This is a genomic window from Chryseobacterium sp. CFS2 (assembly GCF_036543225.1).
GTDB lineage: Bacteria > Bacteroidota > Bacteroidia > Flavobacteriales > Weeksellaceae > Chryseobacterium > Chryseobacterium culicis_A.
In genome coordinates this window covers 173015-230685 of record NZ_JAZHQU010000005.1, presented here as the reverse complement: position 1 = coordinate 230685, position 57671 = coordinate 173015, and the positions used below count along the sequence as shown (strand labels likewise).

At 36.3% G+C, this 57671-nt stretch carries 49 protein-coding genes and 3 tRNA genes (2 of these 52 running past the window's edge); 21 read left to right on the top strand and 31 right to left on the bottom strand.

The window, feature by feature from the left end; all coding sequences use genetic code 11:
* The 3 genes in view from glmS to ODR02_RS13835 are tightly spaced (at most 29 nt apart) and all read right to left on the bottom strand, a layout consistent with a single transcriptional unit that may run on beyond the window.
* A protein-coding gene (glmS, locus tag ODR02_RS13845; RefSeq protein WP_209785867.1) for a glutamine--fructose-6-phosphate transaminase (isomerizing) crosses the window boundary here: on the bottom strand, nt 1–1239 show its 5' portion. Its footprint begins 615 nt before the window's first position; the window shows 1239 of its 1854 coding nt (coding positions 1–1239); its start codon is at nt 1237–1239; the stop codon falls past the left edge of the window.
* Nucleotides 1240–1268: 29 nt separating this feature from the next.
* Entirely contained in the window at nt 1269–2915 is a 1647-nt protein-coding gene (locus ODR02_RS13840; RefSeq protein ID WP_209785868.1) for a DUF4270 family protein, read from the bottom strand.
* Nucleotides 2916–2928: 13 nt separating this feature from the next.
* A complete protein-coding gene (locus tag ODR02_RS13835) occupies nt 2929–3699 on the bottom strand; it encodes a glycogen/starch synthase (RefSeq protein WP_105684721.1) in 771 nt (256 codons plus the stop codon).
* A gap of 171 nt (nt 3700–3870) precedes the next feature.
* Here ODR02_RS13835 and panC point away from each other — a divergent pair, with 171 nt between their 5' ends.
* Entirely contained in the window at nt 3871–4719 is an 849-nt protein-coding gene (gene panC / locus ODR02_RS13830) for a pantoate--beta-alanine ligase (RefSeq protein ID WP_105684720.1), read from the top strand.
* A 187-nt stretch (nt 4720–4906) separates the two neighbouring features.
* Here the strand turns inward: panC and ODR02_RS13825 are convergent.
* The 3 genes from ODR02_RS13825 to ODR02_RS13815 form a co-directional block, all read right to left on the bottom strand.
* Nucleotides 4907–4979 (bottom strand) — tRNA-Lys (locus tag ODR02_RS13825).
* A 55-nt stretch (nt 4980–5034) separates the two neighbouring features.
* Nucleotides 5035–5117: transfer RNA gene (locus ODR02_RS13820), tRNA-Leu, on the bottom strand.
* Nucleotides 5118–5152: 35 nt separating this feature from the next.
* Nucleotides 5153–5225 (bottom strand) — tRNA-Lys (locus tag ODR02_RS13815).
* A gap of 115 nt (nt 5226–5340) precedes the next feature.
* On the opposite strand from ODR02_RS13815, the gene ODR02_RS13810 reads away from it, so the two are divergent.
* Nucleotides 5341–5856, top strand: a complete 516-nt coding sequence (locus ODR02_RS13810) for a shikimate kinase (protein WP_105684228.1) — start codon at nt 5341–5343, stop codon at nt 5854–5856.
* A gap of 16 nt (nt 5857–5872) precedes the next feature.
* Here the strand turns inward: ODR02_RS13810 and ODR02_RS13805 are convergent, their stop codons facing one another.
* Nucleotides 5873–6319: an RNA-binding S4 domain-containing protein gene (locus ODR02_RS13805; protein ID WP_309513057.1), complete on the bottom strand. Its 447-nt coding sequence runs from the start codon at nt 6317–6319 to the stop codon at nt 5873–5875.
* Nucleotides 6320–6374: 55 nt separating this feature from the next.
* On the opposite strand from ODR02_RS13805, the gene ODR02_RS13800 reads away from it, so the two are divergent.
* Nucleotides 6375–7154, top strand: a complete 780-nt coding sequence (locus ODR02_RS13800) for a hypothetical protein (RefSeq protein WP_309513058.1) — start codon at nt 6375–6377, stop codon at nt 7152–7154.
* Nucleotides 7155–7216: 62 nt separating this feature from the next.
* Here ODR02_RS13800 and ODR02_RS13795 read toward each other — a convergent pair whose 3' ends face one another.
* From ODR02_RS13795 to ODR02_RS13775, 5 genes are all read right to left on the bottom strand, one after another.
* A complete protein-coding gene (locus tag ODR02_RS13795) occupies nt 7217–8734 on the bottom strand; it encodes an FMN-binding glutamate synthase family protein (RefSeq protein ID WP_105684231.1) in 1518 nt (505 codons plus the stop codon).
* A 54-nt stretch (nt 8735–8788) separates the two neighbouring features.
* Nucleotides 8789–10135 carry a tRNA (N(6)-L-threonylcarbamoyladenosine(37)-C(2))-methylthiotransferase MtaB gene (gene mtaB / locus ODR02_RS13790; RefSeq protein ID WP_105684232.1) on the bottom strand — a complete coding sequence of 449 codons (1347 nt, stop codon included), beginning with the start codon at nt 10133–10135 and terminating at the stop codon, nt 8789–8791.
* A 66-nt stretch (nt 10136–10201) separates the two neighbouring features.
* Nucleotides 10202–10792 carry a DUF1572 family protein gene (locus tag ODR02_RS13785; RefSeq protein ID WP_309513059.1) on the bottom strand — a complete coding sequence of 197 codons (591 nt, stop codon included), beginning with the start codon at nt 10790–10792 and terminating at the stop codon, nt 10202–10204.
* Between the two features lie 88 nt (nt 10793–10880).
* Nucleotides 10881–12983, bottom strand: a complete 2103-nt coding sequence (locus tag ODR02_RS13780) for a T9SS type B sorting domain-containing protein (RefSeq protein WP_309513060.1) — start codon at nt 12981–12983, stop codon at nt 10881–10883.
* Nucleotides 12984–13183: 200 nt separating this feature from the next.
* Nucleotides 13184–13981 carry a hypothetical protein gene (locus tag ODR02_RS13775; protein WP_105684235.1) on the bottom strand — a complete coding sequence of 266 codons (798 nt, stop codon included), beginning with the start codon at nt 13979–13981 and terminating at the stop codon, nt 13184–13186.
* A 204-nt stretch (nt 13982–14185) separates the two neighbouring features.
* On the opposite strand from ODR02_RS13775, the gene glgP reads away from it, so the two are divergent.
* Nucleotides 14186–15850 carry an alpha-glucan family phosphorylase gene (gene glgP, locus ODR02_RS13770; RefSeq protein ID WP_309513061.1) on the top strand — a complete coding sequence of 555 codons (1665 nt, stop codon included), beginning with the start codon at nt 14186–14188 and terminating at the stop codon, nt 15848–15850.
* A gap of 2 nt (nt 15851–15852) precedes the next feature.
* Here glgP and ODR02_RS13765 read toward each other — a convergent pair whose 3' ends face one another.
* The 4 genes from ODR02_RS13765 to ODR02_RS13750 form a co-directional block, all read right to left on the bottom strand.
* Nucleotides 15853–16857, bottom strand: coding sequence for a formylglycine-generating enzyme family protein (locus ODR02_RS13765; RefSeq protein ID WP_309513062.1), 1005 nt, complete (start codon nt 16855–16857; stop codon nt 15853–15855).
* Between the two features lie 134 nt (nt 16858–16991).
* Nucleotides 16992–18596 (bottom strand): sulfatase, encoded by a 1605-nt coding sequence (locus tag ODR02_RS13760; RefSeq protein ID WP_309513063.1) that lies wholly within the window; start codon nt 18594–18596, stop codon nt 16992–16994.
* A gap of 364 nt (nt 18597–18960) precedes the next feature.
* Entirely contained in the window at nt 18961–19149 is a 189-nt protein-coding gene (locus ODR02_RS13755) for a DUF6496 domain-containing protein (protein ID WP_209785878.1), read from the bottom strand.
* A 12-nt stretch (nt 19150–19161) separates the two neighbouring features.
* On the bottom strand, nt 19162–19635 hold the full coding sequence (locus ODR02_RS13750) for a hypothetical protein (RefSeq protein WP_209785879.1): 474 nt from the start codon (nt 19633–19635) through the stop codon (nt 19162–19164).
* Between the two features lie 126 nt (nt 19636–19761).
* Here ODR02_RS13750 and ODR02_RS13745 point away from each other — a divergent pair, with 126 nt between their 5' ends.
* Complete coding sequence (locus ODR02_RS13745; protein ID WP_309513064.1) at nt 19762–21891, top strand: S9 family peptidase; 2130 nt, start codon at nt 19762–19764, stop codon at nt 21889–21891.
* 8 nt (nt 21892–21899) lie between these two features.
* Entirely contained in the window at nt 21900–22610 is a 711-nt protein-coding gene (locus tag ODR02_RS13740) for a hypothetical protein (RefSeq protein WP_309513065.1), read from the top strand.
* Nucleotides 22611–22648: 38 nt separating this feature from the next.
* On the opposite strand, the gene ODR02_RS13735 is transcribed toward ODR02_RS13740, so the two are convergent.
* Nucleotides 22649–23473, bottom strand: coding sequence for a GLPGLI family protein (locus ODR02_RS13735; protein ID WP_309513066.1), 825 nt, complete (start codon nt 23471–23473; stop codon nt 22649–22651).
* 144 nt (nt 23474–23617) lie between these two features.
* On the opposite strand from ODR02_RS13735, the gene ODR02_RS13730 reads away from it, so the two are divergent.
* The 6 genes from ODR02_RS13730 to recG all read left to right on the top strand — a co-directional run bounded on the left by ODR02_RS13730 (nt 23618) and on the right by recG (nt 32568).
* Nucleotides 23618–25273, top strand: a complete 1656-nt coding sequence (locus tag ODR02_RS13730) for a peptide MFS transporter (protein ID WP_105684241.1) — start codon at nt 23618–23620, stop codon at nt 25271–25273.
* A gap of 134 nt (nt 25274–25407) precedes the next feature.
* Nucleotides 25408–27162 carry a peptide MFS transporter gene (locus ODR02_RS13725; RefSeq protein WP_209785883.1) on the top strand — a complete coding sequence of 585 codons (1755 nt, stop codon included), beginning with the start codon at nt 25408–25410 and terminating at the stop codon, nt 27160–27162.
* A gap of 62 nt (nt 27163–27224) precedes the next feature.
* Entirely contained in the window at nt 27225–28214 is a 990-nt protein-coding gene (locus ODR02_RS13720) for a PDDEXK nuclease domain-containing protein (RefSeq protein ID WP_209785884.1), read from the top strand.
* A 23-nt stretch (nt 28215–28237) separates the two neighbouring features.
* Nucleotides 28238–29749: a peptide MFS transporter gene (locus ODR02_RS13715; RefSeq protein WP_209785885.1), complete on the top strand. Its 1512-nt coding sequence runs from the start codon at nt 28238–28240 to the stop codon at nt 29747–29749.
* A 41-nt stretch (nt 29750–29790) separates the two neighbouring features.
* Nucleotides 29791–30324 (top strand): thioredoxin family protein, encoded by a 534-nt coding sequence (locus ODR02_RS13710; RefSeq protein WP_105684245.1) that lies wholly within the window; start codon nt 29791–29793, stop codon nt 30322–30324.
* Nucleotides 30325–30480: 156 nt separating this feature from the next.
* Entirely contained in the window at nt 30481–32568 is a 2088-nt protein-coding gene (recG, locus tag ODR02_RS13705) for an ATP-dependent DNA helicase RecG (protein WP_408915796.1), read from the top strand.
* Between the two features lie 622 nt (nt 32569–33190).
* Here recG and ODR02_RS13700 read toward each other — a convergent pair.
* The 4 genes from ODR02_RS13700 to dapA all read right to left on the bottom strand — a co-directional run bounded on the left by ODR02_RS13700 (nt 33191) and on the right by dapA (nt 36004).
* Entirely contained in the window at nt 33191–33637 is a 447-nt protein-coding gene (locus ODR02_RS13700; RefSeq protein WP_209785887.1) for a response regulator, read from the bottom strand.
* Complete coding sequence (locus ODR02_RS13695; RefSeq protein WP_105684247.1) at nt 33630–34211, bottom strand: helix-turn-helix domain-containing protein; 582 nt, start codon at nt 34209–34211, stop codon at nt 33630–33632. The genes ODR02_RS13700 and ODR02_RS13695 overlap by 8 nt, the downstream gene beginning before the upstream one ends.
* A 287-nt stretch (nt 34212–34498) precedes the next feature.
* The gene (locus ODR02_RS13690) at nt 34499–35011 is read right to left on the bottom strand and encodes a GNAT family N-acetyltransferase (RefSeq protein ID WP_309513067.1); all 513 of its coding nucleotides are present in this window, start codon (nt 35009–35011) and stop codon (nt 34499–34501) included.
* 120 nt (nt 35012–35131) lie between these two features.
* Entirely contained in the window at nt 35132–36004 is an 873-nt protein-coding gene (gene dapA / locus ODR02_RS13685) for a 4-hydroxy-tetrahydrodipicolinate synthase (protein ID WP_105684249.1), read from the bottom strand.
* Nucleotides 36005–36111: 107 nt separating this feature from the next.
* Here dapA and ODR02_RS13680 point away from each other — a divergent pair, with 107 nt between their 5' ends.
* The 4 genes from ODR02_RS13680 to recO are packed head-to-tail and all read left to right on the top strand — an operon-like array spanning nt 36112 to nt 40760.
* Nucleotides 36112–36870, top strand: coding sequence for a 5'-nucleotidase C-terminal domain-containing protein (locus tag ODR02_RS13680; RefSeq protein WP_209785889.1), 759 nt, complete (start codon nt 36112–36114; stop codon nt 36868–36870).
* The gene (locus ODR02_RS13675; protein WP_105684251.1) at nt 36870–37820 is read left to right on the top strand and encodes a bifunctional metallophosphatase/5'-nucleotidase; all 951 of its coding nucleotides are present in this window, start codon (nt 36870–36872) and stop codon (nt 37818–37820) included. The genes ODR02_RS13680 and ODR02_RS13675 overlap by 1 nt, the downstream gene beginning before the upstream one ends.
* A gap of 1 nt (nt 37821) precedes the next feature.
* Nucleotides 37822–40074: a type IX secretion system anionic LPS delivery protein PorZ gene (gene porZ, locus ODR02_RS13670; protein ID WP_309513068.1), complete on the top strand. Its 2253-nt coding sequence runs from the start codon at nt 37822–37824 to the stop codon at nt 40072–40074.
* Nucleotides 40074–40760 carry a DNA repair protein RecO gene (gene recO, locus ODR02_RS13665; protein ID WP_105684253.1) on the top strand — a complete coding sequence of 229 codons (687 nt, stop codon included), beginning with the start codon at nt 40074–40076 and terminating at the stop codon, nt 40758–40760. Before porZ ends, recO begins: the two co-directional genes overlap by 1 nt.
* A gap of 15 nt (nt 40761–40775) precedes the next feature.
* Here the strand turns inward: recO and ODR02_RS13660 are convergent, their stop codons facing one another.
* The 4 genes from ODR02_RS13660 to ODR02_RS13645 form a co-directional block, all read right to left on the bottom strand.
* Nucleotides 40776–43445, bottom strand: a complete 2670-nt coding sequence (locus tag ODR02_RS13660) for an MGH1-like glycoside hydrolase domain-containing protein (RefSeq protein WP_309513069.1) — start codon at nt 43443–43445, stop codon at nt 40776–40778.
* Between the two features lie 110 nt (nt 43446–43555).
* Nucleotides 43556–44365: a glucose 1-dehydrogenase gene (locus tag ODR02_RS13655; protein ID WP_309513070.1), complete on the bottom strand. Its 810-nt coding sequence runs from the start codon at nt 44363–44365 to the stop codon at nt 43556–43558.
* Between the two features lie 73 nt (nt 44366–44438).
* Nucleotides 44439–44912: a GNAT family N-acetyltransferase gene (locus ODR02_RS13650; protein ID WP_309513071.1), complete on the bottom strand. Its 474-nt coding sequence runs from the start codon at nt 44910–44912 to the stop codon at nt 44439–44441.
* Nucleotides 44913–44916: 4 nt separating this feature from the next.
* Nucleotides 44917–45534 carry a DUF1684 domain-containing protein gene (locus ODR02_RS13645; protein WP_209785893.1) on the bottom strand — a complete coding sequence of 206 codons (618 nt, stop codon included), beginning with the start codon at nt 45532–45534 and terminating at the stop codon, nt 44917–44919.
* A gap of 130 nt (nt 45535–45664) precedes the next feature.
* Between ODR02_RS13645 and ODR02_RS13640 the strand changes: the two genes are divergently transcribed.
* A complete protein-coding gene (locus tag ODR02_RS13640; RefSeq protein ID WP_209785894.1) occupies nt 45665–47245 on the top strand; it encodes a GMC family oxidoreductase N-terminal domain-containing protein in 1581 nt (526 codons plus the stop codon).
* A gap of 2 nt (nt 47246–47247) precedes the next feature.
* Here ODR02_RS13640 and ODR02_RS13635 read toward each other — a convergent pair whose 3' ends face one another.
* The 3 genes from ODR02_RS13635 to mqo form a co-directional block, all read right to left on the bottom strand.
* A complete protein-coding gene (locus ODR02_RS13635; RefSeq protein WP_209785895.1) occupies nt 47248–48114 on the bottom strand; it encodes an AadS family aminoglycoside 6-adenylyltransferase in 867 nt (288 codons plus the stop codon).
* Between the two features lies 1 nt (nt 48115).
* A complete protein-coding gene (locus ODR02_RS13630) occupies nt 48116–48517 on the bottom strand; it encodes a hypothetical protein (protein ID WP_105684260.1) in 402 nt (133 codons plus the stop codon).
* Between the two features lie 67 nt (nt 48518–48584).
* Nucleotides 48585–50090: a malate dehydrogenase (quinone) gene (mqo, locus tag ODR02_RS13625; protein WP_309513072.1), complete on the bottom strand. Its 1506-nt coding sequence runs from the start codon at nt 50088–50090 to the stop codon at nt 48585–48587.
* Nucleotides 50091–50602: 512 nt separating this feature from the next.
* Here mqo and ODR02_RS13620 point away from each other — a divergent pair.
* The 3 genes from ODR02_RS13620 to ODR02_RS13610 are packed head-to-tail and all read left to right on the top strand — an operon-like array spanning nt 50603 to nt 53320.
* A complete protein-coding gene (locus tag ODR02_RS13620) occupies nt 50603–51706 on the top strand; it encodes a hypothetical protein (protein WP_209785896.1) in 1104 nt (367 codons plus the stop codon).
* A gap of 10 nt (nt 51707–51716) precedes the next feature.
* On the top strand, nt 51717–52538 hold the full coding sequence (locus tag ODR02_RS13615) for a hypothetical protein (RefSeq protein ID WP_209785897.1): 822 nt from the start codon (nt 51717–51719) through the stop codon (nt 52536–52538).
* An 11-nt stretch (nt 52539–52549) separates the two neighbouring features.
* Nucleotides 52550–53320: a hypothetical protein gene (locus tag ODR02_RS13610; protein WP_309513073.1), complete on the top strand. Its 771-nt coding sequence runs from the start codon at nt 52550–52552 to the stop codon at nt 53318–53320.
* A 76-nt stretch (nt 53321–53396) separates the two neighbouring features.
* Here ODR02_RS13610 and ODR02_RS13605 read toward each other — a convergent pair whose 3' ends face one another.
* Nucleotides 53397–54437, bottom strand: a complete 1041-nt coding sequence (locus tag ODR02_RS13605) for an NAD(P)H-dependent glycerol-3-phosphate dehydrogenase (RefSeq protein ID WP_309513074.1) — start codon at nt 54435–54437, stop codon at nt 53397–53399.
* Between the two features lie 224 nt (nt 54438–54661).
* On the opposite strand from ODR02_RS13605, the gene ODR02_RS13600 reads away from it, so the two are divergent.
* Nucleotides 54662–55675: a M23 family metallopeptidase gene (locus ODR02_RS13600; RefSeq protein WP_309513075.1), complete on the top strand. Its 1014-nt coding sequence runs from the start codon at nt 54662–54664 to the stop codon at nt 55673–55675.
* 157 nt (nt 55676–55832) lie between these two features.
* On the opposite strand, the gene ODR02_RS13595 is transcribed toward ODR02_RS13600, so the two are convergent.
* Both ODR02_RS13595 and ODR02_RS13590 read right to left on the bottom strand, forming a co-directional pair.
* Complete coding sequence (locus ODR02_RS13595; protein WP_309513076.1) at nt 55833–57008, bottom strand: MBL fold metallo-hydrolase; 1176 nt, start codon at nt 57006–57008, stop codon at nt 55833–55835.
* 15 nt (nt 57009–57023) lie between these two features.
* Nucleotides 57024–57671, bottom strand: partial view of an NAD(P)-dependent oxidoreductase gene (locus tag ODR02_RS13590; protein WP_105684268.1) — the 3' portion only. It continues 6 nt past the right edge of the window; the window shows 648 of its 654 coding nt (coding positions 7–654); its start codon lies beyond the right edge, outside the window; its stop codon occupies nt 57024–57026.

Here is a 57671-nt window from a genome sequence, read left to right as displayed (position 1 = left end):
TGTAAATGCTTTTGTAGAAGCAACCCCAATTTCAGGACCGGCATGTGTATATGAACCTGCATCGGTAATTCTTGCGATTGAAGAATCCACAACATTACATATACCATATATAAATGCACCTTTTTCTTTTGCTAATTTTAAAGCAGCCATTGTATCAGCTGTTTCTCCAGACTGAGAAATTGCAATCACCACATCTTTATCTGTAATGATAGGGTTTCTGTATCTGAACTCTGATGCATACTCTACTTCAACAGGAATTCTTGCATATTCTTCTATCAGATATTCTCCGATAAGACCTGCATGCCAGGAAGTACCACAAGCAATAATAATAATTCTGTTGGCATTTTTGAATCTCTCAACATGGTCCCAGATTCCGGCCATTTTAATCACACCCTCATCTACAAGAAGTCTTCCTCTCATTGTATCGTGTACCGATTTAGGCTGTTCAAAGATTTCTTTAAGCATGAAATGCTCATATCCACCTTTTTCAATCTGTTCAAGGCTTAATTTAAGCTCCTGAATTTCCGGCTCAATTTTAGAGTTATCATTGATGGTTCTGATATCTACTCCATTTTCAAGAGAGATTGTTGCCATATGTCCTTCTTCAAGATAAATGGCTTCTTTTGTAAATTCTACGAAAGGAGAGGCATCAGAAGCAATAAAGTATTCTTTATCTCCGATTCCGATTGCCAGAGGAGAACCTAATCTTCCTACCACCAATACTCCAGGATAATCTTCATGAAGTACAGTGATTGCATAGGCTCCGTATACTTCATTCAATGCATATCTTACCGCAGTTGGGAAATCAGTTTCAGGATTAAGATCCATAAAATACTGGATAAGGTTTACCAGTACTTCTGTATCGGTTTCTGATTTGAAAGTAAATCCTTTTTCAGTAAGCATCGTTTTAATGGTATCATAATTTTCAATGATACCGTTATGTACGATTGCGATTTTGCCGTTATTTGACAAGTGCGGGTGGGAATTTCTGTCACTAGGAACTCCGTGGGTTGCCCAACGGGTATGTCCCATTCCAATTTTAGACTTTCCTTTTAGTTCTTTCGAAATATTCACCAAATCCTCAACCTTACCTTTTGTTTTTTCTACTTCCAGCTTGTTATCTGAACCTTCTAAAACAATTCCGGCACTGTCATACCCTCTATATTCCAATCTTCTAAGACCATTAATTACGATTTCATAAGCGTCTTGAAAACCTGTATATCCTACTATTCCGCACATATTTTATTTTGTCTAGTGTTGTTTAATGTTTATTTTTTCGTCCCGTAAGTCACCATTAGCTGGATTCTTTTTGGATTCGTATTTGTTTTATCTATACCTGTCAGGATAATTCTGTTCATATCGATTGCTCTTGTCGTATTACGAACTCCTAAAAGGCTTCCTGTAGCAGTTGCGGCAAATGTTCCGGCACTGATCACCAACGGTTTATTCGTTACCGGCTGCTCAACTCCACTTACAGTTTCTTTTTTACCTTCAACAAGATCCTTGATGGTTTTTGTTACTACAAAATCATAGTACCCAGGATTTTCTTTATAATAATATAGGCCAAGTCCTGAAGTCAGATCTGATGTAAAGCCTAGCTTTGAGTAATCAATAGTACCATTACTGTTTAATGTATTGGTCAAAATTGAAAACTTACGATCTTCTGTTGAATTTTTATTTTTCCAGCTTAAAGGATCCAGATATATTCTAACTTTAGCACTTACAATACCTGCTTTTTCTTTATTGTAAACATCTTTAAGTTGTGCAATTGTTTCATCCTTAATTTTCACGACAACAGAAGGACCTCCCATTCCCTGAACAAAAAGTCTCTCATCACCTTCATTAGGATTACTTGCAGCCAATGCATTAGCTACAGATGATCCTGATCTGCTGTATTCATACAATCCGATATGAGCATTAGAACCTCCTAAGTTGAAATTAAGTGTTGTTTGTGGTCTTGTAGTTGCTCCATTCTCTGTTTTATCATATTTATAATACATGACAAGCTGTAAATCATCAGGAGAGAACTGGTAAAGGTATTTATCTGTTTCATCCACAGAAATCTTTATTCCTTTGAAATATCTGATAAAGTTTGAAGCATCCTGAAGCTCTGGTTTTCCTTTTTTATCAAGGATATGAGTCTGGAAAAAGTTTGTATTGCTCAGTTTTATTCTGAATCCTAAGTTTCCAGTAAATACAACTGAGTTATCAGATTTTTTAGTAATAGATAAAGAACTGATGTTACCGTTAAATACTCCTGAACCTAACAGTTCACCAGTACTTATATTCTTATTGGAACGTTTGAAAGTATCGTCATTCGAGTCTAAAAATGTAGTAACTTCATGTACATTGATTTTCATTGATTTTGAAGCCCCTCCTATTTTACCGTATTTACGAACAGGATACGTTTTTCTCTCAATTGAAACAGCCGTAGCAACTCCGTCTACAGGGAAATCACTTTTCTCAAATGTATTTGTTTTTAATGAATCGCTTTCAAAGAAGTAAGTATTCGTAGTTGTATTGGCTGGTGGTCTTACCACAAGGACTACAGAATCCACTTTCGGATTTGCCCCATTGAAGTCGAAATTATCTACCGGCATTCTTAGCTGGGTAACATACGATGCTCTCTGCATTCCAAATTCACCTTCAGTAAAGGCTCCCAGTACACCTACATAAGAAGCAGCACCAGATTCGCTCACCCCACTGATCAGTCTGGCAGCATCACTTCTGATGGAATCATTATTGTTGTAATTGTATGCGATAACGGGATATGAAATTTCATTACCTTGCGCAGCATCATTATTGAACAACTGCTCACCAAGAGAATCCGGATCAGGTTCACAGTTATAAAGGAATGTACTTCCAAAAATCGCCAATAGAAGCATGGCGAAGGTCTTTTTAAGATTATGAGTCATTAAAAATGTGTTTTTAATAAAGTTGATTTATAGAATCTATGTCCAGATATTCCGATTTTTGGGTTGCAGTTTCGTTGAAAGCCTTATCCAGGTCTTCATCCAGAAACTCGTCTCCTTTCACAACGGCATCTACATAGTTCATACTCTCGATAACAAAACTTTTAATAGTTGGGTTATCTAACGCTTTTAAGCCTGAAATATTATCAAACTGTAGTTTTTCGTCAATCTTTTTATCCAGGTCAGCATCTTTCTCATTGTAAAGAGAAAGTACAATTTTCGCGTCTTTGAAATAAGTATCTGATTCGTAATACGTTTTAAGATAAATTGGAACGAAAGAAGCCATCCATCCATTTAAATGGATAACATCCGGTACCCAGTTTAGTTTCTTAATTGTTTCAATAACTCCTCTGGCAAAGAAAATCGCTCTTTCGTCATTGTCTTCGAAAGGGTTTCCTTCATCGTCGAAATAATATTGTTTTCTTTTGAAGTATTCTTCATTGTCAATAAAGTAAACCTGAAGTCTTTCCCCCGGAAGAGACGCTACTTTAATGATTAGAGGCTGGTCCAGGTCATTGATAATAATATTCATCCCTGAAAGACGGATTACCTCATGAAGCTGAAACTTTCTCTCACTTATTTGTCCAAATCTTGGCATAAAAACTCTTACATCATTGCCTTCTTGGTGCATCTTAAGTGCCATTTTGTTTACCACTGCAGCCATATTTGTATCTTCCTGATATGGATACATCTCTGTAGTAATGTACAGTATTTTTTGATTCGGCATAAACTTTCTATCTAATTTTTGTAAAAATGCTTTAATGTGCAAAATTACAAAAAAACATCCAACATTATTTTAATTAACATTTTTTTACGAAAATTACCTTTTCCAAATTATTAAAAGTACATATTATTATGCGATATTTTTAGTATTTTTGAAATAGTATTAAAACAAACTATGGAAGTTCTAAAAAACAGAAAAGTCCTTCAGGATTTCATTGAAAGACAGAAAGAAATGGGAAAAAGAATTGGCTTTGCTCCTACTATGGGCGCCTTGCACAATGGTCATCTTTCTCTGTATGAAGAGGCAAGAAAAGAGAATGATCTTGTCATTTCTTCAATTTTTGTAAATCCAACCCAATTCAACAATCCTGAGGATCTTGAAAAATACCCAAGAGATATCAACAGAGATATACTTATTCTTCAGAATTCAGGTCTTGTAGATGCTGTTTATATTCCTGAGGTAGCCGATATTTACCCTGAGAAAGCTGAAAGCCAGCAATATGATTTTGATGGATTGGAAAATGAGATGGAAGGAAAATCAAGACCGGGACATTTCGACGGAGTAGGAACTGTTGTAGAGGAACTTTTCAGACAGATACAGCCTGACAATGCTTATTTTGGGGAAAAAGATTTCCAGCAGCTCGCTATCATAAAAAAAATGGTAGAGAAAAAGCATCTTCCCGTTAAAATAACCGGAGTTTCTATTTACAGGGCAGAAAACGGACTGGCATTAAGTTCAAGAAACCAAAGACTTCATGAAGACCGAAAAGAAGCCTCTAAAGTAATTTATGAGACTTTAAAAAAGGTAAACGACTGGTTCAGAACCGTTACTATTCCGGAAATCAAGGAAAGAGTAGCTGATATTTTCGATGACCAGCCGGGAATGAAACTTGAATATTTCCTTATTGCTGATGAAAATACATTACAGGAAACCGATTTTTTCTATAAAGACAGAAGTTTCAGAGCGTTTATCGTAGTCGTTGTAGACGGAGTAAGATTAATTGACAATATGCATTTGGATTGATTTTTCCAAATTAAAATATAATATCCCTGACTGTTATGGTTGGGGATTTTTTTTGAATGCATAATAAAAAAGAAAGGAAGTTCAGTATCAGACTTCATACAAAAATCAAAGGCCTCCTGAAGGAAGCCTTTGAAACACCAAATCACAAAATATTAATATGAAAAAAATTTACTTTTCAGTAAACTTGTGACCCGGCTGGGATTCGAACCCAGGACCCATACATTAAAAGTGTATTGCTCTACCAGCTGAGCTACCGAGTCGGCCACAATTAAAATGAAATAAATTTCAATATTAATTATAAAATTTTCTTTGCAGTGCCTGCGACTGGACTCGAACCAGCACATCCTTAGGAAACCACCCCCTCAAGATGGCGTGTCTACCAATTTCACCACGCAGGCAATAAAATCACAAAATTCGTAATATTTATTGCTAGTGACCCGGCTGGGATTCGAACCCAGGACCCATACATTAAAAGTGTATTGCTCTACCAGCTGAGCTACCGAGTCGGCCACTTATGCAACAAGTTTTCATTTAAGTAATGTCCCTTGTTTTAAGTGGTGCAAAGATATAACTTTTTTCTTTATCTCAAAACTTTTTCGCAAATTTGTTTTAAAAAAATTCATGGTAATTTCATTGATCGGATACATGGGAAGTGGCAAATCTCACATTTCCAAAATATTAAGCGAAAAAATCAATTTTAAATTAATTGACCTCGATAAAGAGATTTCAAGAAGAAACAAATTAACCATCCCGGAAATTTTTGAAAAAAAGGGAGAGATTTACTTTAGAAAACTGGAAAGAGAAGCCCTGGAAGAGATATTGGCTTCGGAAGAAAATGTAGTTTTAAGCCTTGGCGGAGGCACTCCTGTGTATTATAATAACATGGAGATCATTAATCACAATTCTAAAAGTTTTTTCTTAAGAACATCGGTAGGAACATTGGTAGAAAGACTTTCAAAACAGAAAGAAAAAAGGCCATTGATTGCCAATATCTCGGATGAAGACCTTCCGGAATTCATTGCCAAACATTTATTTGAAAGAAATCAATTTTACAGCAAAGCACAGTATACTGTAGGAACAGATTCCAGAGAACCGGAGGACATTGTTAACGAAATAGTAGAAAAGCTCTATCTCTAGAGCTTTTTTATTTTATTTATTGATCTTCATCACCGGCTTCGCCACCTGTCTCACCAAAGAAATCATCCCAATCTGTAAAGTCAGAATCGATATCGTTACCTACCCCTACGTAATCGTCCATTTCTCTTCTGTCTTTTTTGGTTGGTCTTCCCTCGCCTTTATTTCTGTAATAATCTTGTGACATTTTACGAAGTTTCAACAGTTCGTACTGTTCTTTATCTGTCACATCTTTAATATGAAGAGGCACCAGCTTGGCTCCTATTCTGCTTTTAGGGATCTGAATTACTTTTATTTTATAATCAATTTGATTCTTACGGATTTTAATAGTATCTCCTTCTTTTACCTCTTTAGATGACTTTACGGCAGACGTTCCTATAGAAACTCTATTCTTTTTAATCTCCTCTGCTGCAATACTTCTCGTCTTATAAAAACGAATGCTCCATAAAAATTTATCTATTCTCATATTTTTTTATACTTTTGCCGTTATATTATTTGTAAAGTAATTAAAGTTTTTTGAAATGAAAAAAATATTTTTATATATCCTTGCAGGATCTTTGTGTTTTTCTGCTTGTAAGAAAGATGATGATGTGTCAACCTATGTAGAGCCGGAAGACATTAATACACAAAACACCTATGATGATCAGGCCATTAAGAAATTCATGGATGATAATTATCTGGATGCACAGGGTAATATAAAAGCCTTCAGTTCTACAGATACAGCAGATGATAACGAAAAAAAATTATCTGAACTGGCACCTGTAACACTTCCTTCGGGAGCTATCTATATCGTTAGAAACGGTGCTCAGCCTCCTGTTAATCCTGATCCTGTTTATGATCAGACTGTCAAAACTGATGATATTATTAAGTTCATGGTAAGAGCTTACTCTTATCTGGCAGTTAATTCTGACGGAAACACTTCATTTACATCAAAAGCTACCTTTTTAAATACGATTGACGGAAGTGGTATTCCTGCTATTGACCCTATGTTTTATTATGTAAAGAAATCAATACTGGATGCTGCTACAACTGATGCAGCAAAAAAAGCAAAGTATTATCAAATCCCTGGTTTCAGAGAAGCTTTACAAAAATTCAAAGCATTTAATAATCTTTCCAGTGAAACACCTTATAACTTACAGGGTGTAATTATTGTTCCTTCCAGAGCTGCTTTTGCAAGAAATCCTCATTATCCGTACTTAAATGCTTCTTACAGAAACAAATCTTTTGTATTCAACTTTCAGATTTATGGACGTGATAACAGACCAGACGATCAAAAACAAACTTCTGAACAACAGCAATAAAAGTAATCACATCATAAAAAAACACCGTCTCAATGACGGTGTTTTTATTTTATCGTATGTTATTATGATCTTGCCTTCTGCTTTACATTTCCTAAAATATCAGGGAAGTAAAGGTCCGCAAGGTGATCAAACTCATCTCCTCTCATAAACATGGTGGCATCTACTTCTTCATAAGAACTTCTTCCTGCAGCCGCAATCAATTCATTGCAGGTATGAAGGGTATTTTTATGAAAGTGATATACTCTTTCTGCTTTATCCGTCACCTCAAGTCCTTTGATAAGCATTTTATCCTGTGTAGCCACTCCTGTAGGGCAGTTATTTGTATTACATCTCAACGCCTGAATACATCCTAAAGAAAACATAAATCCTCTGGCATTGTTACACATATCAGCACCCATCGAAATTGCTCTCAGAATATCAAGACTGGTAAGAACTTTACCGCTGGCAATCACTCTTAATTTATCTCTTAAGTTATAATTATTAAGTGTTCTGTTGACAAATATCAAAGCTGGCTCTAACGGCATTCCTACTCCATCTGAAAATTCCGGTGGCGCAGCTCCAGTTCCTCCTTCTGCCCCATCTATGGTAATAAAGTCCGGATAAATCTTCAGAACATTCATCTGAACACAGATATCTTCAAATTCTCTGGTATCTCCGATACACAGCTTAAAACCAACAGGTTTCCCGCCTGAAAGATCTCTTAATTGCTGTACGAACCTCAACAGTCCTGCTGCATCAGAAAATGAAGTATGTGAGGGTGGTGAAATAACAGTCATACCTGGTGTTACGTGACGGATTGCTGCAATTTCAGGTGTATTTTTCACTCCCGGAAGTACTCCTCCATGTCCTGGTTTTGCTCCCTGTGATAATTTGATTTCTATCATTTTCACATTAGGAAGGGTTGAATATTTTGTGAATAATTCAGGATTGAATTTCCCTTCATCATCACGACATCCGAAATATCCTGTTCCGATTTGCCAGCATAAATCTCCGCCTTCCATATGATAAGGTGAAATTCCCCCTTCTCCGGTATTATGATAGAAATTTCCTTTTTTTGCTCCTCTGTTCAGGGATATCTGTGCTCTGTCACTTAATGCTCCGAAACTCATTGCTGAGATATTGAATAAAGAAGCGTGGTAAGGCTGGGTACACTGTTCTCCTCCAACCCATACTCTTGGGAGCTCTTCTGATGGTGATTTTGCATAAATAGAATGCTTGATCCCTTCGTATTTTCTGTGATTTACTTCCAGCTGTGTACCAAAAGCCACAGTATCACTTAAATTTTTTGCACGTCTGTATACTGCAGAACGCTGGTTTCTTGGAAACGGTTTCCCGTCTGTTTCCCTTTCAATAAAGTATTGCTGCATTTCGGGTGAAATACTCTCGAAAAAATACCTGAAGTATCCCAATACAGGAAAGTTCCTCAAAATAGCATGTTTCGATTGGTAAGCATTGTAAACACCCAATGCATAAATTGCGGATAACAGCGTAGGTATCCAATAATGCGCTCTGATCAGCAGTGCTATAATCCATGTAGCAGCTACTAATACAATTCCCCAAGATAAAAACTTATCTCTCATGAATGTAGTATTTAAAAGTTTAAAAATAAATTTAGTAGAATTTTTGCAAAGAGCCTATGCTTTTGCTAAAAAACTTTGGTAAGAAGACTGCACAGAAACCGTGCCATCTGACAGGATTTTTTCTAAATTTAGAAATTCAATTTGGTTTACGGATGCAGGATCAAAATCTTTCTGGACTCTCACATAGTTTTCTGTGAAGCCAAACATTTTCCCGTCTTTATTTTCGTGCTCCCAAAGAACAGGAAGCGTTTTACCAAGTTGTGTCTGATAAAATGCCATTTTCTTCTTTTCAGAAAGAATTCTCAGCATTTTATTACGTTTTTTTCTTTCTGCTACAGGAACTACTCCATCCATAGCAACTGCTTCCGTATTTTCTCTTTCAGAATAAGTAAATACGTGCAGGTAAGTAATAGGAAGATCATTCAGGAAATTATAGGTTTCTATGAATCTCTCTTCTGTTTCTCCAGGAAATCCTACAATAACATCCACACCAATAGCCGCATCAGGCATAACCTCGCGGATTTTATTGACTCTGTCATTGTACAGTTTGGTCAGGTAACGACGTTTCATCTTTTTCAAAAGATCATCGCTTCCGGATTGTAACGGGATATGAAAATGCGGAACAAAACTTTTACTTTTAGAAACCAGCTCTATACTTTCATCTTTTAAAAGATTGGGTTCAATAGAGGATATACGGATTCTTTCTATTCCATCTACTTTATCCAGTTCTGAAATAAGATCAAGGAAAGTATGTTCATGTCTTTTGTTTCCAAATTCTCCTTTACCATAATCACCGATATTCACCCCTGTAAGAACAATTTCTTTGATATCTCTTGCCGCAATTTCTGTAGCATTTTTGAGAACGTTTTCGATAGTATCTGAACGCGAAATTCCTCTGGCCAACGGAATCGTACAATAGGTACATTTATAGTCGCAGCCATCCTGTACTTTCAGGAAAGCTCTGGTTCTGTCTCCAATAGAATAGCTTCCGATAAAGAAATCGGTTTCTTCAATTTCACATGAATGTACTACCCCTTCGCTTTCAGATTTCTCCAAATCATCAAGGTAGCTCAGAATATTGAATTTTTCTTTTGCTCCTAAAACCAGGTCAACACCTTCAATCTGTGAAATTTCTTCAGGCTTTAGCTGTGCATAGCATCCCACAATAACTACCAGTCCTTCCGGATTGGCTTTCATTGCTCTTTTCACATGAAGTTTACATTCACGGTCAGCATTTTCAGTCACAGAACATGTATTGATAACATATACGTTTGCTTTTTCATCAAAACTTACCTTATCATAACCTGCATCTGTTAATTGACGGGCAATAGTAGATGTTTCTGCAAAGTTTAATTTGCAGCCAAGTGTATGAAACGCGGCAGTTCTGTGAAAAGTAGACATTTGTTACTCCTGAATTTTATGGGTGCAAAGATAGTAATTTTAATAAGAATCCAAGATTGATTCAATCTATTGTTTATATTCATCCCTTACTTCAGGGCTGTTTTGAAAACAGACGGGGGAAGAATTGGCTTCCGTATCATGATTTGAAAATTGGGTTTTCATTTCTGTATTAAACTCTTGAGACCGATTCCGGGCAATAGACAGTGTGCTCCAGTCTTCATTTTTTATCATTTTAGCAATATAAACAATCTGCCCGATATGGTAAGGATAATGAGCCAATTGACGAAGGACAGCATCAATCACCGGATGTGCTTCTCCTCTGATATAGGTTATTGCATAAAGATTATCCTCATTTATTTTCTCAAGAGCATCAAAAAAGCATTTCCAGCCCTGTTCCCAAAAATCCAGAACCTGTTCTTTAGTAGTAAAGGTATTGACAAATTCTCCATCGCGGTTACGCCAGGATTTCTCTCCATCTTCAGTCAGGAAATTTGTCCATCTTGACAGCATATTTCCGGCAAGATGTTTCACGATGATGGCAATAGAATTACTTTCTTCATTGTACTGCCAGAACATCTGCTCATCTGTCAACTGAACGAATGTCTTATCACCAAGAGATTTATAGTATTCAAAACGTTTTACAAAGAGGTCTTTCATTTTTTCTATTTTGCTATCTAATTTAATAACTTTCAAAAATAAAAACCACTTCAAATGAAGTGGTTTTATCTATGTATAAAATTTATTGTTATTCTCTGTTTTTCACCAATACCCAACCGGTAAATTTAATGGCGGTATTCTTTTTATCATTTTCATTCCAAGTAATAGAATACCAATAGGTTCCGGTAGGAACTCTTCTTCCGCCCTGGGTGCCGTCCCACTTATAGCCATTTGATCTGTCTGCCTGGAATATTTTATTTCCATATCGGTCAAAAACATTCATGATCAGATTTTGTTTGTTGGCCAATGCAGAATAATCAATTACATCATTTATTCCATCGGCATTCGGGGTAATCACATTAATCAAATTAGGGACTACAATTCCTATCTCTATCGGATCACAGTCATAGGAATCTTTTACATAGACTTTATGATCTCCTCTTGAAAGATTATTGAACACATTGGAATCCTGCCAGATAATATTATCTATTGAATATTGGTAAGCTGGAGTTCCTCCTATTACAGATACTGTGATTGTATTATTCGAAATATCAATACCGGAAACAACCGGCTGTTCGGAAGGAAGTACTTTTACTGTTTGTGTTGTAACACATTCTCCTGTTTTAAGTTTCACCCAATAGGTTCCTATTCCGGCTTTAATTGTTTGGGTAGTGGCTCCTGTACTCCACTCGTAACTTTTAAATCCAGGTCCTGCATCCAGAGTTGTCTGATCTTCTGCACAAATAGTCACATCTTTAAGTTTATCAGAATAGACAGGGGGAATAACCACTAAAGTCACCTTCGCCACATTATAGCATCCCTGAGCATTAGAAACTCTCACATATACAAATCCATTAGGTGCAATGTAATTATTGGCATTCAGAATTTCATTGGTCTGGCTAACAGCATCAGTGAGTGAAGGATAATATTTTTTTGTAGGATTAGTTTGACCAGTTACTGAAGCATTGACCAGATTAAAAGAAGCTGTAGACGGGCTGGCTTCGATGAAGCATGATCTCAAAGTGGTCTCATTCACAACTACAACCGGATAAAACTTCAAGGTAATCTGTGCTACTGCAGTACATCCAAACTCAGAGGTTACTTTCACATAAATAATTCCTTCTGCAGATACAAATGCCATTGGAGTGGTAATCTCATTGGTTCCGGCATTGAGATCCGCCATTGTGGGATAATATTTCTTAGTAACATTCGGGTTTGCAATAACGTCTGCGGTGGTTAAATCAAATAAAGCTGTGCCCGCATTATTATTGTTACACTGAGTTAATGTTGCATTTTTAGCGGTAATAGATCCATCTTTGAATTTGAATGTTCCGACCTGTTTGCATTTATTAAGAGGATTAGTTGCATTGGTGGGATCGGTATAATTGATACTGTAATAATAGACAGTGGTTGTATTTACCGTGATAGGAGCTGTAATAGGGTTATTCCCTGTAAGAGCATCATTCTGGCTCAGGTGATAGCTTACCCCAAAGTTTTGATTTCCATTAAGAATTCCTGGGGACAATGTAGAAAAATCAAATAAAGCTGTTGTAGAACATATCACCACTTCTCTTGGGTCTGCAGGATTTGCAGCCGGAATTCCGGGAGGATTAAAAGGCTGAGTCTGTATAGCCGGATCTGTAAATGGTGAAGCCAGCGTTGCAGTTCCGCCCCATGTCAAAGAAAACGGAGCTGTGGTAGAACTTGTACTGCTTACCCAGTTGTCAATAAACAAATAATAAGTTTGTCCTGGTAAAACATCAAGATATTTGCAATACGGAGTTAAAGAACCTCCGGCAGCACTTAAAAGCGTACTTGTCATGTTCAATCCTGTAGCAGGCCCAGGCCCGATAACCGTTGCAGCATTACAACGTATGGGTGACCCCAAACTTCCGCAGGTTACATTAGGACCAAAAATTGCCCAGTCATAATCGGCATCCGGATTATTGGGAACAAGATCAAAAGTAAGAGTTCCTCCTGTGGCGATTGTAATTTTATACCAAATAGAGTTGTGCTCTCCAGTAAAGTCTATACAGCTTCCCGAATTGACCAATTCTTTTATATTACCATATCCTGTAGGACTATAAGTGATATTTGAGTTTCCGCAAACAGAAAGTGCGGTAGCACAATCGGCCTGAGCATAGAAAGTATGAGAGAGACATAGAAGTATGAAAAGTAAAAGTTTTCTCATAGATTTAATGTTTTTATGGTTACATCAGTTATACATCGTATTGATATTCAATGCACATCAAATATAATCTTATTTTAATTAAAAACAATAAAATCTAAATAATTTTAAACTATTACAAATTAAAACATTAAATAATTTGAAATTATTCACATTATCTCAAATTAAAGAGTAAAATAACCAAACACAATAAAATATCAGCTTTATTTTATACTAGTAATATTTCCGCAGAGATTTTCCAGATGAAATATTTTATGGAAAGGACTTTTTACTTCTTTCAAATGTTCTTTATCCTGAATGAAAGTATATCTTGAAGCAATAGAATTCATATCCGAAACAATAACCAGCCAGCATTCATCTACAGAAGTATCATAATAAGGAAACTTTTCATTCTTCTTTTCAATGAGTTCCAGAATTTTTTCCGAACAGAGTTCATCAAACAGATTCATACTGTATTCGTGGGTAATGAATACATTTCTGCGATGAAAAGATTTTCTTACACTTTTTATACAGCCTACCGGTTTGTTTTTTTTGATGGTCTTATAAATACTGATGATATTTTCCTGCTGTACTTCCAGGGTATCAAATTTCGTTTCCGGGTGGAATTCTAAAAAATAAACACCACGATATTTCGTAGTGTCTTCCTGTTCTAATATTATTTCTGCCTGACGGAACATTTTATTCAGAGTACTTTCCACTTTCTTCATTTCCAGATGATTGATTACTTCAGTCAGTTCTATTCCAATTTTTTTGTCGTTGAGTTTTGCGATAAAGTCTGGACTCTCACAGGTAAGATTTTCAAATTTAACTTCGGGGAAGTGATGCATAAAAGAATTAAGAAGAAGAATCTCAGATTTCTTTCTGTACTTTTCACGGTCATGCAGCGGAGATTCGTCTATGGTACGGTGATACTTCTCTATGGGCTTTTTTTTCAAATGCCGGTTCAGGTAATATAAACTCAGATTCTTTATCAGATCTTCTTCAGAAAACGTCTTTTTCATGTGTGATTTTTTTATTTAATTAAAGAACACATGCAGCCCTGGGCTTTCATCATTAAAAGTTTTTGATAATCAAAAATTTACACTCTTAAAGGTAAGCAAAAAAACAATCCGATATTTAGTTTTTAAATTAATTTATCGATTAATTAATGTAAAGTTTATTTTCATAATGTATACCTTTGCCTTTTCTAACACAAACGCACATTTATGGATTTTAGGAATTTCAAAATACCCTACACTATCAATCCTCAATATTCCAAAAAAACCGTCTATTTCTCAATGGAATTTGCTCTTGAGCAGGTACTGAAAATATATTCGGGAGGGCTGGGCTTTCTGGCAGGATCTCACATGCGAAGTGCCTATAACCTTAAGCAGGATCTTATTGGAATCGGTATCCTATGGAAGTTCGGTTATTATGACCAGGCAAGAAATCATGATCAGACCTTACAACCTGTATGGACGAGAAAAATGTACAGTTTTCTTGAAGACACCGGAATAAAATTTCAAATCGAAATCCACAGTGCTCCGGTTTGGGTAAAGGTATGGTACCTTGATCCTGAAATTTTCAATACAGCACCTATGTTTTTTCTTTCCACAGATGTTCCGGAAAATGATCACGTTTCCAAAACAATCTGTCACAAGTTGTATGATGCCAATGAATCTACAAAACTTGCACAATATATTTTACTCGGAAAAGGAGGCGCCAAGTTACTGGACGAAATGAATATTGAAAGGGAAGTTTACCATCTTAATGAGGCGCATGGACTTCCGGCGGCATTCTATCTTCTAAAAAAATACAACGGAGATCTTAATAAAGTTAAAGAAAAACTCGTTTTTACAACGCACACACCTGAAGAAGCAGGAAATGAAAAACATAGTTTCAGATTATGTTATGATATGTCCTATTTTTCAGGCTACAGTATGGAAGAGGTAAAAAAGATTGAGGGTTCTGATGATGACCGTTTTAATCATTCTCTTTGTGCATTGAGAATGGCAAGAATCGCCAATGGAGTTTCCCAGCTTCACGGTGTAGTTTCCAGGGCGATGTGGAGTAAATATCAGGGAATCTGCGAAATCACGTCAATTACCAACGCTCAGGAATTTAAATACTGGGCAGACAAACCTCTTTACAATGCAAAAGACGAGAATGATACCACTGTTTTTGATTACCGTAAAAAGTATTTAAAGAAAAAACTGTTTAGTATTGTTGCCGATCAAACAGGTAATTTATTTAATCCTAATGTTTTTACCATGGTCTGGGCCAGAAGATTTGCGGGTTATAAAAGAGCAGAGCTTCTTTTACATGACAAAGAAAGATTCTACAAACTTCTGAACCATCCAAAATATCCGGTACAAATCATCTGGGCAGGAAAGCCTTACCCAATGGATTACTCCGCAATTTCTACCTTCAATACCTTGGTTGAAGAAAGTAAATATCATAAAAACATTGCCGTTCTTACAGGCTATGAACTGTCTTTAAGTAAATCTTTAAAACAAGGTTCTGATGTATGGCTTAATAACCCAAGAGTTCCAAGGGAAGCTTCAGGAACTTCAGGGATGACGGCTGCTATGAACGGTTCAATCAACTTATCCACAGATGACGGCTGGATTCCGGAATTTGCCAAACATGGAGAAAACTCTTTCGTTGTTCCAAAAGCCGATTATCAGAATATGAGCATCTACGAACAGGATAATTATGATTTGAACACCTTATATGAAATCCTTGAAAACGAAATTCTTCCCACCTATTATGACCACCCTGATCAATGGAGAAAAATCCAGTACAATGCTATGAATGATGTAAAAGATCATTTCAACAGCGACAGGATGGCTGATGAATATTACCGAATTCTCTATAATAATCAGAAATAGAATTAATTAATAATGTCTTGAACACACCTGAATCCGGTATGTTCAAGACTTGTATCAGGACTGCTTTTCATACGTCGGGCAACCCTGTATCCACTGCAATAGCTATCATTACATAAAAAGCTTCCTCCACGCAGGCTTCGTTTTACACTATACGGTTCCTGAGGGTCATAAGACCTGTCGGCACCCTGAGGATTTAGAACCAGTCTGCCTTCCAGCTTTTTATAGTAATCGTAGTTGTATAAATCGCTGCACCATTCCCAAACATTTCCGGCCATATCATACAGACCATATCCGTTGGCTTTAAATGATTGTACAGGCGCAAGGGTAATATATCCGTCTTTCTTTTCATTAAGGTAAGGAAATTTTCCTTCCCAACTGTTCGCTTTAGGAACTCCTGTATTGATGGATTCATTTCCCCATGGGTAAATATTATTTTTTAATCCACCCCGTGCTGCAAATTCCCATTCTGCTTCTGTAGGCAAACGTTTACCGGACCATTTACAATAAGCCTGTGCATCATCCCAGCTTATATGCACTACAGGATAGTTGTCTTTTCCTTCAATATTGCTGGCCGGCCCTTGCGGATACTTCCAGTCAGCTCCTTTTACCCATTTCCACCATTGGCTGAAATCATTCAGATTCACAGGTTTATTTGTAGGTTTAAATACTAATGAAGCAGCTACCAATAAGCTATCCGGAGGTTTCGGAGTACCCTCAGGCAGATTTTTTTTTAATTCGTCCCAATTGGGTTTACGTTCTGCAGTTGTGATATAGCCTGTAGCATCTACAAATTTACGGAACTGTGCATTTGTCACTTCTGTTATATCCATATAAAACGGAGAAACTTTTACTCTATGTTTAGGAAATTCATCTGGATCAGCCTGGCTGTTATCACCTCCCATATCAAATTCACCTCCCGGAATCAATATCATTCCTTCCAGAGAAGTATCCCCACTAAAACTAATTGAAGATGAGTCCGTAGTTCTCAACCGCGCGGGTATATTCATGCAGGTATGCCCTGGTTTTTCTTTCGGCGGTTTTGAGATTCTAGCTTTATTACAGGTACATACAACACTTAATGCACTTGTGCATATCATCATCTTTATTACAGAGAACATTATTTATCTGTTTATTTTAGATTTTAAAACTTGGGCTTGCTATACCGCCACCCTTTTTTCAACTGAAGAGAAAGCTGGTTTACCAGTTTTTTAGAAGAAACTTCTTCAGCTATATTGACATTTTCATCAGGATCTTTTTTATGATCATAAAGCTCTCTTGCAAGATAGTTTCCTGGCTTCTCGGCTTCCTTGTCCCATTCAAACCATTCCACGTAACGGTATCGGTCTGTCCTGATGGCATATCCCATTCTTTCTACATTTTGCCCTTCTTTTTTTGCTCCAAACCTCCCTAATAAAAATTGACTGTAGGCAGCTGTCTTCCACGTATGTGCAGGGTTAGTAAGCAAAGGCTTCATGCTGCTTCCCTGAAGATATTCAGGAATTTTAATACCTGCCATATCACATAAGGTAGGATAAATATCAACAAACTCTGTGAGAGCATTGCTTGTTTTTCCTTTTGCCTTTACTCCTGCTCCACTGATAATAAGCGGCACTCTGGTATCAATCTCATAGTTGCTCTGCTTGCACCAACCGTTATGCTCTCCCAGTTTCCAGCCATGATCTCCCCACAATACAATAATGGTATTTTCACTCAACCCTAATTCATCCAGTGTTTTTAACAATCTTCCTATCTGAGCGTCTATATAAGATACAGATGCATAATACGCATGAAGTAGCTCCCGCTGCTTTTTAATATCATAAGGTTCTTCCCAAGGTAAAGGTAAATCAGACCGATCATTATAAGTTCTTAATTCCGCATCACCATGTACGGCAAATTCCGGAGCATTCTCGGGCATGAATTGATTTTTAGCAAGAGGAATGTCGTTTCTGTTATATAAATCCCAGTATTTTTTTGGAGCGTTAAATGGTAAATGCGGACGATAATATCCTACTGAAAAAAAGAAAGGCTGATTTTTTTCTTTTAATTCTTTAAGTTTTTTAATAGCCATAATTGTTTGTGCACCATCATAATAAGCATCATCATCAACATCTGCCATTTCAACGGAATTAGCCTTTGTATAGACAAAACCATAGACATCCGGCTTGCCTCTTCCGCTTTTCTGAAGACTAAGTTCTTTTTCCTTCTGAATCATCTTGTTTTTCTCCAGCAGATACACTGCATCCGGATCAAAAGGATATCCGTCTACATGAAGATCTTCATTCCACGACTTCTCATCAGGAAAAATATTATGAAAGGTTTTTCCGATACCCACCGTATAATAACCATTATTCTTAAAGATCTGCGGAAGCGTTACTACATCTGGCAGGTTTTTCCTCAAATCTGTCTGAAGATCCCACACACGAACAGAGTCAGGCCTCAAACCAGTTAGAAGACTGGCTCTTGACGGATTACATACTGCCTGCTGGCAATATGTTCTTTTAAAAACAACTCCTCTTGCCGCAAGTTTGTCCATATTAGGTGTTTTAATCACCGTATTCCCATAAGAGCCCGTTTCAGGTCTTAAATCATCAATAGGAATAAATAAGATATTAGGTCTTTTTTGCTTTATACCGGATCTCACGCTTTTTTTAGGTCTGGGATTTTCTTTATGGAAACTTCCACCGTTTACCGCTATGCAATTGCAAATTGATATAATGAATAATATGGATCTTAAAATTTTGAACATATGGAATTTGTTTTTTAAAGCCTCTATCCCGTTAAAAATTCGGACCAATGGAGGCATCTTTATTATATAGGCAATGGACAATTTTTATAGTATACACTAATGATTACTCTGGTTTTTAAGTAAAAAAAAAATAAGTAATACGAATTTGCAATAAAAAAGGATAAACTCAATGGTAAAGACATACATCATATATACGTCAATAAACATAATTCACTGGCTTTAAAAACAATACATTAAAACACACTAACAAAAAGCATAGATTCGATCTGGAGGTTCATCTATTTAATTAGCAATTTTATAGGTTTATGATTTCACTTTTCAATAAAAATGCCCGGAAAAAATTTCCAGGCTCTTTTATTGAAGTTTATTTACTTTTTTTCTTTGGAGGTACCTTTAAACCTTCTTCTTTTGCTTCAGAAATGCCTATAGCAATAGCTTGTTTTCTGTTTGTCACTTTCTTTCCGGAAGAAGATTTCAGTTTTCCTTCCTTGAATTCGTGCATCACTTTTCCTACTTTGTCCTGAGCTTTTTCTGAATATTTAGTCTTGCTCATGATCAGATTTTTTTAAGATTTTGGCAGGGATACCCCTAATTCATAAACGCAGGCATGTTTCAAATATTTTGAACGCTCTCTTGATGTTACCGATTCAAAATGATCATTCTTGATCACAATAATCGGGTCTTCTATATTTTCAATTTCAAAATTGGCAAAATAACGTTCATCCGGACTGGTTTTATCATTTCTTGCTTTTATTTTCTGCAGCTCATCTGCATATTTTCTAAATCCCGGATCTGAGGAATGGATAAATTTATACTCATCGCCTGCATACACATAGTAATGAATTTTTTTCTCTATCAACCCCGCCTCATCTGTAATTTCGGGATTATCATTTCCGTCTTTAAACACCACTTCCACCAATGTTCCGCCTTTTTTACGAGCGCATTCTTCAGCGTCAGTAAAGCTGGAAAAACCTGTATAAACAATCTGGTCGTTTAATACATAACGGTTCAGTTTCTGGTTGTATGCATTCGTTTCCATAATTATTATTTGATTTGATTTGATTATAAGTAATGATATTCAATTTTTTTGCCAAAAGGCTTATTTGAAAAGCTTTTTTACACATTTTAATAAAATTATTATCTTTGAAATCCATTAATGCTAGAAATGAAAAAACTACTCTTAACTCTTACTGTAGCTGCGGTATTTCAAAATGTATCAGCACAGGAAATCACTTTAGATAAAATATATTCAGGATACTACCGTGGAAAAGGGATCGCAGGAATCACTTCCATGAAAAACGGAGAGAACTATCTTGTCATTGAACCGTCAGGAATTGCAAAATATTCTTACAAAACCTCACAAAAAGAAGGAAACCTTGTGGACGGAAGATTTGAAAGCTATATTTTTTCTGATGATGAATCTAAAATTCTTTTACAGGTTGGAAGTCAGCCTATTTACAGGCATTCTTTTCTTGGAAAATTTGAGGTAAAAGATTTAAAATCCGGGAAAACAATCAGTTTGAATGAAGGAAAACCGGTTCAGGAACCAACATTTTCGCCAGACGCTACGAAAGTAGCTTTTATTGTTGACAATAATCTTTTCTATCAGGATCTTAGTTCAGGAAAAATTACACAGATTACTACAGATGGTAAGAAAAACTCTATCCTGAATGGTTTGGCTGATTGGGTGTATGAAGAAGAATTCGGACATGCAAAACAATATGAGTGGACAAAGAATTCTGATGCCATCGTATTTGTAAAATCTGATGAAAGCCAGGTTCCGGAAATCTACATTCCCATCTATGGAAAAACTCTTTATCCGGCTGAAATGCGTTATAAATACCCGAAAGCAGGTGAAAAGAATTCTGTGGTTTCAGCACAGCTCTACCGTCTTGACAATGGAAAAACAATGCAGCTGAACTTAGGTTCTTTTAAAAATTATTACATCCCGAATGTATTCCAGACCACAAAACCAGATGAAATTGTTTTAATTACTTCTGAAAGAATCCAGAATGCTTCAGATATTTTAAAAGTAAATACCAAAACAGGAGCTGTTCAGAAATTATTCACTGAAACTGATGATAAATGGATTGATACAGACAGCCCAACATTGGAATTCCTTGAAGATGATTCTTTCCTTTGGTCATCTGAAAGAGATGGAAACCGTCACCTTTACTGGTATGACAAGGATGGTAAGCTCAAAAAGCAGATCACAAAAGGAAACTGGGAAGTAACCGATTATTATGGATTTAATCCTAAATCTAAAGAAATTTACATTCAGACTACTGAAAAAGGGAGCATTAATAAAGTGATTTCCAAAGTGAATATCGAAAACGGAAAAACTCAGCTGATCTCCAATGCGGAAGGAAATAATTCTGCCAATTTCAGCAAGAACTATAATTATTTCATCGAAACCTCTTCTACAGCAGCAAAACCTTATACATATGTTTTAAAAGACGGTAACGGGAAAACGGTAAAAGAACTTCAGAACAACAATGATCAGTTACAGAAGCTAAAGACCGATAATTTTGTTGAAAAAGAATTCATCACCATTCCAAATGCTGTAGGCGATCAGATGAATGCCTGGATTATGAAGCCTAAAAACTTTGATCCCAATAAGAAGTATCCTTTATTTATGTTCCAATATTCCGGACCGGGATCTCAGCAGGTTGCCAATTCATGGGACAACGGAAATGCAATGTGGTTCAACCATCTTGTACAAAAAGGATATATTGTAGCTTGTGTAGACGGACGTGGAACCGGATATAAAGGAGCTAAATACAAGAAAGTAACCTATATGAACTTAGGGAAATATGAGATTGAGGATCAGATCACTGCAGCAAAGTGGTTCGGAAACCAATCTTATGTTGATAAAAGCAGAATCGGAATGTTCGGATGGAGCTTTGGAGGGTATATGACCAGTTTAGCCATGACTAAAGGTGCCCATGTTTTCAAAGTGGGAATCGCAGTAGCACCGGTAACCAACTGGAGATATTATGACTCTGTATACACCGAAAGATTTATGAGAACACCTCAGGAAAACCCTGATGGATATGATAAAAACTCTCCTACAGAATACGCAAACCTATTGAAAGGAAAATTCTTATTAATTCACGGAACGGCTGATGACAATGTTCACTTCCAAAACTCTATTCAGTTCTCTGAAGCTTTGATTCAAAACAAAAAACAGTTTGATTTCATGGCTTATCCAGATAAAAACCACGGAATTAATGGTGGACAGACAAGACCTCAGTTGTATCAGAAAATGACAGATTTTATTCTGAATAATTTATAATATTCACAATGAGAAAAATTATTTTATCCGCCTGTATTCTGTTTTCTCTTTCTGTTCAGTCTCAAATAAAGGCATTAACAGAGGATGGAAAAGAAGTTGTTCTTTTAGATAATAAGACCTGGAAATTTGTAAACGAAAGTGACGAAAAGATTCTCGAAACGATTACAACCAATGAAGAATTATTCGAAAAAACAAAAGAGTCTACTTTTCTGGTAAAAAGTAAAAATGTTGATGGAGGTTTTTATTATGATCCTAAAAAATGGAAAGTTGTAAAAGCTCCGGAAAATTCAACCTTTGTAGAATATGCGTTTAATAACACTTCAAATTCTACTGTGTATGCACTGTTTGGAAGTGAAATTATGCCTATCCAGACCCTAAAGAATCTGAAAGATATTCTGCTTCCTATTATCCAAAGAAATTCAGATTATTTTAAATTAAAAAAATCTGAGTATAGAACCGTTAACGGAATCAAGGTACTTCATTTAGAATACAGTGCCAATGTTAAAGGATTGGATTTTGAATATATTGCAAATCTTTATCTTACCAGCGGAGGTTATTGCAGCATATCCACTCATACTTATGCCAATCAGTTTGATGCCAATAAAAACGAAATGGAAAATTTTGTGAATGGCATTGTAAAATCAGAAAAAGCAAAAACAGCAACGGTAGAGATTAAAGAGGGGCCACCTCCTCCAATGGCTCCCAAAAAAGTAAAATAATAAAAATCCCTTTCAAAATATTTTGAAAGGGATTTTTATTAAGGATATTTTACAACCTTATCCAACTCTATTGGATTATTAAAAGCCTTTATTTTTTTTCTTTCGTTAGCTTCAGCTGGTTTCAACTGTTCTTTGGTGAGAATAGTACCGTCTTCAAGTTCTAATTTTTTCCCTTCAGTTAAAACAAGTCTTCCATTCAATATATATTTAAAAGGACTATCATATAATTCTAACTTCAATTTATCCAGTTTAGCCTGATTAACAGAGATTGCTCTGGAAATAGAATTTTCTAATGAAACCCGTTTATAGGAATCTTGGATTTTTTCACTTTTAATAACTTTAAAGTAATAGTCCTTTTTTCCATCATACAGCTCCATAATAAGTCCGGGCAGACCATTAAACTTATAAGGTCCGTAAGGAATAGGAATATCTTTGGAAAACCATGCTACCCAGTTTCTTCCTCCAAATTGAGTGGTTGCTTTTTGAACCTGATAGCCTCCAAATGTTTTGGTACTGTCTGAGATTTTCCAGTTCTGCTCTGACTTTTCGTTGATTTTATAAAAATTCACATCTCCTATATATTCATAGTTCTGATATTCATTGCTGTTATTTTTCTTTATCAGAAACGAAGTCAGCTTATAGCCTTTATATCCGTATTGATTTTTGGCAGCAAATAATGAATCATTGATATAATAGAACCTATTGTAATAGGCAATATCATCGGGCGTAGTGTCAAGATTAAAATTTTCTTTCATCAAGTTTTGAGAAGCAGAATCCTTCTTAGAAGTGACTTCATAAATAAATCTGTTACTCTGTGAAAAACAAATAAACGTTCCCAGTAATAAAAATAATAGCTTTTTCATAGTTTAATTGGGTCAATTTAAAAAAACTTATTATTTCAGTCAAAGCAATTTTATATTTATTTCATTAATCATTTAGGGCAAGTATTATTTATTTTATCAATTGAAATTAAAAACTTATTTTTGAGGAATTTGAAAATTGAAAATATGAAGACTAAACATCCTAAAGGGCTGCCCTATCTCTTTTTTACAGAAATGTGGGAGCGTTTCGGGTATTACCTGATTCTTGGAATCTTTGTTCTGTATGTTATTGAGCCTACGGGCATGAAAGGTGGACTTGGACTTCCGGATAAAACTGCTGATGACATTTTCGGAACGTATATTGCCTTAACCTATCTTACACCCTTCATTGGAGGATTCCTGGCAGACAGGGTATTAGGATATATTAAATCTATTTATCTTGGAGGTTTTTTAATGGCTGCAGGATATATAGGAATGGGTGTTTTTAAAGATTTACCTTTATTTTATACTTCTCTGGCATTAATTATAATAGGAAACGGGTTCTTTAAACCCACTATTTCAACCCTATTAGGAAATCTTTATTCTGAAGAACCTTATAAAGCTAACAAGGACTCCGGATATAATATTTTCTATATGGGAATCAATATCGGAGCATTTATCTGTAATATTATTGCCGCTTTTATGCGTAATAAATTCGGTTGGGGTGAAGCTTTCATCACTGCGGGTGTAGGAATGCTTATCGGTATGGTTATTTTCACCATAGGAAGAAAGCATTATATCCACGCTGCTCAGATGAAACCTGTACAGGAAGGAGATACGAAGCTTTCTGAAATTATGCTTAAAGTTTTCGTTCCTGCTATCGTTGCCGGAGCAATAGGTTGGTTTATTCCTAATAATATTTTTGGAAGCGACAGTACAGATGCCTTTATTTTCGCATGTGTCCCTGTAATCTACTTCTACGCATCTCTTTATTTCAAAGCTAAACCGGACGAAAAAGCACCTATTGGAGCTTTACTTTCTGTATTTCTTATCAGTATGTTCTTCTGGGCTGTTTTCAAACAAAACGGAACAGCTTTGACAAGATGGGCAAATTATTATACAGACAGAAGTGTTCCTGCCTCTCTTGAAAAGCCATTAGAAGGAATCTATATGGTAGAAGGGAAAAGTTATGAGGACAAAGAAACCCCTGTTTATGACAACCAGTTCCGTTCTCAGAAAGACGACAACGGGGAAACTAAAAAGGAAATGGGAAAAGATGTTTATTTTAAAAATATATCCCCGGAACAGCGTGCTGCCCTTGAGAAAAACCCTGAAAACAAAGTATATTTATACAATACAGAATTATTCCAGTCTATCAATCCATTCTGGGTTATTGCTCTTACGCCTGTTATCGTAGGATTCTGGGCATTATTGAGAAGAAAAGGAAAAGAACCTTTAACGCCTACCAAGATTGTTTTAGGATTATTTATTTCCGGTCTTTCCTGTCTGGTAATGGTTTTAGCGGTGATGGCCGGAGAAAATGGATCTGTAAAAGTTTCACCATTATGGCTTGTTGCCAGTTATGGAGTAATTACTATCGGGGAACTATGTTTATCTCCAATGGGACTTTCTTTTGTCTCTAAACTTTCTCCTGCAAGGATTACCGCATTGATGATGGGAGGATTCTTCCTGGCTAACTCTGTGGGAAATAAACTTTCAGGTATCCTGGCAAGTACATGGTATAATTATGAAAACAAAACGAATTATTTCCTTGTTAACTTTGCCTTGTTAATATTTGCTACACTTTTAGGTCTTTCTATGTTAAAAAGACTGAATAAAATTATGACTGAAAAAGGGCATTAAAATCCTTATTATTATAAAGATAAGTAAGCTGCGGAATCCTTCCGCAGCTTTTTTATTTAAAAATAAAATTAAAACCTTGCCAAAAACCCAAAATAAACTATATTTGTCAGTCTTAACAAAAATTAACAATAGAAATGGATAATATTGAAGCATTGAGTCCGAAGCCGGATGAATTTGTAGAGAATAAGAATTCCAGGCATCCTAAAGGATTATGGGTTCTTTTCGGAACAGAAATGTGGGAGCGTTTCAACTTTTATGGAATGAGAGCTCTTTTGACGCTCTTCATGGTAAATTCCTTATTAATAAAAGAAGCCGATGCAGCGATCATCTATGGTGGATTTCTAGCTTTATGTTATCTAACCCCTCTTTTGGGAGGATTTATTGCTGATAAATACATCGGAAACAGATATGCCATCATCATTGGTGGATCATTAATGGCGATTGGTCAGTTCCTATTATTCATCAGTGCCTCTACTTTCTCCGCAGATATCGGAAGTGCCAAACTTATTATGTGGCTGGCATTATTCGTTATTATTTTCGGTAATGGATTCTTCAAACCGAATATTTCCTCAATGGTAGGAAGCCTTTATCCAAAGCAGGAAAAATCTAAACTGGATTCTGCTTTCACCATTTTCTATATGGGGATTAACATTGGGGCGTTCTTAGGTCAGTTCATCTGTCCATACGTAGGAGACGTAAAAGATGCGACCACTGGAGTAAGAGATATTTTTGCTTTCAAATGGGGATTCTTGGCGGCTTCTATTGCCATGGTAATCGGAACGATAACATTCTTTATTCTTAAAAACAAATATGTAGTAACTCCGGAAGGAAGACCTATAGGAGGATTACCTAAAAATAATACAAGTGCAGATTTCGAAGAAGGAGAAACGCAAACAGCAAAATTCTCTGGTACATTCTTAGGAATTACGGTAGCTATATTTGTTGTTCTATTCTTTGTATTTAGATATTTACTTGTAGGAGAACTTGGGTTTAACTCAGTGGAAATGGGTCAAATGATCAAAGGAATTATTTATCCTTTTATCTATTCCGCAGGTATTTCCCTTGCCTTCCTGATTATGTCTTCTGCAGAAAATAAAATTGAAAGACAAAGAATCTGGGTAATCTATATCGTATCATTCTTTATTATTTTCTTCTGGGCAGCATTTGAACAGGCAGGATCTTCATTAACATTTATTGCAGACAACCAAACAGACAGAAACATTTTCGGATGGAATATGCCTCCTTCAATGGTTCAGATCTTCAACGGAATTTTCGTAGTTCTTTTAGCAGTTCCTTTCAGTTTATGTTGGGATAAACTGAGAGCAAAAGGAAAAGAGCCGGTATCTCCTTTCAAACAAGCAATGGGATTAGCATTGATCGCTCTTTCTTATTTCATCATTGCACACAATGTAAAGGATCTTGGAAACTCAGGTTTATTAGCAATCAAATGGTTAATGTTACTTTATTTCATTCAGACTTGTGGTGAGCTTTGTCTTTCTCCAATCGGTTTATCACTAGTAGGTAAGCTTGCTCCGAAAAGATTTGCTTCATTATTATATGGTGTTTTCTTCATTTCTAACGCTGCTGGTTATGCATTGGCAGGTTCATTGGGAGCACTTATCCCTGCAACAGGTGATAAATTTAAAAAAGCAGAAGAAATAGGAGTAAATCTTCAGGATGTACTAGATAAAAAAGTGACTTTAACTGCAGATCAGGTAGCGGCTTTTGATAAGGCTCAGCTTCCATTACACAACCCTACGTTTGTAGGATTTGAAATCCACAACTTATTTGAATTCTTCATGGTATTCGTAGTACTTTGTGGTATTGCTTCTGTCATCTTAGGTTTAATTTCACCTATCTTAAAGAAAATGATGCATGGTGTAAACTAACTGCATTAACAAAATATGAATAAAACCTCTGCTAAGTCAGAGGTTTTTTTTATTTTCGTACGATGGAAATTTCCGAAGATTCTTTATTCCAATCCGTAAAGGAAATCATTAGACAGTCGCGCGAAAAAGTTTTTCGAATAGCGAATTCTACTTTACTGCTTACCTACTGGCAAATTGGAAAACTTATTGTTGAAGATGAACAACAGGGAAAAGAACGTGCAGAATATGGAAAATATACGCTGAAAAAACTTTCTCAGAAGCTTACCTTAGAATTTGGAAAAGGGTTTGATTATACCAACTTATCCAATATGCGAAAGTTTTACACTGCATTTCCAATTGTTGACACATTGTCTCAACAATTGAGCTGGTCACATTACAGATTACTTTCAAGTCAGGATAATAAAGACAAAAGACATTATTATCTAAATGAATCCGTACAAAATAACTGGAACGTAAGAGATCTCAAAAGACAAATCAATTCGCTAGCTTACGAAAGGGTTTTAGAACATAAAAAGTCTTCTTCGGAAAGTATTCACAGTGTTTTAAAAGATCCTTATATTTTTGAATTTCTTGGGTTAAAAGCTGATGAACAATTCTCTGAAAAAGAAATTGAAACAGCCATTATTGACCATATCCAGAAGTTTTTATTGGAATTCGGGAAAGGGTTCGCTTTTGTAGCCAGGCAACAACATATCTCAACAGATACATCGGACTTCTACATTGATCTTGTTTTCTACAATTACATCTTAAAATGCTTTGTCATAATTGATTTAAAAACCGGAGAACTTTCTCATCAGGATATCGGGCAGATTGATATGTATGTAAGAATGTATGATGATCTAAAACGCGGTGAAGGAGATAACCCAACCATCGGAATTTTATTATGTTCAGAAAAGGATGAAACTATTGTAAAATATTCCATTTTGAATGATAAAAACAATTTATTTGCCAGCAAATACCTGCTGTACCTCCCAAAAGAAGAAGAATTAAAACAAATTATTGACCAGGACAGAATCCGTTTTGAACTGGATCAGAAAGATAAAAACCCTTAATTAGAACTTAATCATATATCATTATGAGCTTAACTTTAGATGAAATACAAAATTTCAAAGGAAAGTATCCCAGACAAATCTGGAGTCTGTTTTTCTCTGAAATGTGGGAACGTTTCTGTTTCTACGGAATGCGTGGAATGTTGGTTTTCTTTATGATCTCCCAACTTAATTTCCATGAAAAAGAAGCCAACCTTCAATACGGTGCCACCCAGGCTTTCGTATATGCCTTTACTTTTATAGGTGGTCTTTTTGCCGATAAAATTTTAGGATTCCGAAAATCCCTGTTCTGGGGTGGTCTCCTGATGATCGTAGGGAGTTTAATCCTTGCTACTGATCCACACAAATTCTTTTTCTTAGGAATAGCATTTACCGTAGTAGGTACAGGTTTCTTCAAACCTAATATTTCATCTATGGTAGGACAACTTTACAAACCTAATGATTCAAGAGCCGATGCAGGATTTTCACTCTTCTATGCAGGTATTAACCTAGGTGCTTTACTGGGAGGTTATCTATGTATTGCTATTGGAAAAGGAGAATTTCTAAGTAATATTATCCCAGAAGAGATGAGATGGCATATTGCTTTTGGATTGGCTTCAATAGTAATGGTAATAAGCCTGATTAACTTTGTATTCACCCAAAGAACACTGGGAACTATTGGTCTACAGCCGGGACATCCTTTAGCAGAAGAAAAAACAGCTCCCATACCAAAATGGAAAGAATATGGAGTATATGTTTTGTCATTGGTTTTTGTACCCATTATTATGACCATGGTTGCCAAAACAGAATACACGGATTATTTTATGTGGACAATCGGGCCATTGACTTTAATCTATTTATTCTATGAAATGTCTAAAGTAACAGCTTCCGAGCGTAAAAAACTTTGGGCAGCATTGGTTTTCATTATATTCTCCATCATCTTCTGGGGAATCTATGAACAAAGTGGAGGTTCTTTAAGTATTTTTGCGGCTAAGAACCTGAACAAAGATCTTTTCGGGTTAGACCCAAATGGTGTGAATAACTCAGGTGGTGCATTCTTCATTATATTCCTTGCCCCAATAATCGGACTTCTTTGGATCTGGTTGAATAAAAGAAAAATTGAACCCAACACCATTATCAAATTCGGATTAGGATTCATTTTCCTGGGATTAGGATATTATGTCTTATTTGCTACCCGTTTATTTGCAGACCTTCAGGGAATTACTTCATTGAATTTCTTCACTCTGGCCTTATTAATCATTACTCTCGGGGAATTATGTCTCTCTCCTATCGGATTATCCATCATGACAAAGCTTTCTACCAAAAATCTTCAGGGGATGATGATGGGAATGTGGTTTCTTGCTTCAGCTTACGGACAGTATGTTGCGGGGATTATCGGAGCCAGTCTTGCCACTTCAAAAGAAGGTTCTACCAACTATGATGAATTGATCACTTATACTGATGGATATAAACAATTGGGATTATATGCGATAATTGCCGGAGTGGTATTAATTTTGATATCTCCGTACGTGAAAAAATTAATGCAAGATGTAAAATAAAAAATAAGTAATTATGCTTATTTTTACCTAAATATCACAATATGAAGAAAATTTTAAGCATAATCCTCTTACTTTTATTAAATTTCAGTTTTGCTCAAGTAAAGTGGATGACCATTGAAGAAGCCTTAAAAGCCCAAAAAGAAAATCCCAAGAAAATACTGATTGATTTTTATGCAGACTGGTGTGGCCCATGCAAAATCATGGATAAAAAAACATATGGACATCCTGTCATTGCTCAGATTCTCAATGAGAATTACTATCCGGTAAAGTTTAATGCAGAAGAAAAAAAGAGCATTGAAATCTTTGGAAGAACATTTTCCAATCCGAACAGTGAGCACAAAAAAGGAAAGAATTCCCTGCACGAGTTTACACAATACATGAATGTAGGAGCTGTTCCGAGTACTGTATTTCTGGATGAGCACGGAGATCCTATTACCATTCTTCAGGGAGAATTATCCGCTAAAGAACTGGAACCTTATCTGGAACTGATCTCAAAAGATTTGTTCAAAAAGATTAAAACCAGAGAACAGTGGGAAGACTACCAAAAAAAGTTCAAATCTAAAATCAAAGAGTAATTTAGAACTTCAAAAACCCCAATTTTCGGGTTCAATTCTAAAAATTTACTATACAGACTTCCAATTTTTTTGGAAGTCTTTTTTATTTTACCGAAATTCGAACCTTTGTTTTTTCATACAGATCTGGAGATATTGAAACCAGATATCAAATCAAAAATGACTTTAGAAACTTCCATAGAATACGTAAAAGGAATAGGTCCGGAAAGAGCCAAACTCATCAAAAGTGTGTTGGGATTATCAACTGTTGAAGACCTGTTGAACTTCTACCCTATCCGTTATCTGGATAAAAGCAAAATTTATAAAATATCCCAGCTTCAGGAAGAAAGTAGTCACGAAATCCAGCTAAGAGGAAAAATTACTCAGGTACAGGAAATCCAAACGGGGAAAACCAAGAGGTTATCTGCAAAATTCAATGATGATACCGGCAGTATGGATCTGGTGTGGTTTCAGTATTCCAAATGGCTGAAAGAACAGCTTCCCATCAATAAAGAGGTTTATATTTTTGGGAAAATCAATGTTTTCAACCGACAGTTTTCTATGCCTCATCCGGAAATAGAAGCAGAAGAAAAAAAAGAAGGTGAAACGCGTCTTAAACCGATTTATCCAAGTTCTGAAAAATTGACTAAAAGAGGTTTAAATCAACGATTTTTTCAGAATGCTTTAAGAAATATCTGCAAAGAGATCCCGAATCTTATTGAAGAGAATTTTCCGGAGTATATGATGAAAACCTTTAAATTTATGTCCAGACAACATGCTTTTCTGAATGTTCATTTTCCAAAAGATCAGGAACATTTTGATAAAGCGGACTACCGGTTGAAATTTGAAGAATCATTCTTCTTTCAGTTAGGATATGGTTTAAAGAAATTACATCATAAAACGCAGTCTCACGGTAATCCTTTTCCAATTATTGGAGATCATTTCAATGATTTTTATGAAAACCATCTTCCTTTTGAACTTACCAATGCACAGAAAAGGGTATTAAAGGAAATCAGAGTGGATATGAAGAGGCCTATTCAGATGAACAGGCTTTTACAGGGTGATGTAGGATCAGGAAAAACAATGGTAGCCCTTCTTACCATGCTTATCGCTATGGATAATGGTTTTCAGAGCTGTTTGATGGCACCTACGGAAATTCTCGCCCAGCAGCATTATAATGGGATCAAAGAACTTTTAGAAAAAACAGGAATCAATATCCGCCTCCTGACAGGTTCAACCAAAGCAGCGGAAAGAAGAATTATCCATGAAGAGCTGGAAAATGGTACACTTTCTATTTTGGTAGGAACTCATGCGGTTTTAGAAGACAAGGTTAAATTTAAAAACCTGGGATTAGCCATCATTGATGAGCAGCATAGATTTGGAGTTGCTCAGCGGGCTAAACTTTGGGCTAAAAATAAAATTCCACCGCACATTCTTGTGATGACCGCGACACCGATTCCCAGAACTCTCGCTATGAGTTTTTACTCTGATCTTGATGTTTCCGTTATTGATGAAATGCCTGTAGGAAGAAAGCCTATTATTACTGCTCACAGACGTGAAAAAGACAGATTGTATGTATATAATTTCTGCAAAGATGAAATTAAGAAAGGCAGACAGGTTTATTTCGTATATCCTCTTATTGAGGAATCTGAAACCTTAGATTATAAAAACCTGATGGAAGGTCTGGAGCATGTCATGGAATATTTTTCAGAATACAATGTAACTATGCTGCATGGTAAGATGAAACCTGACGAAAAAGATGCTGCAATGGCTTATTTTGCTTCGGGTAAGGCAGAAATTATGGTGGCAACTACGGTCATTGAAGTGGGGGTAAATGTTCCCAATGCTTCTGTAATGGTAATTGAAAGTTCAGAAAGGTTCGGGCTATCACAGCTTCACCAGCTCAGAGGACGTGTGGGAAGAGGTGCCGAACAGAGTTACTGTATCCTGATGACTTCCGATAAATTATCCAAAGAAAGCAGAACTCGTATTAAGACCATGACTGAAACCAATGATGGTTTTAAAATTTCTGAAGTGGATATGCAGCTTCGCGGTCCGGGAGATATTCTGGGTACCCAGCAAAGTGGCGTGGTAGATTTTAAAAGACTGGATCTTATTAATGATTCGGCAATCATTAAAACTACAAAAAATACAGTAGAAAGAATACTGGAAGCAGATCCAATGCTTTCCAGACAGGATAATCTGATTATTAAAAACTATTATATCAGGTACTACAAAGGGAAAAATAAATGGAGTAAAATATCATAAAAAAAACCGCAGAAAATTTTCCTGCGGCCCCCTTATAAAACTGTTATTTAGAAGAAATTACTTTTGGTCTGTTCAAAATAAATTTATTTTAATAGTTAGGCTTAATATTTTGTGATGTGGTGTGGTGTGAAAAAATATTTATATAACAATATAATAGATAAATAGTCTAAGACCTAACTATTAAAATAAATTATAAAAAACAAAATGAATTATTTTTTTCCAACTTGCTTATTATAAAAACTAACTGTTTTTCGGTGGAGATGAGGGAATGAAACGAATAAAAATACCTCCAACTACTTATTGAGTTTTCATGATTGTACCGTTTTGTTTAAAGATCTTCTATGCTTTAAAATTGGAAAATTATTATAATTCATTTTGTTAACTAACATCGTGATTTATATAATTCTTTATTTTTAGAAACAATTACCTTTCATTCATCTGTATCTTCTACTATATAATGAAATTTGTGTCTGAGTTTACTTTTACAAATGTCAGTATATTAATTCAGATGCCTTTTATATTATTTTAATTATTAGTTATAAAATTATCACTTATTTGTGAATAGTATGCAATAAATATGATTCAGAATTTCTTAATATTAAATTAATAAATCCTTTATTCATCATACTTTCAGGATTAAATTATCTTTATTCAATCCTGAGGTGTGATACTGCCAATTGATGGTAATAACTTCCGTAAGCACCTTTTTAAGCTTATCAAAACAATCCTGTTTTTTCATAAAAATGTGAGCTCCTTTTACAAAAATATCTTCTATTTCATTTTCCGGAATCGGTTCAGAAAAAATAGCCGTCACCATATTCTTGAATTTTGAATTTGAAGTGATATCTTCCAGGCATTCCATGCTTGTCTTTCCAGGAATAGCGTAGTTGATAAAAACAATTTCCGGAACTACAGCATCATCATTATTGAGATATTCCATCAGGTTTTTTCCGTTACTGAAACATTGAACTTTTACAGAGATTTTCAACTCTTTTAGAATGTTTTTAAAAAAAATCAATGTATTGTCATCGCTATCTGCTACTATTACGTTCAGAAATTCTTTATTCATACTGCATTTTAGGGTTTATTACCATGCTTTGTACTCTTCTTCGCCTGCCAATAATCTTTTGAAACTGGGATGGAGTGATTCCTGTTGTATTTTTAAACTGGGTACTCAAATGCGCCACACTGGAGTAATTCAGCTTGTGGGCAATTTCTGTAAGGCTTTGCTTGTTTCTTATAATCAGGGCTTTTGCATGCTCTATCTTTTGCAGAATGATAAAGTTCTCTATAGAGGTGTAAGCTACTTCTGAAAATAGATTGGAAAGATATCCGTAGCTGTGATTCAGCTTCTCAGAAATATAGATCGATGCTTTTACCGGAATAATCTCATCAGAAAAGACCAGTTCTACAATGGCATCTTTTATTTTCTGTACCAAAGCAGTTTTTTGGCTTTCTATGATCTCGATACCATAATCTTCAAGATTTTTCTTAAAAAGATTGTGCTGTTCTTGGGTAAGGGGCTCATAGAATTCCACTTCACCGAAGTTCAGTAACCTGTACTTCAGCCCGTGTTCTTTTAGTTTCTCGTCCAATACCTTTTTGCAGAGGGCATTGAAATCAAATTTAACATACATTTTCATCCTAGTAGATATAAAGCCAGTTTTATTTAGTAAATATAATAATTTATTTCATTTAAAAGTGAAATAGGTGTAAATTTTTTATATTTGCCATATAGACGCAAAAACTCCTGTATTTAAGAATACAGGAATTTAAACACTAAGGATGAAAAAAATATACTGATAAAAAGCTGATTCAGCTCAAAACCAAGCATATGAATGTATTGTAATAAGTGATTTGGTTCTGAAGCAAAGATGAATTAAAAAAAGAAGTCACTTGTTATAGAATTACAGGATAAAGTTACAAAATTTTAAGTCATTGATCTGTGAATTAGAAATTCCATCAGAAAATCATCCATTACAAACCCGTTCCCGATGTCAAAAACACCTTCATCATAAACCCTGTATCCTTGGGATTCATAGAAGTTTCTGGCAGAATTGTATTTATTGACATTTAAAATAATTCTATCGTTTTCGTTTTCATAAACCTTCTCATTGAGAAACTGGAGTGCTTCTTTCCCGAACCCTTTTCCTTTGCTCTCCGGAACCAGATAAATGCGATGCAACTTGGTGGTTTTTTCTTCATAATGATGCTCGTATCCGATAAAGCCTTCATAGGAATCATTATCTTCATCCTGAATAAGGTAATAGTGATAATGCGGATTTTGGAAATGATTGAGAATTTCAGTTTCAGAATACATTTCAGAAAGCATGAATTCCATCTGCTCCTTCGAAAGAATATCTGCATAAGCATTTTCCCATGATCTTCGTGCAAGATCCTGAATCAACGGGATATCTGCAGCTGTTGCCTGTTTTAATTTCATGATTTATTATACTATGATGATTAAAAAAAGTGAAAAGCCTAAACTTTTCACTCTTTATATTGTTCAATGATGACTGATGAGTTTTAAAACATGATTAAAATTCATCCTGTCAGTTCATTATTAAAGGTTTGCCATTTCAGCCTTAATTTTTGCATGAAGACCTTCTGAAGCCTTTACCAAAGGAAGTCTTAGATAATTCTTAATAATCCCTTTTTCTGTCAATATTACTTTAATACCGCAAGGGTTTCCTTCTGCAAAAATCAGACGGGTAATATCTACCAGCTTATTGTGGATTTCATAAGCTTCTTTTACCTTTCCTTCAAAAGCAAGTTGTACCATAGTAGAAAATTCTTTAGGATACGCCTGCCCGATTACGGAAATTACACCATCACCTCCCGCTAATGTTACAGGTAATGTATATTCATCATCTCCGGAAACTAAGGAAAAACCTTCAGGCTTCTTTCTCAGAATATCAAAGTACTGTAAAATATTAGGTGCAGCTTCCTTAATCAAAAACAAATTAGGGAATTCTTTTGCAAGACGAATCGTAGTATCTGCTTCTACATTCTGCCCGGTTCTTGAAGGAACATTATAAATGATAATATTTTTTCCTGTGGAAGCTAACGCTTTATAATGCTGATAAAGACCTTCCTGGTTAGGTTTATTATAATATGGAGATACAGAAAGTACTGCTTCAAATGCAGAAAGGTCTGCTTCTTCAATCTGTTTCTTGACATCAAGAGTATCGTTACCGCCAATTCCCAACACTAAAGGAAGACGTTTATTATTTACCTTAATGATATGCTCAATTACCTGTTTCTTCTCCTCAGCAGAAAGCGTTGCGGCTTCTGCCGTTGTTCCCAATACAACCAAATAATTGGTCCCGTTGTCGATATTGTACTCCACAAGTTTTGTTAAACTATCGAAGTCAACGGATAAATCTTCATTAAAGGGTGTTACCAATGCAACACCTACTCCTTTTAAAATGCTCATCTGTTAGAATTATTTTTGCCAAATTTAATAATTTACAGTAAGAATTTGTAATAAATAATAATGTTTTATTATACATATAGTTATATTTGCATATACTAAAAGAGATTATGAAAAATAAATTCTTGTTACTAGGAATTGCTCTGGCGTCCCTTACAGCATGCAAAACGGCTTCTGCACCGATGCTTGTGAATGTAAAGACCCAGAAAAATATTTCTATTAATAATGAGCTAAAGAATGATGAGGAGTTTGTAAAATTTATTGAGCCTTATAAGCAGAAACTGGACAAAGAAATGAACCAGAAGATCTCACACACGAATGTGGATCTTACCAAGCAGGGTGATAACAGCAATCTGGGAAATCTTTTAGCCGACTATACGTTTGAAGGAGGTAATGAATGGATTAAAACTCATCTTAAGCAAAACGTAGATGCTGCGCTGATCAATATCGGAGGCATCCGTACCACTATCGGAAAAGGAGATATTTTACTTAAAAATGTATTTGAAGTAATGCCTTTCGAAAATGAGGTGGTCATTGTAAAAATGAAAGGAGCAGATTTACAGGGGCTTTTTGAGTATTATGCAAAAACGCAGGTCAACAATCCTGTTTCTCATTTATACATTGAAACAAATAACGGACAGGTAATCAAAACCTTAATCAACGGAAAAACAGTAGATCCGGCAAAAGATTATTATATTGCCACTTCAGACTATCTTGCGCTGGGAGGAGACAATATGAAGTTCTTCGCAAAAGGAGAATCCATTGCAACAGGGATTAAAATGAGAGATTTATTTATTGATTATTTTAAGAAATCCCCTGAAGTTGTGGCAAATTCTGAGGTTCGTTTAAATTTTATCGGGAAGAAATAATGGATAGAAAAAGTTTTTTAAAAGCAATAGGCGGCGGATCTTTAGCAATGGCTTTAGCTCCCAATATGATGATGGCGGAAGAATTAAAAATCCTAAATGTAAAATCAGCAAATAAACTGACCATTCTTCATACCAATGACCAACATAGCAGAATAGAGCCTTTTGATGCAAGCTATACAAAAAATCCCAATCAGGGAGGCTTTGCAAGAAGAGCGAATTTAATTCAACAAATCAGAAATCAGGAAAATAATGTTCTTCTTCTTGATTCGGGAGATATTTTCCAGGGAACTCCTTATTTTAATTTCTTCGGAGGAGAACTGGAGTTCAAATTAATGTCCATGATGAAATATGATGCCTCTACCATGGGAAATCATGATTTCGACAATGGTCTTGATGGGTTTTTAAAAGTGCTTCCTAATGCGAAGTTTCCTTTTATCTGTTCCAATTATGATTTTAAAAATACCGTTCTTGATGGGAAAACTTCCCCTTATCAGATCTTCAACAAGAATGGCATCAAAGTAGGAATTTTCGGAGTGGGAATCCAGCTGGATGGTCTTGTGGGCAAAAAACAGTATGGAGAAACCGTGTATTCCAATCCGATTGATGTAGCACAGCATTATTCAGATTTCCTGAAAAAAGATCAGAAATGTGATCTGGTAATTTGCCTTTCACACATTGGCTACGACTACAGAGATGAACCTAATAAAATAAGCGATAAAATTTTAGCCGCCAATACAGAAAATATTGATATTATCTTAGGAGGCCATACTCATACATTCTTACCAGAACCTCAATCTTTTACCAACAGACAGGGCAAAAATGTTCTTGTCAACCAGGTTGGATGGGCAGGACTTCTTTTGGGCAGAATAGATTTTTATTTTGATACAAACAAAAACGTACAGCATATTTCCTGGAACAATCAGGTAATAGATAGCAGCATAACCGCATAATATGAAAAAACTCTCTATAATTTCTCTTGGTATTTTAGCATCCCTGCAGCTGATAAAGGCTCAGGTTATTTCATCCAAAAAATGGGCTGATCTTTTTTCTTACAACAAGATCTTAGCAATGAAAGAAGACAATGGAAAAATCATTGCAGCTACAGAAAACGGAATATTCTATTATACCATATCAACAGGAGAAATTACGAAGTTATCCAAGGCCAATGGCCTGCACAATATCGGAATCACAGCCTTTGATTATAATCCACAGACTAAAACCGGGCTTATTGGTTATGAAAACGGATCTATGGATGTGATCACGCCACAAGAGATCAAATATATTGTTGATATTCCTATTGCTACAGGATATAACGGGAATAAAAAAATCAATCATATTTCCATAACCGGAGATCAGGCGGTAATTTCTGTAGGATATGGACTATCCATATTTAATCTGCAGAATAAAGAATTTGGTGATTCAGCATTTTTCCTGTCTGGCGGGGTTTACCAGGCAAGTAATGAAGCCACAATATTCGGAAATAAAGTATATTCTGTAACAGATACAGGATTGAAAAGCCATCAAATGAATACTACATTTCCGGTATATTCTACCTGGACAACGGAAGCTCCCGGAGTTTTCAAACATATAGATTCAGAATCAGAACTGGTTTTCTCAACGGCTACAGCAGCTTATATTTATAATAATGGTAGCCCAACACAACTTCCTACTACTTTTGAAAAAATCAGGGATGTGGTGATTAGTTCCAATAGTATTACCGTTACCGATAACAGAGTATATACCTATGGGATTAATGGAGTATCACAAAATGCGGTAAGCCTTGGTGAAGAATGTAATACTGCACTAACAGCCGGTGGAAAAATTCTAGGTGGAACTGTATTATCGGGAATCAAGGATGAAGGTAACAATACTTATAAACCTTCCGGTCCTTACTTCAATTTGGCGTATAATATCAATCTTTTTGATAATAACCAACTCCTTGTTTCTACCGGAGCAAGAGCGAATAATTATAACGAGCCGGCTATTAATCCTAAAAAACCTGGATTTTATTATTTCAGCGGTACAGAATGGATCTATCCTTCTTTTTTCATTAATAACCCACAATCCATCAATGTACTAGATGCTACGTTAAGTCCACTTAGTAATAATGAAGTATTTTTCACCAATTATACGATGTTTGATAACGGGGTGTACAAAATGAAATATAATGCTTCCAGCAAAGATTTTGAAATGGTAAAGTATTATAATCTCGGGGCACAGCCTTATTACAGACGCCCTGTAGGTTTTGCTACAGACTCCCAGAGTAATCTTTTTGTGTCTTTTGGTTTCAATGATGGAAATCCTTCTATAGGAATCTACGATAAAGCAGCTGATGATTTTCTTATCAAGAAAATAGTTCTTGCCAGTGATGGTACACAAAAACCGGTTTTCTACGAAAATATGTTATGGACCCCACTACCGAGATCTAATAATTTCTGGGTATATGACTATAAAAATGCCAATAATCTTTCTGACGACAATGATTATATCCTGGGAACAGCTAATGGATTTAATAGTTCAGGAGGAATATTATCCGTTGCATTTGATAAATCCGGTGATTCCTGGATCGGTACGGATGGAGGTTTAAGAATCATGCGCAACGCAGCATCCGAAATAAAGAATGCCCAACCTGAAGTAGAACCTATAGTTATAGAGCAGAATGGTTTGGGTGAAGAACTTTTCAGAGAATCAGCAATTCTGCAGATTGCAGTAGATGCCGGTGATTATAAATGGGTATCTGTTGACGGCGGTGGAGTTTATTACCTTTCTGCCGATGGTCAGAGAACCATAAAGCATTTTACAAAGGAAAATTCACCTCTTCCTACAAATAGTGTTACTGATATAAAAGTTGATAAAAAAACAGGGAAAGTATATTTTGTAACATATAATGGTATTGTAACCTATCAGGGAGATGTTGCGGATGTGACCTCTAATTTCGGAGATGTTATGGTGTATCCTAATCCTGTTGTTTATTCCAATTTCAAAGGAAAAGTTACGATTAAAGGTCTAGCAGAAAAAACCAATATAAGAATTGTGGATGCTGCAGGAAATGTAGTTCACTCTGCAGTAGCAAGAGGAGGTTATTATGAATGGGATCTTAATAACCAGAAAGGAACAAGAGTAGCATCAGGGATTTATTTTGTTCTGATGACGAATGAAGACGGGTCTGATAAAGCTACCGCCAAAATAGGAGTGGTTAATTAATGAATTCACAAAACGGTTTTTTACTTTCGTTTATAAAATATGGGGAAAATGATGCTGTATTGCATTGTTTTACAGAAGAAGAGGGTTTTCAAAGCTATTTTCTGAAAGGAATTTATTCCAAAAAGAATAAAAAGAAAGCCCTGCTTCAGCCATTGAGCCAGCTTAATTTTTCTGTAAATCCATCAAGAGGCAACGGTATACCGTCTGTTTCAAAGTTTGAACTGGTAAAAAACAATGATATTTACACCGATATAAGGGTCAATACTGTGATTTTCTTTATCTCAGATTTTCTAAGTCATATTCTGAAGTATGAGAATAAAAATATTCCGATCTATTCCGGTATCAATCATTTTATCAGTGAACTGACTCATAAAAATTATCAGGCACACCTTCTGTTTTTGCTGGCTTTTTTAAAAATACAGGGCGTTGCTCCTTTGCTGAGTGAAGGCAGGTTTTTAGATCCTGAAACGGGAACTTTTTCCCCGGGAATATGTCATCAGCTTTTCAATGAGGAAATTTCCACGCTGTGGAAAAAAGCCCTTTGTGCAGAGGATTTTTACTCCACAAAAATCCATTCGTCTTTAAGAAAAGATTTCCTTGACAGTCTTTTGGTATACTATCATTATCATATTACGGATTTCAAAACTCCCGCCTCACTGGAGGTTATACAACAGATATTTGAATAAGCCCCATTAGTCTTCTTACTTTTCTTTTGTTTTTTCAACATCATCCGGCATTTCCGTTTCGGATTCTGCCATTTCTTTTTTGGAAAACCGGGGTTGTAGAATTTTGGCAATAAGTCCTGTCCATCCTGTCTGATGGGAAGCTCCTACTCCACGACCGTTATCACCGTGAAAATATTCATAGAACAGGATATAATCTTTGAAATCCGGATCTGTCTGAAATCTTTCATACTGGCCATGAACAGGTCTTTTTCCATTTTCATCTTTCAAAAATATCTTGGCAAGCCTCTTGTTTAAAGCATCTGCAATCTGATCCAGATTTGAATAGTTTCCGCTTCCCGTAGGATATTCCACTAAAAAATCAGGGCTATAGTAAAAGAAAAAACGCTGAAGACTATCAATAATAAGGAAATTGATAGGAAACCATACCGGACCGCGCCAGTTGCTGTTCCCTCCAAAAAGTCCGCTATCACTTTCTGCAGGCGTATATTTTACACTATAATTCGTGTCATTCAGCAGTAATGTATAAGGATTGTTTTCATATTCCTTGGATAAAGCTCTTACTCCATAATCGCTTAAAAACTCATCCGGATTCAACATCCGGCTTAGCAGTCTTTTCAAACGGTGCCCCCGAAGTAAAGATAAAAGGTGTTTGGAATCCTGCCCTTTCACTTCCCACCTTGAAACCAAAGAGGCAAGTTCCGGTTTATTATCCAGTACCCATTTCATTCTTTTCTTGAAATTGGGAAGGTTTTCAATCATTTCATCATCAATGACCTCAACGGCAAACATTGGAATCAATCCAACAATGGTTCTTAACTTCAGGTACATATGTGTTCCATCATTGGAAGCTATGGCATCGTAAAAAAATTCATCCTGTTCATCCCAAAGGCTGAAATTTTCATCACCCATATTGTCCAGTGAATGGGCAATAGCCAGAAAGTGTTCGAAAAACTTCATCGCCATTTCCTCATACACATTGTTATAGAGAGCCAGTTCCAAAGCAATTCTCATCATATTCAGGGCAAACATCGCCATCCAGCTCGTACCGTCCGACTGCTCCAGCTGTTCTCCGTTTGGTAAAACAGTATTCCGGTCAAAAACACCAATATTATCAAGCCCTAAAAATCCGCCTTCAAAGATATTATTGCCATTAAGGTCTTTTTTGTTAACCCACCAGGTGAAATTCATCAACAGCTTCTGGAAAGCACTTTCCAAAAATTCCAGATCAGGTTTTTCTTTTAAGTATTCATCAATTTTGAATACTCTGAATACGGCCCATGCATGTACCGGAGGATTCACATCACTGAAATTCCACTCGTAAGCAGGAAGCTGTCCGTTAGGATGCATATACCATTCAAACAGGAAAAGTTTAAGCTGATGTTTTGCAAAATCCGGATCTATCAGTGAAAAACTGATGGTATGAAACGCCAGATCCCAGGTGGCATACCACGGATATTCCCATTTATCAGGCATGGAAATAATATGCTCATTATTAAGATGCTTCCAGTCGTAGTTTCTTATTTTCTCTCTGGACTTTGGAGGAGGCATTTCTGCAGGATCTCCTTTCAGCCATTTTTCAACATTATAGTGGTAAAACATTTTGTTCCACAACATTCCTGCAAAAGCTTGTCTTTGTACCAGTTTTTCATCTTCGGAAGAAATACCTTTCTGGATTTCTGCATAAAATTCATCTGCTTCTTTCTGTCTTTGTTCAAAAAGAGCATCGAAATCTTTAAAGGGTTCTCTTATATCCTTATCTGTAAGTCTGAATTCAAATATTTTAGATTCTCCGGCCTGAAAATCCTCATCAATGAAAAAAGAAGCTTTTGTTCCGGTATTCTGAGGATTGACCGACTGGGAATTTCCTGTCATCACAAAATTATTAATCCCGTCTTTACAGTATTTTGATTCATTGGAAGACTGGTAAAGCCTTTCATTATTGGTTTCATTGTTACAAAACAGGGTCTTTAAAGATTGTTTTGCATACACATTTTTTATCTCAATATCCTTATGGCTGACATTAATATGATCAGAATCTTCAGCAGACAATTGAGGCTTGTAGTCATCATATCCCCAATTCCATGTATTTCTGAACCAAACTGTCGGCAATAGTAAAAGAGGAGCTTCTTTTTCAGATTTATTGACTATTGTTATTCTGACAAGAATATCATTCTGGCTTTCCTTTGCATATTCAATAAAGATGTCAAAATATTCATTGTGATCAAAAATCCCTGTATCAATCAATTCATATTCCGGTTCTTCTTTTCCTCTTGCTGCATTTGTTTTTATCAGCTCTTCATAGGGGAAAGTATTTTGAGGATACTTATACAGCATTTTCATATAGGAATGCGTAGGAGTGGAATCTATGTAATAAAAGTATTCTTTTACATCTTCACCATGGTTTCCCTGCCCGTTCGTCAGTCCAAAGAACCGTTCTTTGACCATCTTATCCTTTTTGTTCCAGAATCCCACAGAAAATATCAGCTTCTGGAGATCATCACAGATTCCGCATATTCCTTCCTCGCCCCAGCGGTAAGTTTTGGCTTCTGCCGTATCATGACCAGTATAATTCCAGGCATCTCCGTTTTCACTATAGTCTTCACGAACAAGTCCCCATTCACGGTTACTGACATAGGGGCCCCATTTTTTCCATGAAACATCTGAAATTCTCTGTTTTTCTGACATAAGCGATAATTATAAGTAATGAATAATGAGCAATGAGTACTATACATTTGATTCAAGCTCTGAGAACAACCTCAAAACTTTAAACTTTAAATTTTGAACTTTGAATTCCTCTACCCTCCCGTAGAAAAACTTTCAAACGTGGTCATTCCACCATCCACAAAAATACTGGCTCCCGTTATATAATCGGCAAGATCACTGGCAAGAAATGCTGCCAGGTTTCCGATATCCTGCGGCTGTCCGATTCGGTTATAAGGAATCAGAGTAAGAAGGGAATTGAGGGCTTCCGGAGTACTCCATGCATTTTGATTAATAGGAGTCTGGATGGCACCCGGACAAATAGAATTCACACGGATTTTATCTGCTCCATATTCCTGAGCAAGGGTTTGCATGAGCATTCTTACGGCGCCTTTACTGGATGCATAATTAGCATGTCCGGCCCAAGGGATAATTTCGTGTACTGAACTGATATGAATGATTTTTCCACAAGCCACAGAACGTGAAGGATCTATTCCTCTCCTAAGAAACTCTTTAATGGCTTCTCTTGCGCATAGAAACTGTCCCGTCAGATTAACGCCTATGACAGCATTCCATTGATCCAAAGTCATTTCAGTAAATTTTGCATCTTTTTGAATCCCTGCATTATTGATCAGGATATCAACGGTTTGAAACTCAGAAACAACATCCTGAAACATTCTGACCACCTGATCTTCCTTGGATACATCACACTGATAGGTCATTCCTTTTCCTCCTGCATCCGTTATTTCTTTTAAAACGGTTTTAGCTTCTTCTGCAGATCTTTCTGAAGAATGATTAACAATGACTGCTGCCCCAGCTGATGCTAATGATTTTGCAATCCCTGAACCAATTCCACTGGAAGCTCCTGTGACTACAGCCACCTGATTTTGAAGTGATATTTCCATGTTTTGTAATTTGATGTTACTCAAAGTTATGGAAAGATATCAGCAGATAAAAAATTATGATTTTAAAATTTTATTAAAGTTTTTTGTACATCAGGTATTGGGGACCACTTCTTCCGATTCTGGTTTTGCCATCATAAATGTATCCAGCCTGAAGATAAATATGATAAGCAGAATTGTTTTTCTGGTTTACTGCCAATACAATTTCATCACAGGTATTGAAGTGGTTTCTGACAAAATCACCTACTTCCAGCATGGCAGCTTTCCCAATTCCCTTTCCCTGCATCTGAGGATTCACAGATAGAGAGCGTAATAGAACGGAATTTTCATTATCGGTAAGCTCAAGTTTATCATTCCCAAAATCAAGGACAAAAAAACCAACGGCTGCATCATTTTCAAATATGGTCACCGGAAATGCGTCTTCATCATTACGTTCACTGATGCTTTGTAAAGCCTGTTGGGCAGTTGCAGTAAAGCGCATCTGATTTTCATCCAGAGCATAGCTTATCCCAGAGAGATCTTCCTGTTTAAAGAATTCTAAGTGTATCATAATATTAGTGATGGTAGACATCTTCATACATTACCCCGGCACGGATTTCCACGGGAAGTTTATTTTCCTCAGGAACAATAGGGCAATTGTAATCGTAAGCGTTATAGGCACAGAAAGGATGATATGACTGGTTAAAATCAAGCACTATCGTATTTCCTTTCGGAATTTTTAAATCCATATATTTTCCTCCTCCATAGGTTTCTTTTTCATTGGTAGCATCACGGAAAGGAAGAAAAAGATAATCTTTGTATTTGTCCTGTTTGATCAAATCCAGACTCTGGTATAAAGTAACGGTATAAGGCTTTCCATCCAGTGTAAATGTTGCTTTTCCATATTCCTGATACGACTTTGTTTTTCCTGAAGACGTAGGAAGATCGAAGGGTTGGGTATCTTTTGATTGGACAAATTGTGCCGTAACTCTGTATTTGGCATCAAAAGGAAAGAAAGGATGTCCTTTAAAGTTTTTAAGGTTATCTTCTCTTAATGGAGTTTCTTTTGGATTGAAATATTCTGCATTCAGTTCTTTCTGAAATTTCTGTACCTCTTTTTCTTCTTTTGATATCTTTTTTTGAGAAAAAGCCCATAACGGAAGCAGTAAAAAGAGTATTATATATTTTTTCATGAATTTAAAATTATAAGTAAAACTATGAATTTCCGAAACAATAAAAGTTAAAATTGTAATAAAAAATATAATCTGTAATAAATAAAATACGAGCCTGCACCTCTAGCATACTTTTTGAAAAACAAAGCTCATGGACAGAAAAAGCTTCATTAAGACCAGTGCTTTGGCGATATCAGGATTTTATTTTCTTCAATCCGAATTACTTCACGCTAAAGCAAGAACAAACAATGAGATAAAGGAATACGATGATGTTCCGATTATCATTATTGGCAGTGGCTACGGAGGTGCTGTATCTGCCCTGCGTCTTTGTGAAGCCGGAAAAAAAGTAATCATCCTTGAAATGGGTCTTAACTGGGAAAAAGCAGGAATTCCCTTTTCCAATCTGCTGAAACCCGGGAAAAGTTCTGCATGGCTGAAAAAGAAAAGCATTGCTCCTTTTATGAATATTTTCTCTCTGACTCCTTTTACAGGAATACTGGACCGTCTGGATTTTGATCATATTAATATCTGGGTAGGAAGAGGTGTTGGCGGAGGTTCTCTGGTGAATGGAGGAATGGCCGTTACTCCCAAAGAAAGTTATTTCAAAGAAGTTTTCCCAGATCTTGATGCGGAAAAGTTTTACCATCATTACTTCCCTCTGGTACGGGAAGAACTTAAAGTAAATGTTATTGATGAACAGTTTCTGAAAGACTGTCCTTATTATAAGTTCACACGGGTAGGTGAAGAAGAGGCTCACAAGGCTGGTTTCAAGACGATAAGAGTTCCCAATGTGTATGATTTTAAGTATATGGAAAAAGAATTCAGGAATGAAGTCCCGCGTTCTGCTCTTAATACTGAAGTGATCTACGGAAACAACTATGGGAAAAACAGTTTAGATAAAACCTATCTCAGAAAAGCTCTTGAGACCGGAAATCTGGAGATTCTTGATCTTCACTGTGTGCAGACTATTCAAATGAATGATGATAAAAGCTATACATTAAATGTGCAGCAGATTGATACCTCCGGAGCTCTGGTTGCTCAGAAAGTTTTCAACTGTAAAAAACTGATTCTTTCCGCAGGAACCATGGGAACATTACAGCTTCTGTTGCAATCCCATGCAGAGAACGGATTTCCTGTCCATGAAAAGATTGGTAAAAACTGGGGAAATAACGGAAACTTTATGACGGGACGAAATTGGGTAAAACCTTTATCAGGAGGCACGGGAGCTAAGCAATCCACAATTCCTGTGGGAGGAATTGATAACTGGGATGATCCTGAGCATCCGTTTTTCACGGAAATTGCTCCTTTACCTATGGGAATGGATGTCGCTACAGCTTTGTATCTGCTGATCAACAGGGTTGATAAAAAGGGAGAAGTTGCTTACAATACAGCCAACAAATCTCTTACCTTGAACTGGAATGAAAGCAATACTGCCAAAATGAAAGAAAATGCTCAATACTTTATCAGAAAAATGAATAAGGCTAATGGAGGAACCAGAAGTCATTTACTTTTCAATAACGGCTTTGGTGCAGATATTTGTTATCATCCGCTTGGCGGGTGCGTTTTAGGTGAAGCTACCAACGAATATGGAAAACTAAAAGATCATGAGAATCTGTATGTTCTGGATGGGTCTTTAATTCCGGGAACTATTGGTGTCAATCCGTTTGTTACCATTACAGCTATTGCAGAATACTGTATTGAAAACCTTATCAGACAGAATGAATTTGCCTGAAATTAAGACTTTGTCTGTACTTCCTTAAGATAGTTTCTGATCTCATTTTCCAGCTTTTCCGGATAGATAAAATGAAACTTTTCAGCCAGTGAAGTTCCCAGCTCATGTACCAGATCTGCATATGCAGACAAGGCCTGCCAGTTTTTTTCAATATTGCTATCAGAGAAAGTAGCTTCTATCGTACTCCATAGTTCCTGAGATAAGTATTTTTTGAAAAGTCTTCCGTGTTTATTGGTTGTGATAGTATTCCAGTTATGATTTCCTGCAATAAACCATTCAATTAAAGGGACGAGATAATCTGTACGAAGAATATTTTCAGACATAAATTTAGCATAAAAAATATCTCCGCGCTTCAAACACTTTGCAACGTAGGTTGTATCCCACCAGAAGTCATTGATCAGCTGCCGGAACTCTTTTTCCGTTGGCTTCTGAATCATGACTGACTGATATGTCGGGGACTTCAGGTTTTCAGTCAGGTTATCTTTATCCAGTAAAACTTTATACCCTACATCCCAATCTTCGGGAAGAGTTTCTTGATTGATTTCTTCTATAAATTCTGCTACCTGATACAGCTTAAAGTCAACTTTCACATGATCTTTATACAAAACCATTTTCATTGCATGCTTTCCTTCAAAAACACGATCATCTTCTTCAATCATGGAAATAGGATCACCAAAAAGTTTTATCCATTCATTTCCGGATTCATAGGTTGTTCTGTTTTCAAAAACAAGTTCTATATCAAGGTCACTAAAATCATCTACAGGAGCGTAAGGGTTTACCAATGAACTGGTCAGGAGAACAACACGGATATCCGGATTGTTTTCAGCCCAATGAATAATCTGTTCTAATTTTTCTTCCCTTACTTTCATATTAATAGGATTCTGATATTTTCACACGATACACATCAGAAGAATTTCTTTTGATTGATTCTACAAAAAAGCCTCCTTCCTCATGAATAACTTCTTTCAGATCAAAACTTTTACAGTCTTTAGGAAGCCCGGAAAATATAAGGGTAAACCAAAAGTCTTTCATAAAAGGAACCGGTGTCCAGTAGGGAGAAATTGAAATATTTTCCGCATGAATCAGCTTGCTTCTATGCTCAGACTGGTTATCAAAAAGATAGGTTGAATGCCAGATCCTGATCAGGTTTCCTAAAAATGGTGATGCGGGAAAACAACAGTGTACAATAACCTGTTTCTCCTCTTCTGTTTTCGCCTGAAGAGATTCCAGGATTTCCTTTGCAATAACTGGTTTTACAATTATTTCTTCCACCTTTTTATGAGTAATAAGTAATGAGCAATGAGTAATAGCCTTTATTCCTCATTGCTCATTAGTGATGTTAATATTCTAATTCTAATTTTTCTTTTGTATAATGCCTTACTTCATGGGTCAGTTCCGGGTTTGCGGCCAGTTTTTGTCCGTAGGAAGGAATCATTTCAAGCAATTTCTCTTTCCATTCTCCATTCAGTTTTTCCGGGAAACATTTTTCCAGCACATTCAGCATGGCATATACTGCTGTAGATGCTCCTGGTGAAGCGCCTAATAAAGACGCAATCGTTCCGCTCTTATTCACAACCACTTCAGTCCCGAATTCCAGTTTACCACCATCTTTTTCATCTTTTTTGATGATCTGAACTCTTTGTCCTGCTACTTTCAATTCCCAGTCCTCTTCCTTGGCATCTTTGATAAATTCTCTTAAATGCTGCATTCTCTGAGATTTCGTCATCGCAACCTGCTGGATAAGATATTTCGTAAGAGGGATATTATGCCACCATGCTCCGAAAAGTGATTTTAAATTTTTGGTGTTCACACTTTCAGGAAGATCGAGATAGCTTCCCTCTCTTAAAAATTTGGTTGAGAACCCTGCAAAAGGTCCGAAAAGAAGAGCTTTCTTACCATCAATGATTCTAAGATCAAGGTGTGGAACTGACATTGGCGGAGCATCCACCGTAGCCTGTGTATATACTTTAGCATGGTGTTTTTCTACCAGCTCCTGATTATGACTTACCAGCCATTGCCCTGAAACCGGGAAACCTCCATATCCTTCACTTTCTTTAATATCTGAACTGTCCAGTAACGGAAGTGCATATCCTCCTGCCCCGATAAATACAAAGTCAGCAACGACCTCTTGTTTATGGCTATGAATCCTGTCTTTCACTTTCATTTCCCATTTACCACTTTCTCTGGGGCTGATGTCTTTTACTTCATGATATAAGAAAACCTCTACGTTAGAATCTTCCAGAAGGTGTCTTCCCATTTTTCTTGTCAATGTTCCGAAGTTAACATCCGTTCCCATATCCATCTTCGTTGCTGCCATTACTTCAGACTGATTTCTTTTACTCATCACCAAAGGAATCCATTCCCTCAGTTTATCATGATCTGTAGAAAATTCCATTCCTGAGAAGAGTACAGATTCTGCCATTTTATCATGACGTTTTCTAAGATATTCAGCATCTTTTTCTCCGAATACCAGGCTCATATGGGCACATGAATTGATAAACTCTTTCGGCTTATGAATATACCCTTTGGTGATCAGATAAGCCCAGAATTGTTTTGAAATTTCAAACTGTTCTGCAATGCTTTCTGCCTTAGTGATATCAATAGATCCATCCGGTTTTTCCGGCGTATAATTTAGCTCACAAAATGCGGAGTGCCCTGTTCCGGCATTGTTCCATGCTGCAGTACTTTCTTTGGCAAACCTTCCAAGTCTTTCAAAGATTGCAATTTCCAGATTTGGATCAAATTCATGAAGCAGCGTTGCTAAAGTGGCGCTCATGATTCCTCCGCCTATCAGTACAACGTCGTATTTAGGTTTCGGTGTTCTGCTTGTAAGCGATTGTGACATAATTTTAAAATTTTACTTCAAATTTCGGGAAAAGTTTTAAAAACCAGGACGCGTTTAACGATTTTAACACGTTATTTTTTCACTCAAAAATACTTCTTTAACACACAACAAAAAACAATGGAAAATTTCAATAAACTATTATTGAAATGATTGATAATGTAAAACATTTGTTTACAAAAATGTTAAATTTTTATTTTTTTTAATTCACTGAATGGTAACTAATTGATTGTTTTTTCAGGGATGAAATTTTATAAAAATTTAAGTTTATTTAAGTTCATCATATTAAACACTATAACCATAACCATTTACGCCATCACACTTTATCAACAATAAGTGATAAATCATTACATTAAATTTAAACAATCTCACTATTGATTGATAAATACATAATATTATAGATATAATTCTATACATACCACATTGCATGGCTGATTTTTTTACGTACCTTTCAATTGATTTAATACATATTCCAATAAGTATTTAATTAAAATTATTTCGTAAACATACTAAAGATGAAAATCATTAACTTCGTGAGTACACTATTCGCGACAGTGGCTTTTGCCCAAAGCGGAAGTGTAGGAATTAACACGTCCACACCAGACCCCAGTGCTATTCTGCACATTGAGAACTTCAATGGAACCCCAGCCACAGCTACAGCCACCATTTCAGGAGGAGCAGTTACCGGGATTACCATCAGCAACGGAGGCAGTGGCTATACTGCTGTACCAACAATCAATTTCTTTGGAGGAGGATCTATTGTTAACGGAGGATCAAAAGCCCGTGCTACAGCGACCATTTCCAATGGTCAGGTTACAGGTATCACCATTAACAACGGAGGCAGTGGCTACACTACAGCTCCTACAGTAACCGTTTCCGGAGGTAATAAAGGATTATTATTTCCCAACCTGAATATTGCTAACCTAAGCAGCACAACGAGTCCTGTTGCCTCTCCTGCCAATGCGCTCATTGGATTTAATGGAGGGACCAACAGCAACAACAAGGCTCTTCATTTTTTTAATGGGACAAACAATACATGGCAAAGCACCATTGATGCTCAAAATACGCCAAAGGTTGCCTATCTTGATTTTACCGGATCTTTATCTGCTCTAGACAATGCTATAGCCGGTGCCAGCACTCAGCTTATGGTTAATAATCCAGCCGTTTCCGGAGTTTCAAACATTAGCGGATTCAAAGTTCTTCCGAACACTGCCGGAGGATATTCCCTGATTCTTCCACAAGGAAATTATCTGGTAGAGGTTAACCTGAATTTAAATTCACCTCAGGAAAATCCATCGGGACAGGGAGGGACAGCTCCACTTTCAGGAAGCTCTTATTACCTGATGGGATATTTTATAGATTTTATCAACGATACCTATAATAATACAACGAATACCTTTACCGGAGGAGGGGCTACTAGAAAAGAAGTTCCTATTGTTTCTAAGATCAATACCAATCATCTTGCCACCTGGTCTTATTATTACACGGTTCCTGCTAATGCCAATGCCAATATTATAGGAGGGCTCAGATTAAACCTTGGAAGAATGCAGAACAGTACATTCTACGATCTTGTGAATGTGATCCCAACCGGTTCTTATATTAAAATATCTCAGCTTTAAAAGAATGAATATGAAAAAATATTACATGCTGCTATTATTGATTATAGCTCAGACCATATATGCACAGGTTGCTATTGGGAAATCTTCAGTGAACAGCTCTGCGGTTCTTGAAGTTTCACAATCTACCAACAAGGGAGTGCTTCTTCCAAGAGTGGATATTGTAGACATATTGAGTAATACTTCACCGGTAAATAATCCGGCAGAAGGACTGGTTGTGTACAATAAAGGAAATTCTATCAGTCCAGGTCTTTATATCTGGAAAAACAGCAGATGGACCCAGCTTTCCGATACTTATAATCTGGTAAGTTATATGATGCTTCAGCGTACTACTGATTATGCTGTATTGGGAGGTCTTGCCAACGGGACTTACAAAAATTTCAATGATGCTGCTTTTACTGTAGTATCCAATGATATCGGAGCTTTATACAATACCTCTACAGGAGTCATCACTCTTCCCGGAAACAGTGGTTATCTGGTGAATGTATGCCTGAACATCAGAACAGCTCTTGAGAGCAGTACTGCCGGAATCGGGGGAACTTCTGTTCATCTGCATCAGTATCTTGTAAAACTTATTGACCCGTCTACCGGAAATCAGTATGGGAAAACCATTAGCATCAATGCACAATCTATTGCCAGTAATAAGACTCATACGCTGAATATGAGCTTCTCCTTTGTAACTACTTCAACAGCTCCAATTCTTTTAGTTCCTGCCATTGCTCATGATGCAGGAGGAACTTATCAGAACGGATCAGGAGGAACAGCTCCTAATAACGGAGAAATAATCATTACGAATGCTAAAGTTGACATTCAAAGATCAGCACTTAATCAATAATCTATTGCACAATGAAAACATCTATTTACATAGCCTGTATGATACTGTTGAGTATTTTCTCAAATGCACAAGTTGGTATCAATACAAATACACCCAATGCCAGCAGCGTTCTGGACATTAATTCTTCCAATAAAGGGGTTCTTTTTCCGCAATATGACCTGCTTGCTCTTAACAGTACTTCAACTCCTATCGCCAATCCTGCAGATGGACTTATCATCTACAATAGCGGAGGAGCATCTACTTTTCCCAAAGGATATTATGTTTGGGTAAGAAATCAATGGCAGCGTATCATCGTTTCAGGTTCTGAACCTCAGATCATGTCTCTGCTTATCAGTTCGGGAGTACTTATCCCTACCGGAAGCACGAATAATACATTAGGGAACTTTACGGTAACTTCAAATAAAATTACAGGAGCTTCACTAGGTGTAGATAACTCCACGATTACACTGCCTGCCGGAACTTATATTGTTCGGTATTCTGTGGATTCCAGTAATGCAAATAACAACAACGGAACAGCTAATACCCAGTATCTTGGCCAGAATTTCACCTGTACAAGATCTTATCTGATTAATTCTGCTACCAGCGCAACCATCACGGAAACCAACAGAATGTGTCAGCTATCCAGTTCTTTTACATTTTATCAGGGAAGTTATTTTTTAGTCTTAGCTTCTCCAACCACTATTCGTCAGAAATTTGAATTTGATTCAGGAAACGGCTTTACAGCCAGCAATCTGAATGTGAGATCATCATTAGCACTTGTCATTACTAAGATGAGTCTATAAAAAAAACTTAAGCATGGGAAATGCTTAAGTTTAATTATTTATGTTTAACAGGACCTTAATTCTAAGGTCCTGTTTTTTAATTCAATTTTGCAGTCAGCTTTTTAAACTGCTTTTCAGCATTTTTACCTTCATACAGAATAGCATAGACTGTATCGATAATCGGGAGTTTAAGATTTTTTTGTTTCGCTGTTTGATAAATGGAATCAGCAGCGTAATATCCTTCTGCTACCATGTTCATAGACTGAATAGCAGATTTTACCGTATATCCTTTTCCAATCAGGTTTCCAAGGTTTCTGTTTCTTGAGAAAAGTGAATAGGCTGTTACCAAAAGGTCACCCAGATAAGCGCTTTCATTCACATCTCTAGGTGCTTCGTAGATGGCTTCAAGGAAAGTTTCCATTTCACGGATAGCATTGGAAACAAATACTGCTGTAAAGTTGTCCCCATACCCTAATCCACTTGCTATTCCCGCCCCGATGGCAAAAATATTCTTAAGGATTGCACTGTATTCATTTCCTAAAATATCTTTGCTTGTGTGTACCTTGATAAAGTCTGAACTGAAGATTCCTTCAAGTTTTTCAGCAATCTCATCTTCTACTGTCGCAATAGTAAGATAAGAAAGTCTTTCCATAGCCACCTCTTCAGCATGACAAGGGCCTGCAATAACGGCCTGGTTTCTAAAACCAATTTTAAATTCATCACGCAGATAATGCGCTACCACATCATTTACTTTAGGAATAATCCCTTTAATTGCAGAAATAAAGATCTTATCTGAATAATCACAGGTCATCTTATCCAATGTATCAGACAGGTAGATAGATGGTGTTGCCAAAACAATAACGTCACATGCAGAAACCAGTTCATTAATATCTGTTGTCAGTTTTAAACTTTTAAGATTAAAATGTGCTGCTGTAAGATAAGTTGGGTTATGTCCGCGAAGCTCAATGGCTCCCTTTACAAATTCACTTCTTACACACCAGTGTACTATTTTGCAGTTTTCAACAAGCATTTTTACGATAGCGGTTGCAAAACTTCCGCTCCCTACAACTCCTACAGAAATATCCTTTTTATTCTTTTTTGGATTCGAAGATTCTGAAATAATTTTCTTTTTAGCCATAATTGGAATGTGAACTGCAAAGATATTAAAACAAAGACGTAACGCGGGCTTTGAAACTATGATAAAAGCCATTTTCTGAAAAAATTAACACTTCAACACAATTAAATAGCTAATTAGCCGTTAAATACAGAAAAAACTGAATTTTAATTAAAAATAACTCACAAAGGTTATTTTTAATTAAATTTGCAGCTTCAAAACCGTTTTAACTTACTAAGAGAAGAAATATGAAAAAATTTCTAAACAGCAAGAAGAACGTAAACATTCTCCTGGGAGGACTTTTACTAGTAGTTTTTGCACAAGGTGTATTCATTGCAAAGCTCTTTTCCGAAAGAGATGACAAAACCTACGAAGTGAACCTTGTAAAAATAAACACTGAAAAAGACAGTGTAGATTATTTAAAAATGAAAACTGATCTTACCCTTGTAGATCAGACTGTTGCTCAACTCAACTCCTTCCTGAAGTCCAAAGACATTACCAATGAAAAACTGATGATGCTCAACCAGGACAGTATTTCAAATTCTATTTATCTTTCCAAACAAGCCAACCGATACAGCCAGTATCTGATGGATCTTCAGAAAAAACTGATGCAGGTTCCATTAGGAATGCCTACTGACGGATATATTTCTTCCAATTTCGGAGTGAGAAAAAATCCTATTCCATTCAAAACTGTTTTTGCTTCTGTAAAAACAAGTATTGCAACGGAAGCTAAACCGGCAGTTGCTGCAGCTCCAAAACCTGAAGTAAAAGCTGAACCTGTTGAGAAAATTATCGAGCTTACCGACAGCTATGGAAACAAAAGGGAAGTAAAAGTGATGGTTACTCCAAAAGCGGCTCCAGCTTCTACTACAACAAAAGCGGTTACCGGAGCCACAACAACCAAAACAGCGGTTGCTGAAAAAAACAATGCCCCTGCTGAAGCTGATCAGATGCAGTTCCACAAAGGATTGGACATTGCCGTTGCCTATGGCTCTGATGTAAGAGCCGCCGCCGCCGGAACCATTATTTTTTCCGGACAGAAAGGAGGTTATGGAAACTGCGTGATTGTTTCTCACGGAAATGGATTGGCTACGCTATACGGACATTTATCACAACTTGTTTCTAAGGTAAATGATAAAGTAAAAGTAGGCCAGGTAATAGCCAAATCCGGAAATTCAGGACGATCTACAGGACCACATCTGCATTATGAAGTACACAAAAACAATACCCCGATTAATCCGAAATTGTTTATGAATTTATAAAAGAAAGGCTGTCAAGATAGACAGCCTTTTTTGTTGATGATGAAATTTTTAAACCATTAAGGTTCTATTAAGGTTGTAAGAATATTAAGATGAGCTTCGCTTTAAGCAGAGTCTTTCTTTTATTTTCCTTAAATCAGCTTCAATCATTCAAAAAATCTTAATGGTTCAAAATCTTAAGAGTTCCTTTCGGATGGGTAAAAGTACCATCAGGACCTGCAATATTTGAATAAATAATATTTTTATTATAATCCTGAATATGGGTTACATTAAAACCAAGGTGTGGCTCATGCCAATAGACCATAAAAACATTTTTTGCTACTTCCACTGCAGTATATTCTACAGTATCAGTACTGTTTTTTGAACTTCCGGCTGTTCCTGTAAATGTCATTGTTTTGTTATCTTTAAAATCAAGAAGGAATTTTACAGCTCCAAAATCCACTTCCACTTGATGTCCGATTGCCGGATATGGAGATCTCAGATCCCAAGCCATTTCGCCAAAGAAAACTTTTGCTCCCATTCCCAACTCATCTTTTCCATGGAGATCAGGATATTTTTTAACCATAAAATCTACAACAGCAGAAGACGTTTTGTTTTCAGTGACTGCCTGTTTATAGTTTTCCAGATAGCTTTTCACAAAATCAAGAGATTTTGGTGACGTAGAAAGTTCTGCAAAATGGGAAGGAATAACCTGCTTCGGTTTCAATGCTTTCATAGCATCAATCTGCCCGATCCATTGATCAATTGCTTTTACATTCTGTGTATCTGCCATCCAAAGGTGTGAACCTACAGAAACTGAAATTCCGCCTGCAATAGTTTTAATGGAAGGAATCCAAAGAAAACTGTGTGCCGGATCTTCCGGATTTTGTCTGATTTCAATTGTATGACCTTCAAGATCAGGAATTGCAACAGCTGCTTCAGGAACAATAATTTCTGATGGAGCATCTGCTTTTAACTGTGGTTTCCACACGCCCATTTTATCATCTTTTGAAGCTGAGATCAAATAGGCTGTCTGAGCAGTTGAGATAATCTTTGCGCTAGGAAAGGCTTTTTTGATAACATCCAGTCCAAAATAAAAATCAGGATCACTGTGAGAAATAAAAATGGTTTTCAGATTTTTCCCTGTTGCCTTTATTTCTTTCACGAGCTGCTCTGCATACTGCTTCTGAAACTGGGCATCTACAAGTATGGCATCTTTATCTCCATAAATAATGGTAGAAGTAATAGGAAAAATAGCTTTGGTACCCGGATTATAAACTTTCACTTTAAGATTCCCTGCGAAAATGCTGATAAATCCTAATAAGGCCAATAACGACCATAATTTCTTTTGTATCATTTCTGTCTTTTTATGTTAGTAAGCTGCTGTAAAACGTTCACGGATGTGATTGTTCTGCTCTAATTCATCTACCAAAACTACAGCTACATCTTCTACAGACAGACGGCTTCTTCCGTTTTCATCAAATACCGGAGTTTCCAGTGACGTTCTGTATTTTCCTGTTCTTTCCCCTACGTTCGCCTGATTCATTTCTACAGCCGGGCTGAAGAAGGTCCAGTCCAACGTATTATTTTCTTTGATTTTGTTTAAATAGTCTCTCGCTGCTGTTGCACCCGGCTTGTAAGCTTCAGGGAAATCCGGAGTATCTACAATTTGTACATGATCCGGTGTATAAAGGCTTCCTGCTCCTCCTACTACGATCAGTCTTTTTACTCCTGATTGTTCTACTGCTTTTTGAATATTCTCAGAACCATTTAAAAAATCGTTGTAAAGATTAGGATTCGTCCATCCTGCATTGAATGTACTGATTACGGCATCGCTTCCTTTCAATGCTTCAGCCAATTCATCTACGTTGTTGACATCAATGCTCTTTGCGGTTACATTTTCCTGTGTTTTTACTTTGGATGCATCTCTTACCAATGCCTCTACAGCATATCCTCTGTCTGCTAATTCTGATACCACGTGTGCTCCTACAAATCCTGTTGCACCGATTACTGCTACTTT

Excerpts from the sequence above, each read along its gene's own strand:
- ODR02_RS13720 (WP_209785884.1), top strand. The coding sequence starts at position 27,225 with ATGGAAATTTCCGAAGATTCTTTATTCCAATCCGTAAAGGAAATCATT.
- ODR02_RS13840 (WP_209785868.1), bottom strand. The coding sequence starts at position 2,915 with ATGACTCATAATCTTAAAAAGACCTTCGCCATGCTTCTATTGGCGATT.
- ODR02_RS13675 (WP_105684251.1), top strand. The coding sequence starts at position 36,870 with ATGGATAGAAAAAGTTTTTTAAAAGCAATAGGCGGCGGATCTTTAGCA.
- ODR02_RS13610 (WP_309513073.1), top strand. The coding sequence starts at position 52,550 with ATGAAAACATCTATTTACATAGCCTGTATGATACTGTTGAGTATTTTC.
- ODR02_RS13795 (WP_105684231.1), bottom strand. The coding sequence starts at position 8,734 with ATGAGAGATAAGTTTTTATCTTGGGGAATTGTATTAGTAGCTGCTACA.
- ODR02_RS13645 (WP_209785893.1), bottom strand. The coding sequence starts at position 45,534 with ATGAAAAAATATATAATACTCTTTTTACTGCTTCCGTTATGGGCTTTT.
- mqo (WP_309513072.1), bottom strand. The coding sequence starts at position 50,090 with ATGTCACAATCGCTTACAAGCAGAACACCGAAACCTAAATACGACGTT.
- ODR02_RS13655 (WP_309513070.1), bottom strand. The coding sequence starts at position 44,365 with ATGGAAATATCACTTCAAAATCAGGTGGCTGTAGTCACAGGAGCTTCC.
- recG (WP_408915796.1), top strand. The coding sequence starts at position 30,481 with ATGACTTTAGAAACTTCCATAGAATACGTAAAAGGAATAGGTCCGGAA.
- ODR02_RS13715 (WP_209785885.1), top strand. The coding sequence starts at position 28,238 with ATGAGCTTAACTTTAGATGAAATACAAAATTTCAAAGGAAAGTATCCC.
- ODR02_RS13780 (WP_309513060.1), bottom strand. The coding sequence starts at position 12,983 with ATGAGAAAACTTTTACTTTTCATACTTCTATGTCTCTCTCATACTTTC.
- ODR02_RS13750 (WP_209785879.1), bottom strand. The coding sequence starts at position 19,635 with ATGGAAACGAATGCATACAACCAGAAACTGAACCGTTATGTATTAAAC.
- ODR02_RS13640 (WP_209785894.1), top strand. The coding sequence starts at position 45,665 with ATGGACAGAAAAAGCTTCATTAAGACCAGTGCTTTGGCGATATCAGGA.
- mtaB (WP_105684232.1), bottom strand. The coding sequence starts at position 10,135 with ATGTCTACTTTTCACAGAACTGCCGCGTTTCATACACTTGGCTGCAAA.
- ODR02_RS13725 (WP_209785883.1), top strand. The coding sequence starts at position 25,408 with ATGGATAATATTGAAGCATTGAGTCCGAAGCCGGATGAATTTGTAGAG.
- ODR02_RS13835 (WP_105684721.1), bottom strand. The coding sequence starts at position 3,699 with ATGCCGAATCAAAAAATACTGTACATTACTACAGAGATGTATCCATAT.
- ODR02_RS13595 (WP_309513076.1), bottom strand. The coding sequence starts at position 57,008 with ATGATACAAAAGAAATTATGGTCGTTATTGGCCTTATTAGGATTTATC.
- ODR02_RS13755 (WP_209785878.1), bottom strand. The coding sequence starts at position 19,149 with ATGAGCAAGACTAAATATTCAGAAAAAGCTCAGGACAAAGTAGGAAAA.
- ODR02_RS13765 (WP_309513062.1), bottom strand. The coding sequence starts at position 16,857 with ATGAATATACCCGCGCGGTTGAGAACTACGGACTCATCTTCAATTAGT.
- ODR02_RS13635 (WP_209785895.1), bottom strand. The coding sequence starts at position 48,114 with ATGAAAGTAAGGGAAGAAAAATTAGAACAGATTATTCATTGGGCTGAA.
- ODR02_RS13615 (WP_209785897.1), top strand. The coding sequence starts at position 51,717 with ATGAAAAAATATTACATGCTGCTATTATTGATTATAGCTCAGACCATA.
- ODR02_RS13810 (WP_105684228.1), top strand. The coding sequence starts at position 5,341 with ATGGTAATTTCATTGATCGGATACATGGGAAGTGGCAAATCTCACATT.
- ODR02_RS13800 (WP_309513058.1), top strand. The coding sequence starts at position 6,375 with ATGAAAAAAATATTTTTATATATCCTTGCAGGATCTTTGTGTTTTTCT.
- ODR02_RS13775 (WP_105684235.1), bottom strand. The coding sequence starts at position 13,981 with ATGAAAAAGACGTTTTCTGAAGAAGATCTGATAAAGAATCTGAGTTTA.
- ODR02_RS13690 (WP_309513067.1), bottom strand. The coding sequence starts at position 35,011 with ATGAAATTAAAACAGGCAACAGCTGCAGATATCCCGTTGATTCAGGAT.
- panC (WP_105684720.1), top strand. The coding sequence starts at position 3,871 with ATGGAAGTTCTAAAAAACAGAAAAGTCCTTCAGGATTTCATTGAAAGA.
- ODR02_RS13745 (WP_309513064.1), top strand. The coding sequence starts at position 19,762 with ATGAAAAAACTACTCTTAACTCTTACTGTAGCTGCGGTATTTCAAAAT.
- dapA (WP_105684249.1), bottom strand. The coding sequence starts at position 36,004 with ATGAGCATTTTAAAAGGAGTAGGTGTTGCATTGGTAACACCCTTTAAT.
- glgP (WP_309513061.1), top strand. The coding sequence starts at position 14,186 with ATGGATTTTAGGAATTTCAAAATACCCTACACTATCAATCCTCAATAT.
- ODR02_RS13695 (WP_105684247.1), bottom strand. The coding sequence starts at position 34,211 with ATGAAAATGTATGTTAAATTTGATTTCAATGCCCTCTGCAAAAAGGTA.
- ODR02_RS13730 (WP_105684241.1), top strand. The coding sequence starts at position 23,618 with ATGAAGACTAAACATCCTAAAGGGCTGCCCTATCTCTTTTTTACAGAA.
- ODR02_RS13680 (WP_209785889.1), top strand. The coding sequence starts at position 36,112 with ATGAAAAATAAATTCTTGTTACTAGGAATTGCTCTGGCGTCCCTTACA.
- ODR02_RS13735 (WP_309513066.1), bottom strand. The coding sequence starts at position 23,473 with ATGAAAAAGCTATTATTTTTATTACTGGGAACGTTTATTTGTTTTTCA.
- ODR02_RS13600 (WP_309513075.1), top strand. The coding sequence starts at position 54,662 with ATGAAAAAATTTCTAAACAGCAAGAAGAACGTAAACATTCTCCTGGGA.
- ODR02_RS13710 (WP_105684245.1), top strand. The coding sequence starts at position 29,791 with ATGAAGAAAATTTTAAGCATAATCCTCTTACTTTTATTAAATTTCAGT.
- ODR02_RS13760 (WP_309513063.1), bottom strand. The coding sequence starts at position 18,596 with ATGTTCAAAATTTTAAGATCCATATTATTCATTATATCAATTTGCAAT.
- recO (WP_105684253.1), top strand. The coding sequence starts at position 40,074 with ATGAATTCACAAAACGGTTTTTTACTTTCGTTTATAAAATATGGGGAA.
- ODR02_RS13605 (WP_309513074.1), bottom strand. The coding sequence starts at position 54,437 with ATGGCTAAAAAGAAAATTATTTCAGAATCTTCGAATCCAAAAAAGAAT.
- ODR02_RS13785 (WP_309513059.1), bottom strand. The coding sequence starts at position 10,792 with ATGAAAGACCTCTTTGTAAAACGTTTTGAATACTATAAATCTCTTGGT.
- ODR02_RS13620 (WP_209785896.1), top strand. The coding sequence starts at position 50,603 with ATGAAAATCATTAACTTCGTGAGTACACTATTCGCGACAGTGGCTTTT.
- ODR02_RS13650 (WP_309513071.1), bottom strand. The coding sequence starts at position 44,912 with ATGATACACTTAGAATTCTTTAAACAGGAAGATCTCTCTGGGATAAGC.
- ODR02_RS13700 (WP_209785887.1), bottom strand. The coding sequence starts at position 33,637 with ATGAATAAAGAATTTCTGAACGTAATAGTAGCAGATAGCGATGACAAT.
- porZ (WP_309513068.1), top strand. The coding sequence starts at position 37,822 with ATGAAAAAACTCTCTATAATTTCTCTTGGTATTTTAGCATCCCTGCAG.
- ODR02_RS13805 (WP_309513057.1), bottom strand. The coding sequence starts at position 6,319 with ATGAGAATAGATAAATTTTTATGGAGCATTCGTTTTTATAAGACGAGA.
- ODR02_RS13740 (WP_309513065.1), top strand. The coding sequence starts at position 21,900 with ATGAGAAAAATTATTTTATCCGCCTGTATTCTGTTTTCTCTTTCTGTT.
- ODR02_RS13660 (WP_309513069.1), bottom strand. The coding sequence starts at position 43,445 with ATGTCAGAAAAACAGAGAATTTCAGATGTTTCATGGAAAAAATGGGGC.